This window comes from Janthinobacterium sp. NFX145, from assembly GCF_049810325.1.
GTDB classification, from domain to species: Bacteria; Pseudomonadota; Gammaproteobacteria; order Burkholderiales; family Burkholderiaceae_D; genus Janthinobacterium; species Janthinobacterium rivuli.
Genome location: NZ_CP187360.1, coordinates 4,330,953 through 4,386,651 on the forward strand (window position 1 = coordinate 4,330,953; position 55,699 = coordinate 4,386,651).

A 55,699-nucleotide genomic window follows, 5' to 3' on the forward strand; every position below is an offset into this window, starting at 1 on the left:
TTCTCGGCATGGCCGAAACGGCCTTCGAACAGGGCTTTCAAGGCTTCGCGCAAGCCCTTGTTGCCGTCGCGCTCACGCTTGCGCTGGCGGTAGGCCGCCACTTGCGCCGGCATGCGCACGGTGGCGCGCACGGCGCGCACCAGCAGGTACAGCAGCACGAACAGCACGACCTGCAGCAGCAGGAAGAAGTTCAGCGACAAGTCGATGCGGTACGGCGGATAGAACAGCACCACGTTGCCGGGATTGAAACGGGCCGTCACGGCGATACCGATCGCCGCGGCCATCAGGGCGAGTAACCAGAGAAATAGACGCATGGGCTCAGGACTTCGCTTTGTAGTTGCGCACAGCCGTCAGGCTGTCGGACAAGGTTGGCATCTCGATGGCCAGGTTGCTGCCCTGCACCTGGCGCAGCAGGGCTTGCGCCGTCTGCGTGCTCTTGGCGCGGGTGTCGAAATACTTGGCCAGCGCATCCTGCGCCGCGATCAAGTCGTTGCGGAAAGCCGTTTCATTGCGCGACAACAAGGCCATGCGGGCATTGAGCAGGCGCAGCTTGACATTTTCACGCAAGAAATACGATTGCGTCGGCGACAGCATCAGCGCCTCCGGCGTATCGACACGGCGGATGCGGATCAATTGTCGCACGTCGGCCCACATGTCGCCGCTCCAGGTATTGAAGCCGTCGCGCACTTTTTGCAGCAGCGGTTCCGGCGCGGGCGGCCCTACCAGCTTGCCGGCGGCGTCGCGCACGGGCTTGGCCTTGCCGGTTTTTTCCGGCGCGGCCGGCAAGGCCGGCGTTTCGTCGGACAGCATCGGCAGGGAATCGACCTGGGCGATCACGGCGTCGAGGCGCAGGGCCACGCCCGTCGAATCGACGCTGGGCAGGGCCTTGAGTTTTTCCATGTCGCGCCCGATGGCGCGGCGGATGGTGATGAATTGCGGCTTGTCGGAACGCGACAGGCTGCGGTCCGCGTTTTGCAGGGCGATCAGTGCGCCGGGCACGTTGCCGGCCAGTTGCAGCTGCTGGCTGGCCGTCGACAGCACTTGCTCGATTTCCGTCAGCGCCCACTCGTCGCGGTTCTTCGACAAGTCGTTATACAGTTGTTCCAGGGCCAGCTGCTGGCTCTGGGTTTCGCTCTGGCGGTTTTCCAGCGCACCCACCTTGATTTCCAGCTCTTTCGTGCCTTCTTGCACGTTGCGCGCCAGCACGCCCGTTTCGGCGTTGCTGACGTCGCCCTTTTGCAGGCGCTTGGCCACTTCTTCGCGCAGGTTGCGGATCTGCTTGCTGGTCGACCAGCTTTGCGCAGCCAGCAGCACGGCCAGCACGATGACGGCGATGCTCATGGGCTTTTGCAGCTGTTCCAGCAGGGTCGGCGCGCGGCCGGCAGGTTGGTCGGCCGCCTGCGGCGCCGTCTTCACGGCGCTGCCAGGCGTTGCATTCGGTTCGGAGAGTGTAGGCATTTCGTTCATGGTCGTGATTGTAACGCGGCGAGCACTCCTGCGTCGCCTGATCCTGTCAGGGTGACACGGGCGAAACCCAGGGCCGCCGCCGTTTGTGCAATGCGGGCGTGCGGCACGATCAGATGCTGCTGTTGCATTTTCACAACAGCCGTCTTTTCAGCATCCATTTGGCCCAGCAGCGCCAGCAAACCGCGCAGCGCTTCCGAGCTGGTGATGATCCAGTCATTATTATGCTGCAACAGATTTTCCAGGGTCGCCCGCAAGGCCGGCGTCAGCGTCGGCACCTTGCGCCGATAAGCCGTGACGAACTCGACGTCGGCGCCGGCCGCGCGCAAGCCGTCGGCCAGGTAATCGCGTCCGCCATCGCCACGCACGATCAGCACGCGCTTGCCGCGCAGGGCCGGCAAGTCCAGCGCCAGCAATAAATGTTCGGAATCGCTGCGCGCCGTGTCCAGCGGACTGGTAATGCTGGCGTTGGCATCCGTGACGCCATGCGCGGCCAGGGCCATCTTGCTGCCCTCGCCCACCACCGCCAGCGGCAAGCCTGCCGGCCAGGCGGGCAGGTGCGCAAAGACGCAGTCAATGGCGTTCGGCGAGACGAAGGCCACCAAGTCGTAATCGCGCAGGCGCGCCAGCACGGCTTGCAGCTGCGCGCATTCGTCCGCGCCGTCAAGCGCGTGGATTTCCAGCAGCGGCAGCAGCTGCACGGGCAAGCCCAGCGCCGCGATCCTGGCGGCCAGCGGCCCCGCTTGTTGCGCGGGCCGCGTGATCACCACGGTGTCAGGCATGCGGCGCCAGGCCTTCATGGTTGTCGGGCGTGACGGCACACGAGGCGAGGATGCCGGCGGCATCTTGCCCGCGCAGCAATTCTGCCACTTGCTCGCCCAGCTGTTCCGGCGCGCTGGCTGGGCCTTCAAGCTCGGCGCTGGCCATGCGCGCGCCGTCCGGCGTGGCGACCATGGCGCGCAAACGCATCTGTTCGCCTTCGACGGTGGCGAAGGCGGCCAGCGGAATCTGGCAGCTACCGCCGAAAATCTTCGATACCTTGCGCTCGGCCGTGACGGCTTGCGCCGTGGCCGCGTGGTTCAGCGGCGCCAGCAGACGCACCAGGTCGGCGCCGTCAGCACGGCCGCTGCGGATTTCGATCGCCATGGCGCCCTGGCCTGCCGCTGGCAGGCTGTCTTCCGGCGCCAGCACGGCGCGGATGCGCGATTCGAGTCCCAGGCGTTTCAGGCCGGCGGCGGCCAGGATGATGGCCGCGTAATCGCCACGGTCCAGCTTGCCCAAGCGCGTATCGAGGTTGCCGCGCAGGGGCAAAATCGTCAGGTGCGGATAGCGCGCGGCGATCAGCGATTGGCGGCGCAGGCTGCTGGTGCCGACGATGGCGCCGTGCGGCAGCTCGGCCAGGCTGGCGTAGTCGTTCGAGACGAACGCGTCGCGCGGGTCTTCACGCTCGAGGATGGCGGCCAGGGCAAAGCCTTCCGGCAACTCCATCGGCACGTCTTTGAGCGAATGCACGGCCAGGTCGGCGCGGCCTTCTTCCATCGCCACTTCCAACTCCTTGACGAACAGGCCCTTGCCGCCTACCTTGGACAGGGCGCGGTCCAGAATCTGGTCGCCGCGTGTGGTCATGCCAAGAATTTCAACGCTACACTGCGGATACAGGGCGGCCAGACGCGCGCGCACGTGTTCAGCTTGCCACATGGCAAGACGGCTCTCGCGCGTGGCGATCACCAGGCGGGCAGGAATATTCAATTCGTTCGGGGTCAATTCGGATGCTTTCAAAACAAGTTCTTTCGCTGTGGCTGTCGTTGTCATTATCGTTGCCAATTCGCCCGTCCGATATCAATTTATATCGGAATGGCGCCCGGCGTCGCTATAATCGTTATCCCTTGGCCTAAACGGCCAAGTCAGGCTAGCGTCCATGTTGAAGACCACAAATTTTATCATGCGCCCCCTCCCCTCTGCGGCCAAACGCCCGGTGCGATCCACATTCCCTTGCTTTTACACTTACTTTGGTTCTTTATTATGCTCAATGACGCAGTAGCACCAGAAATAGTTCCAGCGGCCGGTTCCGACAAGGACGCGCCACTGAAAGAAGACATCCGCCTGCTGGGCCGCCTGCTGGGCGACGTGCTGCGGGAACAAGAGGGCGACGCCGTCTTCAATGTGGTGGAAACCATACGCCAGACGTCCGTGCGCTTCCGCCGCGAAGCGGACGCGGACGCGGCGCTGGAACTCGACGCCATGCTCAAGGAACTGAGCCGCGAACAGACGATTTCCGTCGTGCGCGCCTTTTCCTACTTTTCGCACCTGGCCAACATCGCGGAAGACCAGCACCACATCCGCCGCCGCCGCGCCCACCTGCTGGCAGGATCCAGCGCGCAAAAGGGCAGCGTCAGCTTCGCGCTGAAGAAACTGCGCATGGCCGGCGTGCCGCGCAAGACCGTCGACACCTTTTTCCAGGACGCCCTGATCGCGCCCGTGCTGACGGCCCACCCGACGGAAGTGCAGCGCAAGAGCATCCTCGACGCCGAGCACGACATCGCCCGCCTGCTGGCCGAGCGCGACCTGCCGCAGACGCCGAAAGAACGCCACGCCAACATGCAGCTGCTGCGCTCGCGCGTCGCCACCCTGTGGCAGACGCGCATGCTGCGCTACTCGAAGCTGACGGTGGCCGACGAGATCGAAAACGCCCTGTCCTACTACCGCATCACCTTTTTGCGCGAACTGCCGGGCCTATACGACGACATCGAGGACGACATCGCCGCCGAGTACCCGAACGGCAATGGCACCATCGAACCGATCAACGCCGCCTACGTGCAGATGGGCAGCTGGATCGGCGGCGACCGCGACGGCAATCCGAACGTCAACGCGGGCACCATGCAGCATGCGCTGGCGCGCCACGCCACCACCATCCTCGACTTTTACCTCGACGAAGCGCACGCGCTGGGCGCGGAATTGTCCGTCTCGACCCTGATGGTGGGCGTGAGCGCCGAACTGCAGGCGCTGGCCGACCAGTCGCCGGACGCCTCGCCGCACCGCAGCGACGAGCCGTACCGCCGCGCCCTGATCGGCATCTATGCGCGCCTGGCCGCCACGGCCCGCGCGCTGGGCGCCACCAACATCCTGCGCAAGGAAGTGGGCGCGGCCGCCGCCTACCCGGACGCGGCCGCCTTTGTCGCCGACCTGCGCACCATCGTCGCCTCGCTCGAATCGCACCACGGCGCCGCCCTCGTGCGCCCGCGCCTGGCCACGCTGGCGCGCGCGGCCGACATCTTCGGTTTTCATCTTGCCTCGCTCGACATGCGCCAGACCTCCGACGTGCACGAGCGCGTGCTGGCCGACCTGTTCGCGCAAAGCGGCGTGGCCGCCGATTACACGGCCCTGTCCGAGGAAGACAAGCAGGCGCTGCTGCTGAATGAACTGGCCCAGCCGCGCCTGCTGTACTCGCCCTACATCAGCTACGCCGCGGAGACGGATTCCGAGCTGGCGATCCTGCGCGCGGCGCGCGACATCCGCCAGCGCTACGGCGCGCGGGCGATTCGCAACTACATCATTTCGCACACGGAAACCGTGTCCGACTTGCTGGAAGTATTGCTGCTGCAAAAGGAAACAGGCTTGCTGCGCACCGACTGGCAAACTGGCGACAGCAGCTGCGAGCTGATGGTCATCCCTCTGTTCGAAACGATACCCGACCTGCAGCGCGCGGCCGGCATCATGAGCCAGGTCATGGCCTTGCCCTTGGTAAAACAATTAATCGCCAAGCAGGGTCAATTGCAGGAAGTCATGCTCGGCTATTCCGATTCGAACAAGGATGGCGGTTTCCTGACCTCGAACTGGGAACTGTACAAGGCGGAACTGGCGCTGGTGTCCGATTTCCAGAAGGCCGGCGTCAAGCTGCGCCTGTTCCATGGCCGCGGCGGCACGGTGGGCCGTGGCGGCGGACCCAGCTACGAAGCCATCCTGGCCCAGCCGCCGGGCACCGTCAACGGCCAGATCCGTTTGACGGAACAAGGCGAGATCATCGCCTCGAAGTTTTCCAACGCGGAAATCGGCCGGCGCAACCTGGAATTGCTGGTCGCCGCCACCCTGGAAGCGAGCCTGGCGCCGCAGGAAGCCAATCCGGCCCGCAACGGCCAGCTGGCGCAGTTCGAAGCCGTGATGGCGGAACTGTCTGACCTCGCCTATCACGCCTACCGCCACCTCGTGTATGGAACGCCGGGCTTTACGGAGTATTTCTTCTCGGCCACGCCGATTGCGGAAATTGCCGAACTGAACCTCGGTTCGCGCCCCGCCTCGCGCAAGGCCAACCAGCGCATCGAAGACTTGCGCGCCATTCCCTGGGGCTTTTCCTGGGGCCAGTGCCGCTTGCTGCTGCCGGGCTGGTTCGGTTTCGGCAGCGCCATCGAAGCGTGGATCAAGCAAGCCGACGGCGCCGCGCAGGATGACAAGATCGCCACCCTGCGCGCCATGTACGCCGAATGGCCGTTCTTTGCCACCCTGCTGTCGAACATGGACATGGTGCTGGCCAAGACGGACCTGGCGATCGCCTCGCGCTATGCGGAACTGGTGGCGGACCAGGGCTTGCGCGAACGCATCTACAAGCGCATCACGGACGAGCATGGCAACACCTTGCGCTGCCTGGAGCTGATCACCGGCAATACCGAGCGCCTGGCGGGCAATCCGCTGCTGGCCCGCTCGATCCAGAACCGCTTCGCCTACCTCGACCCGCTGAACCACTTGCAGGTGGAATTGATCAAGCGCAACCGCGCCCTGTCCAGCGCCAGCAAAGTCGACGAACGGGTGCACCGCGGCATCCAGCTGTCGATCAATGGCGTGGCGGCCGGCTTGCGCAACACGGGCTGATAAGGTCGCATTGCCATCGGCAAACAGGGCCGGCACCGCAAGGGCCGGCCCTTTTGCTTTCCCAATGGAAAAAATATTCTCAAGAAAGCAACATTTGGTATTACACTAGCGGTTGATACTTTACCCTCTCCGGCGCCAGGCGCACGGCAGTGGCCAACCATGACGCCAGGAACGCGGATGAGCAAATGGTCGATTGAAACGCTGAGTTCGGCATGCGCCGCCCTCATCCTGATCATGCTGGGCTGGCTGGCGGGTGCCAACTGGCAGGAGCTCGACTTCTGGGAACACATCTGGCTGTCGCTGCTGCTGGCCGGCGCCGCCGGCACGGCCATGTGGCTGATGCGCAGGCTGCGCGCCCGCCTCGCCAGCACGCGCCAGCAGCTCGACGCCAGCGCCATGCGTTACCGCGACCTGAGCGAAACGGCGCAGGACGGCATGTGGCAAACGGATGCGCACGGTCGCATCCTGCACGTCAACCAGCGCCTGTGCGACATGCTGGGCATCCCCGCCGAGCTGCTGCTGAACCATTCCATGGAGGAATTCCACGACGAGGCGACCTTGCTGCGCCTGTGTCCGCTGCGCCAGACAGCCACGGATAGCTGCATGGGAGAACTGCGTTACCGGCACAGCGACGGCTCGGAGCGCTGGGCCATGATCAGCGGCCGCTGCCTGTACGACCCGCAAGGCAGCCTGACGGGCGCTCTCGTGCTGGCCAGCGACATCACGGAACACAAGCGGGCCGAACACGCCTTGACCGTCGCCCATGCAGAGCTGGAAAGTCGCGTGGCCCTGCGCACGGCCCAGCTGCTCGATGTCAATCTGCAGCTCTCCGCGGAAATCGCCATGCGCGCGCAAACGGAAGCGGCCCTGGCGCGCAGCGAAGAGCGGCTGCAGGACATCATTTCCATGATGCCCCTGTCGCTGTTCCTGAAAGATGCCGATTCGCGCATGCTGCTGATGAACCAGGCTTGCGAGCAGCAATGGGGCGTGCGATTCCAGGATATCGCCGAAGGACGCGACGTGCAGCACTTTCCCTCGGACCAGACCCGGGGGTTCCACGCGGCGGACCAGGAAGCCTTTGCCAGCCGCAGGGTCGTCATCCGCGAAGAGCTGGTGTGGAATGCGCGGCTGCAGGAAAACCGCTTGGTGCAGACGCACAAGAAACCCGTATTTGACGCCGATGGCCGGCCGCAGATGATCATCGCCATGGGCATCGACATCACGGAAAGCAAGCGCAACGAGGAGAACCTGCAGCGCACCCTGGCCCAGTTGCGCGAACTGAGCGACCACCAGCAGACCATCAAGGAAGAAGAAAGGCGGCGCATCGCGCTCGACGTCCATGACGACCTGGGCCAGAACCTGATGGTGCTGCGCATCGACGTGTCGCTGCTGCACGCGCGCACGGCCAGCACCCACCCGCGCCTGCACCGCCACACCCAGCGCGTGCTCGACACCATCGACGCCACCATCCGCTCCGTGCGCACCATCATCAATGACTTGCATCCCAGCACCCTGGAGCTGGGACTGGGTCCGGCGGCGGAATGGCTGATACGCCAGATGGAAAGCCGCGGCGCCATCCGCTACCGGCTCAAGCTCGACAGCGAGGCGCCCGACCTGGGCCTGGACCAGCGCCAGACGTCGGCCATCTTCCGCGTGCTGCAGGAATCGCTGTCGAACATCGTGCGCCACGCCCAGGCCAGCGAAGTGGAAGTGGCGCTGGCGCAGGATACGGACGCCATCGTGCTGCGCATCAGCGACAACGGCATCGGCATGCAGCCGGACGCCCACGGCAAGAAAGCCGCCTTCGGCCTGAAAAGCATCCGCGAACGCGTCCACGCCCTGGGCGGCGAGCTGCGCATCGACAGCCAGGCGGGCCAGGGCACGGCGCTGGCCATCCGCTTGCCGCGGGCCAGGAAAAGCGCGCCGGCCGGGCATGACGAAATACAAAAATTATCAAAAATAGTAGCTAATTGAGTATGCATTGGCAGCATTAAAAAGTATAGTTAGTTTTTTTCTTGAGGAAACTATCATGCTGCCACGGCTCTCCTGCTTCCCCGCCCCACTGCTCGGCCTGTGCCTGCTGGCCGCCGTCTCCACCGCCAGCGCCACCATCTATGCCGAACGGGGCTTTGGTGAAAAGGATGGCAATGGCAGCATCGCGTCCGACCTGAACCCGGCAGGGCTGGTGGCCGGCATCATCATGGAAGAGGAAGGACGGCGCCGCGCCGTGACCTATCAGCATGGCCGCCTCCGCGAACTGGGCACCCTGGGTGGCAATGAAGGTTTCACCAAAGCCATCAATACCCATGGCGTGGTGGTGGGCTCGGCGCAGACGGCCAGCGGCGCCTGGCATGCCTTCCGCTTCGAAGCAGCAGGCGGCATGCGCGACCTGGGCACCCTGGGCGGCAACAGCAGCTATGCCACGGCCATCACGCGCGACGGCATGATCGCCGGCTATGCCGATACCAGCGCCGGCGATTTCCACGCCTTTGTGACGAAAGCCGACCTCAGCCTGCAAGACCTGGGCACCCTGGGCGGCGCCAGCAGCTATGCCAGCGGCCTGAACACACATGGCGTGGTGGTGGGCACGGCCCAGCGCGGCGACGGCTACCGCCGCGCCTTCGTCTACCGCCCCGGCACGGGCATGCAGGAAATCGGCACCCTGCCCGGCGGACGCATCAGTTCAGCCACCGCCATCAATGATGCAGGCCTGATCGTGGGCGCCTCGGAAACGGAAAAGCGCCGCTGGCACGCATTTGCCTGGGACGGCAAGCGCATGCTCGACCTGGGCGCCATGATCGGCCAGGGCGACAGCTACGCCACGGCGGTCAACGCGGCCGGGCACGTCGTCGGCAGCGTCAACATCAATGGCTTTGAACCGATGACCTTTGTCTACAAGGAAGGCGTGATGACGGTGCGCCGCCGCGACGACGGCCTGTACCTGACCAACAAGATCACGGACGCCGGGCTGGTGGTCGGCGCCGTCTACACGGGACATAAATTCCAGGCCTTCGCCGTGCCGTCGCAAGCGGCGCCCGCACCGCAGCGCAGCAATCCATTGGACTGGCTGTTCCTCACCTTCATCCTCGGCGCCAGCGGCGTGGCACTGTACCAGCTGCGCGCCGGCCTGCGAGGCCAGCGCACGTATTTCATGTAAGCCAACGCTAGGGATGGACGAAAAAAAAAGAGGCTTGCGCCTCTTTTTTTGTTTGCTTGCCCTACGCTTAGTTTTGCGTCAGGAAGGTTTTCAGCTTGTCCGAGCGCGAAGGCTGGCGCAGCTTGCTCATGGCTTTCGCTTCGATCTGGCGGATGCGCTCGCGCGTCACGTCGAACTGCTTGCCCACTTCTTCCAGGGTGTGGTCGTTCGACATTTCCACGCCGTAACGCATGCGCAGCACTTTCGCTTCGCGCGGCGTCAGGGAATCGAGCACTTCCTTGATCACGTTGCGCATCGATGCGTGCAGCGCGGCGTCCAGCGGCGCCAGAGTCGTGTTGTCTTCGATGAAGTCGCCCAGTTGCGAATCGCCATCTTCGCCCATCGGCGTTTCCATGGAAATCGGCTCTTTCGCGATCTTCATGATTTCGCGCACCTTGTTTTCCGGCATTTCCATCTTGACGGCCAGGGTCGCCAGGTCCGGCTCGCTGCCCGTTTCCTGCATGATCTGGCGCGAGATGCGGTTCATCTTGTTGATCGTTTCGATCATGTGCACCGGCACGCGGATGGTGCGGGCCATGTCGGCGATCGAACGCGTGATGGCCTGACGGATCCACCAGGTGGCGTAGGTCGAGAACTTGTAGCCGCGGCGGTATTCGAACTTGTCGACGGCCTTCAGCAAGCCGATGTTGCCTTCCTGGATCAGATCGAGGAATTGCAAGCCGCGGTTGATGTATTTCTTGGCGATCGAAATGACCAGGCGCAAGTTGGCGACCGTCATTTCGCGTTTCGCGTGACGCGCACGCTTTTCGCCGGCGGCCATCTGCTTGTTGATCTTACGCAAGTCAGCCAGCGGCAGGGCTACGCGCGCTTGCAGGTCGATCATCTTCTTTTGCAGTTCCTTGACGGCAGGCACGTTGCGGCTGAGGATGGCGCTGTACGGATACTTGCAATCGACTTCGCGGTCAACCCATTCCAGATCGCATTCATTGCCCGGGAACACCTTGATGAAGTGGGCGCGCGGCATGCCGCATTTGTTCACGCACAGTTCCAGCACGGCGCGCTCGATGTGGCGCACTTCTTCCATCTGGCCACGCAGGGTGTCGCACAGCTTTTCAACGACCTTGGCCGTGAAGCGGATGCCCAGCAATTCCTGCGAAATGGCTTCCTGCGCCTTGATGTAGGCTTTCGAGTTATAGCCCTCGGGCGCCTTGCGCATCTTGTCGTACTGCGTCGAAATGACGTTGAATTTCTCCAACGCATTCTTTTTCAGCTGCGCCAATTGCTCGCTGGAGAAACCGGCCGCGCCGCCATTGGCGTCGCCGTCTTCTTCTTCGGCTTCTTCTTCCTCTTCCTCGTCGTCACCGCTGGCGCTAGCGGGCGCGGCGGCAGCGGCTGGCGCCGGGGCATTGCTTTCGTTCAGATCGACAAAGCCGTCGACCACTTCATCGACCTTGATTTCGTCGCGCGCGATTTTTTGCGACAGTGCGACGATTTCGCCGATGGTGGTCGGGCAGGCGGAAATGGCCTGGATCATGTCTTTCAGGCCGCCTTCGATGCGCTTGGCGATCTCGATCTCGCCTTCGCGCGTCAGCAGCGCCACGGCGCCCATTTCACGCATGTACATGCGCACGGGGTCGGTGGTGCGGCCAAAGTCGGAGTCGACGGTCGACAGGGCGGTCGCGGCAGCCGCTTCCACTTCATCGTCGCTGGTGACGGTGGCGACGTTGTCAGTCAACAACAGGCTTTCCGCGTCAGGGGCGCGCTCGTAGACGGCGATGCCCATGTCGTTGAAAGTGGCGATGATGCCTTCGATCGCTTCCGGATCGATGATGTTTTCCGGCAATTGGTCATTGATCTCGGCATAGGTCAGGAAACCGCGTTCCTTGCCCATGTTGATCAGGCCCGTAATCTGCTTGCGGCGGCGTTCCAGGTCCGCTGCCGACGCTTCCGGATCGCCCAGTGCATCGGCCAGGCCACCCTTGGCCTTGCGGTCGCGCGCTTTCGAGACGGCCTTCAGTTCGGCGCGTTCGACGGCGTTGAGTGCTGCCACTTCATCGTTTTCCGGCGTGAATTCGCTAGGCTTGCGGCCACGGCGGCCTGGCACCTTGACGGTCGGCAGGAAGTAATTCGACGTGTCGATGGCGGCCAGGGCATCGGCGTCCGTGGTCTTGCTGACCACTTGCGCGCCGGTGATGATGGTCACGGGCGCCGCTTCAGGCTTGGCGCGCACGACTTTCGAACGGGCTGCCGTCACCACTTTATTCGTGGCGGCGCTTTCGCTGACCTTGCGCGGCGCGGCCGGAGCCTTGACGCCGGGGGCGATCTTCACGCTCGGCGTTTTGGCCGGTGCCGCTTCAGCGGCCTCGGTCACGTCGGCAACAGCCTCGGCGGCCGGGCCGCTGACGGCCGCTTCCGCAGCCGTTTCGGCCGCTGGCACGGCAGCCAGGCGCGAGCGGCTTTTCTTCACCACGGTGACGACGGTCGGCGCCGTCGTGACGGTGGCTTCCGGATTCGCTTGCGCATTATCGATGAAGTAAGATAAAGTCGTTTTGGGTACGGCAAGTGGCGCCGCGGCTGGGCGTGGCGCCTTGGCGGACAACGTTAAAGTTTTTGGCGTATTCTTCATGAGATATCTCTTAATGCGAGACCAGATGGTGTCGGCGCGAAGTGAATGATTCCACCTAAGCCTGCGAAACCGGACTCGATGGAGCGTATTGTTGCGGCTGCCGTGTTAACGGCAGCGGCGCCTGTCTATCGGGACGTTCAAAGCCCGCGCATCCGTCATGGGGAGCGGCGGGCCGAAGCCGGGTCAGATAAATAAGCGATGTACATTGCGGAATGAAAAAAAGCCCGTACCAGAACGGGCTTGAATCTATTGTTGTTCAGTGAAGACACAGCGGAGAGCAAGATTATGCACGACGGCCAGTTATCTGGATAATTGATAAACAAAATATCTGATATCAAAAATACTAATAATTGGGGGCCTGCACCGCACTGCTCCTATCCCCTGCACACCTGAGCCAGACCTTTAAAAACAGGGTCCAGTCATCAGCGCAAGCCGACATTATACACATTTCCCGCATTTCGCGCTGTGCCGGCTGTCGCGCGCAGCCGCTTATTGCAGGTCAAGTTGCCAAAAAAGACAATGCACTTGCCTGTGGCGCGTGCTATGCTCCCCTTTTATAGCCCAACCAATGATGTCGATGACCAGCTCCACGCCAGACCAGCAAGCCACCACTCCTGACACGCCAGTCGATGCAGCCCCAGCGGCGGCACCGGCCGCAGCGACCACGCCGGCGCCAGCCGGCCTGACCGCGCGCGCCCTGCTGAAGCAGTTCCAGGAGCAATTCCCGCCATTCCGCGATTGCCTGCCCTTGTCGATCGGTATCGACAAGCAGATCCTGGCGCGCCTGCCGGACCTGGACCGCAAGCTGATGCGCACGGCGCTGGGCATCCACACGGGTTCGCTGCGCTACCTGCGCGTGATGGAAAAAGCCAAGGTACGCTACGACCTCGACGGCACGGCCGGCGCGGAAGTGACGCAAACCCACCGCGACCACGCCACGCAAGTATTGCAGCAGCGCTTCAAGAAGGAAGCCGAACGCAAGAAAGCCGAACGCGACGCGGCCGCCGCCGAAGAAGCGAACCGTCTGCGCCTGGACAAACTGAATCAGCTGACCGCGAAATTCTCGCGCAAAGGCTGATCCGGTTTCATGGACACAGCTGCCGCACCGCCACTACCCCCGTATCAAGGCATCGCCCTCGACCACGTCAAGCTGGTACGCACCAGCGATGATGCACAGGCGGCCATGGCCGCCCTGCTGGCAGCGGACGCCATCGGCTTCGATACGGAATCGAAGCCGACGTTCGTCAAAGGCGAGTCCTCCACGGGACCGCATTTGATCCAGTTGGCCACCGACGACATCGCCTACCTGTTCCAGGTGGGCAGCACGCCGGCGCCGGCCCTCGCGGAACTCAAAGCCATCCTCGAATCGACCACTACCCTGAAAGTGGGTTTTGGCCTGTCCGACGACGTCAAGCGCCTGCGCAACAAGCTGGGCATCGCCCCGGCCCAGGTGCTCGACCTGTCCGTCGCCCTGCGCGGCGGCCAGCGCAACGATCTGGGCGCGAAAACGGCCGTGGCCAAATTCTTCGGCCTGCACCTGCAGAAATCGAAAAAGATCTCCACCACCAACTGGGCCACCTCGCGCCTGACGGAAAAGCAGATTCTGTACGCGGCCGACGATGCGCAAGTAGCCCTGCGCGTGTACCGCCGCTGGATCGCCGACGGCGGCAAGGTCGCGCCGCAAAAAGCCCCGCGCCCGGCCACCGCGCCACCGGCGGCGCCCGCTTCCCCGGCCTGATTCCACCGTCCATCGCATGCGCAAGAAAAACAGCACCGGCACCAGCGCCGCAGCCATCGCCGCAGCCGCGCAGGCACTGGGCCGCCCGTTGCCGCCATCGCACGCGGCATGGCTGCTGGACAACAATGGGCGCGCACTGGGGGCGCTGACCTTGTTTCCCGTCTACGACGCGGACAATCCGCGCAAGACCTGGGAATCGATAGACCGCCACTACCGCGAAGGCTGGCAGGCGTGGCTGGACAACTTCGCCGGCAGCGGCATCGATCACGCCAGCCTGCTGCCCTTCGCGCAATTCGGCACGGGCGACTACTATTGTTTCGACTATGCCCAGCCTGGGCCATCGGGCGAGCCGGTGGTCGTGCTGTGGTCGCACGAAACGGGAACCACCAGCACGGTGGCGCCCGACTTTAGCGCCTTTCTCGCCCTGCCCGGCCGTCCCGGCTGACTTCCCCTACGGCGCCAGTTGCTGCGCCGCCAGCCGCCCCAGCGCGGCGATGGCCGCTTCCAGCTGCGCGCTCCACGGGTGGCCGTAATTGAGGCGGATGCAGTGGCGAAACGCGCGCGTGGCGGAAAAGATGGGGCCGGGCGCGATGCTGATGCCGGCCGCCAGCGCGCTGCGGTGCAAGGCCAGCGCATCGATACCGGCAGGCATCTCCACCCAGACGAAATAACCACCCTGCGGCCGCGTCACCCGCGTGCCGGGCGGAAAATGCACGGCAATGGCTTGCAGCATGGTGTTTTGCTGCGCCGCCAGGGTCAGCCGCAGCTGGCGCAAATGGCGGTCATAGCCGCCTTGCGCCAGGTAATCGGCCAGCGCCATCTGCAGCGGTATCGGCGCCGACAGGCTGGTGGTCAGCTTCAGGCGCTCGACCTGGCGCGTGTAGCGGCCCGCCATGGCCCAGCCCAGGCGAAAACCGGGCGCCAGGGTCTTGGAAAACGAGCTGCAATGCATCACCAGGCCCGCACCGTCATGGCTTTTCGTCAGGCCCGGACGCTGCTTGCCAAAGTACAGCTCGCCATACACATCATCCTCGATCAGCGGCACGCCATGGCGCGCCAGCAATTCAACCAGTGCGCGCTTCTTTTCCGGCGACATCAGGCTGCCCAGGGGATTCTGGAAATTCGTCATCAGCCAGCACGCCTTGGGCTGGTGGCGCTGCAGCAATTCTTCCAATGCCGCCAGATCGACGCCGTCGCGCGGGCTGGTGGCAATTTCCACCGCCTTGAGTTCCAGCCGCTGCAGCGCCTGCAGACACGCATAGAAGCTGGGCGACTCGATCAGCACCGTGTCGCCGGGCCGCGTGACGGCTTGCAGGCACAGGTTCAGCGCTTCCAGCGCGCCATTCGTGATGACGATGTCATCGCTGGAAACGGGCACGCCGCCCTGCTGGTAGCGCAGGGCGATCTGGCGGCGCAGTTCCGCATTGCCCAAGGATAAATCCGTGACGGTGCTCCACGGGTCGAGGCGGCGCATGCTGGCCGACACGGCGCGCGCCAGTTTTTCCATCGGGAACAGGTGCGGACTGGGAAACGCCGAGCCGAACGGCACGATATCGCGCGCCCCCACGGCGCCCAGCACCTCGAACACGAGGTCGCTGACGTCGACGGTGGTGCTGGCGTCGAGCGGATGGGAACTGTCCGGCTCGGGCGCCAGCGCGGCGCGCTGCGGCGCCACGTAGTAGCCGGAGCGGGGACGCGAGACGATCATGCCGCGTGCTTCGAGCAAATAATAGGCCTGGAACACCGTCGACGGACTGACGCCCCTGCGCGCATGCTGCTGGCGCACGGAAGGCAACTTATCACCAGGCAGCAACAGCTGCGTGCTGATCATGGCGGCCACTTCTTCCGCCAATTCCTCATATCGTTTCAACCCTGCTCCTCAAACTGATCCGTAGTTTTATTGCACAACTGATCCTGTCACAGTGACAGCACCCGTTATATGCTAGGGTAACAACATCCGGGCAGCAACACCGGCACGCGACACAGACCGACGAGACAGGTGATCTTTCCATGCGACTTTCCATGCTACTGCATTCTCCCCTCGCGCTGGTGCTGGCCATCGCCGCGCCCACTGCCATCTCCGCCAGCCACGACAGCCTGGAGCAGCGCATCAAGGCGTGCACGTCTTGCCATGCGCAGCAGGAAAAGCACGATGCCTTCTTTCCCCGCATCGCCGGCAAACCTGCAGGCTACCTGTACAACCAGCTGCTGAACTTTCGCGAGGGAAGGCGCCAGTATCCGATGATGAACTATATGGTGGAACACTTGCCTGACGATTATCTGCGCGAAATCGCCGACTATTTTGCGGCGCAGCACCCGGCCCCGCCGCCGGCTCAACCTAGCAGCGCCGGCACGACGGCCCTGGCGCGTGGCAAGCAACTGGTGCTGCACGGCGACGCCGGCAAAAAGATTCCCGCCTGTATCGCCTGCCATGGCCAGCAACTGGCCGGCGTGGCGCCCGCCATCCCCGGCTTGCTGGGCTTGCCCCGCGACTATATCAACGCCCAGCTGGGCGCCTGGAAAAACGGCGTCCGCCGCGCCCACTCTCCCGACTGCATGGCGCAAGTGGCGCAGCGCCTATCGGATGCGGACGTGGGCGCCGTCTCGGCCTGGCTGGGCACGCAAGTGGCCAGCGCCGACGCGCGTCCCGCCAGCAGCATCGCCCTGCCCTTGCCGCTGCATTGCGGCGGCGTACCGGGCTCCAGCGCGCAGGTGGCGCCATGAAAAAATGGATGATCGCGGCGGGCTTGCTGCTGATTGCCGGCGGCAGCGCCATATTCCTGCTGTATCCAGCCGACGACCTGGGACCGCCACCCGTGGCCAGCACCCTGAGCCAGGATCAGCTGGTCGCGCGCGGCGCCTATCTGGCCAAGGCGGGCGACTGCATGGCCTGCCACACGACGCGCGGCGGCGTGCCCTACGCAGGTGGCCGGGCCTTGCAGACGCCGTTTGGCAAGGTGCTCTCGCCCAACATCACGGCCGACAAGGAAACGGGCATCGGCAGCTGGACGGCCGACGATTTCTGGCGCGCCATCCACAACGGCAAGTCGAAGGATGGCCGGCTGCTGTATCCAGCCTTTCCGTACACCAGCTACACCAAGGTGCGGCGCGAAGACAGCGACGCGCTGTACGCGTATTTCCAGAGCGTGCCGCCGCACAGGCAGGCGAACGCGCCGCATGCGCTGCGCTTCCCCTACAACCAGCAGATCGCGCTGGCCGCCTGGCGTGCCCTGTATTTCAAGCCGGGCGTGTACCAGCCGCTCACAAACAAAAGCATGGAATGGAACCGCGGCGCCTACCTGGTGCAGGGCCTGGGCCACTGCAGCGCCTGCCATAGCAGCCGCACCACCCTGGGTGGCAGCGACGACGGCCTGTCGGGCGGCCTGATCCCCGTGCTGGGCTGGTACGCGCCGTCACTGACGTCGGACGCGGAAGCGGGCCTGGGCGACTGGGACACGGCGCATATCGTGGAATTGCTGCAAACGGGCGTGTCGCCGCGCGCCACCGTCTTCGGCCCCATGGCGGAAGTCGTGCGGCAAAGCTTGCAGCACATGAGCACGGCCGACGTGCAGGCGATGGCCGTCTACCTGAAAAGCCTGCCCGGCCCGGCGCAGCCCGCGCAACGCTCGCCGCGCGACACGTCGGAGCAAGCCACGCAGCAACTGGCCTTGGGCGCGAAACTGTATGAGGCGCAATGCGCGAGCTGCCACCAGGCCGATGGCAAGGGCGTGCCGCCCGGCTACCCGCCGCTGGCCGGCAACCGCGCGCTGACGACGGAGTCGGCCGTGAACGCCATCCGCCTCGTGCTCAACGGCGGTTTCGCGCCCGGCACCCGCGGCAACCCGCGCCCCTACGGCATGCCGCCATTCGGCCCCGTCATGGATGACGCGGAAGTGGCGGCCGTGGTCACGTATCTGCGCGCGTCGTGGGGCAATGATGCGCCGGCCGTATCGGCGCTGGAGGTGAATAAATACCGCAGCGTGCCGCTGGAGTAAGATCGTTTGACGATTATCTCAAATTGAGATAATCTGAGAATGATGGCATTACTTCGGCATGCATATGCGCATCGTCGCCAACAAAGCTTTGATGGATTTCGCCAGCAGGCATCCGCTGGCGAGCGAACCCATGCAGGCATGGCGCAAGATCATCGAATCGCGGTCATTTGCCAATTTTGCTGTGATGAAGTCGACATTTAACGCCACCGATCATGTTGGCGATTACTATGTTTTTAATATTGGCGGTAACAAGTACCGGATCATCGCCGCGATTCACTTCAATCGCCAGTTGCTGTTCATCCGGGAAGTGCTGACGCATAAGGAGTACGACGCATGGAAGCCTTGATGCATCGTGAAATGATTACAGAAATCACTGTCCACTATCAAGCCTTGTCCAGGCTGGTTCCTCTGCAGGCGATTCCTGATGCGGCAGCTTATGAACAAGCTGTCAGCGTATTGCATCAGCTATTGGATGCCGGGGCGGCCGATGAAAAGCACCCACTGTCCGGGCTGGTTGACAGTGTCGGCCGGCTGATAGCCGATTACGACCAGGAGCATTTTCCGCCCGCCCGCGTCTCGCCTGCAGCCACGCTTCGCCTGTTGATGGAGCAACAGGCGCTGACACAATCCGACCTGCCGGAAGTGGGAACCCAAGGCGTCGTGTCTGAAGTGCTCAACGGCAAGCGGGATCTCAATGTGCGGCAAATCAAGGCCCTGGCGCAACGTTTCGACGTTCCCGCCAGCGTGTTTATTGCATGAGCTCGTAAAAAAACCGGCCAGCGCCGTTTTTTCATTTCAAACAGCCGCTTTCAGCGGAACTTGCTTTTGTGCCCCGTCTTCAAATCCAGCGCATAACGCACGCCATTGTCCGTCAGCATGACTTCATCGGGCGGCTCCTCGCCGGCCAGGGCGCCGTCGATCAGGGGCAAACCTTCACCCTTGCGCATCAGGTCGTCGCAGCGCTCGTACACATTGGCGCAGCCGGTGGAGGCCATAAGCGATTGCACGATGGCCACTTTCCATGCGTCGACGCCGCCGGCGTTGAATTCGCAGATCAGATAGCCTTGCACGCCGCCGAACAGCTGCACCACCAGGCCCGGCAAGCCCTCGTCTTCGCCCTTGATCAGGGTCAACAGCTGGTTTTCGCCCGCCTTCTTGATGGCTGGCAGTTTTTTCTCGATGGCGGCCTTGACCCGGCGCTTGATCAGCGCGTGGTCGACCGGTTCGTCTTCCTTGAAGCTCCAGATGCGCGCGCGGATCTGCGACTTCGAATTGTAGGCGGCGCGGGCGATGAATTGCTTCGACGAGCTTTGCACGATGGCCGTCGAGCCGGGCTTCATTTTTTCCTGCGGCTTGCCTTCGACTTTTTCAATCGCGGACGCGTAAATCCACGATTGGCCCAGCAAGCTCTTTTCCTTGCCCTGTTTGATGGTGATGATCAGCATGTAATTCCAGTAGTGTGAGCGGCGCGTGCCGCTCGTCGTATGTCCAATACCGGCATGATACCTCATGCCATCCTGTCGCATCCTTCTGCTTTCCATGCCGCTGCCGCTGCAGTCTGTCGCAGCGCGGTACGCAGGCGCGGCCGGCTGGCATACCATGTACTTATACCAATTCAAAACAGGGAGCAAGAATGACACAGCCACTTTTCCACCTCCGCCATGCCCGTGCCGCCAGCGCCCTGCTGCTGGCCGCCTGCGCGCTGGCCATCCCGGCCGCGCCGGCGCTGGCGTCGCCGCTCGACTGGATTTCCGGCAACAGCATCCAGGGCAGCGGCAAGCTGCAAAAGCAGACGCGCGACGTGGGCAGCTTCCATGGCGTGGCGCTGAACGTGCCGGGCACGGTTGAGCTGCGCATCGGCAACACGGACAGCGTCACCGTCGAAGCGGACGACAATATCCTGCCGCTGATCGAGACGGTGGTGGAAAACGGCACCCTGCGCATCCGCCCCGCCAAGCGCAATACGTTTTTCCGCCAGAGCAACCTGACCATCGTCATCCAGGCGCGCCAGGTGGAGCGCGTCAGCGTGGGCGGCTCGGGCAACATCACGGCAACGGGCTTGCGCGCCGAGAACCTGCGCTTCGACGTGGGCGGCTCCGGTTCCATCCACGCGCGCGACCTCGACAGCCGCCAGGTTTCCATCGCCATCGGCGGCAGCGGCAGCTTCAAGGCCAGCGGCAAGACGGAGCAGCTGACGGCCTCGATCGGCGGCTCGGGCAATATCGAAGCGGGCCGCCTGGCCGCGCGCGAAGTGCAGGTGAGCATCGGCGGCTCGGGCGAAGCCACCGTGTGGGCCAAGGACGACCTGGCCATCAGCATCGGCGGTTCTGGCGAAGTGAGCTACTACGGCGATCCGCGCATCAGCCGCAGCATGCAGCGTTCGAGCAGCATCAGGCGCCTGGGCAGCGCGCCGAATTAAGCGCCCGCAATGACAAAAGCCCGGAGCGATCCGGGCTTTTTGCGTTTCCAACAGTCAAATCAGCGGGCCGGCTTGACCGGTTCGCGGTCGATCAGGACCGTGTTGACGCTGTCGGTCAGCCAGATCTGGCCATCCTGGATCGTGCACTGCAGCTGCATGTTGCGCTGCGCCAGCTTGCTCATGTCCTGCGCCGCTTCCGATGGCAGGTTGATCACGGTCAGGTTCTTCGCCCGTTCCAGTTTGTTGGCGATCTGTTTCCACCAGATGTGGCTCGTTGCGCCATAGCTGTAGACGATGACCTGTTCCGAACGCCCACAGGCCTTCAGGATGCGCTTTTCGTCGGGCTGGCCCACTTCGATCCACAGCTGGATGGCGCCCGTCAGATCTTTCTGCCACAGGTCGGGCTCTTCCGTATCGAACAGGCCCTTGGTGAACGTCAGCGCCTCGTCGGCATGGATGGCGAACGCCAGCAGGCGCACCATCATGCGCTCGTCCGTCTCGGACGGGTGGCGCGCCAGGGTCAGCGCGTGATCCTGGTAGTAATTGCGGTCCATGTCGGCGATCTGCAGATCGGCTTTGAAAATTGTTGCTTTGAGGGCCATCGTGTTTCTGTCTCGGTAAAGTGAAGAGTGAAGTCGGTATCAGCGGAAGACCACGGTCTTGTCGCCATTTTTCAGGATGCGGTGCTCGACGAACCATTTCACGGCGCGCGCCAGCACCACGCACTCGACGTCGCGGCCGATGGCCGTCAGGGTTTCCGCATCCATCGCATGGTCGACGCGCTCGACGTCCTGCTCGATGATCGGGCCTTCGTCGAGGTCGCCCGTGACGAAGTGGGCCGTCGCGCCGATCAGCTTGACGCCGCGGTGATGCGCCTGCGCGTACGGCTTGGCGCCCTTGAAGCTGGGCAGGAAGGAATGGTGGATATTGATGGCGCGGCCATCGAGCGCCTGGCACAGGCCCGGCGACAGGATCTGCATGTAGCGCGCCAGCACCACCAGGTCGATCTTGTGCGTGTCCATCAAGTCGATGATCTTCGCTTCCTGCGCCAGCTTGGCCGCTTCCGGCGCACCCGCCGCCAGCGGCAAGTGGTGGAAGGGAATATTGTAGCTGGCCGCCAGCTGGTAGAACTCCATGTGGTTCGACACGATGGCGGGAATTTCCACGTTCAGCAAGCCGCTCTTGTAGCGGAACAGCAAATCGTTCAGGCAATGGCCGATCTTCGACACCATCAGCATCACGCGCGGCTTGACGTGCGCATCGTGCAACTGGCCATGGAAGGGACCATTCAACTGCATGGCTTGCGACAGGTCGGCGAAGTCGCTGCGCAACTGGACGTCGCTGACGGCGCCGTCTTCCAGCGCGAAATGCACGCGCATGAAGAACAGCTGGGATTCCTGGTCGCCGAACTGGGCGGAATCGAGGATGTTGCAGCCGCGTTCGGCCAGGAAGCCGGACACGCGGTGCACGATGCCGCGCTGGTCCAGGCAGGACAGGGTCAGGATGTATTCGGGATGCGTCATGGTCGCGGAAATAGGTCAAAAAGTAAGGCGATGCTCGGCTCAGCCACGCGCGCCGGCCATCGGCTGCGCTGCCGCGAGCCGGCTATTGTCGCACGGCCGGGCCTGTAAACCTGCATTTTCCACACAGCCATCATGGGGGACGCGACGCGCCATCTTATTAGCGTTCGTTTGATCTGGCGCAAAACCATCGCATTTTTCAAGCAGCCAGGGGCCATTCGCGCCTTAAACGGCGTCCTCGCGTGGAACCTGGCGCGCCATCCGGCGTCTATCTCTTTGCTTGTTTCACCATACGTCGCATCCGGTACACCGGGTGTTTTTTGGATCCGTTTTTCATTGAGGTAGAACATGTTCCCAAACAGTATGTCCCCCAGTTTCAGCCCCGCCCTGAAGTCCCATCTGGAGGCCCAGTGCAATTTCGCCACGGAACTATCGCGCAAGATGTTCGATACGGCGCAGCAACTGAGCGAGCTGCATTTGCGGCTGGCACAAGACTTGCTGCAGGAATGGAGCAACGCCAGCCAACAACTGCTGTGCGCGCGCGACTCGGGCGAATTCATGTCGCTGGCCGCTGGCCAGCTGCAACCAGGCGGCGTGAGGCTGCGCCAGTACCAGCAGCAGCTCGGCAATCTGGTCGCCAACGCCAATGTCGAGATGAACCGCACCGCGGAAACGCATATCCCCGAAGCGAGCCGCACGGCCGTCGCCTTCGCGGACGAAGTGGTGCGCAAAACCGCCGAGGAAACGGAAAAAGCTACGCAGCGCCAGCGTGAAATGATCGAAAAAATGCACGCCGCGGGCCACCGCAATGGCGCCGGCCAGAGCCGCGACACCAGCAGGCAATCCGATCAGGCGCATTGAACACCTGAATTGACCACTTGACCCCACTCGACAGCAAGGAGAGCGACATGGCTAACAATCAAGGTAATGAACAGGGCAAAGGCACTGGCAGCAGCCAGAAAGCCGGCGAATCAGGCAGCGGCAAAGGCACGAGCAAGCGCGGCTTTGCCGCCATGAACGAGGAGCAGCAACGCGAAATCGCCAGCAAGGGCGGCCAGGCAGCCCATCAAAAGGGCACGGCCCATGAATTCGACTCGGAAGAAGCACGCCGGGCCGGGCAGAAAGGGGGCGAAGCCGTCAGCCGCAACCGCGAACACATGGCGGAAATCGGCCGCAAGGGCGGCGAAAGCCGGCAATCGGCCCAGCGCGCCAATGAAAGCCGCAGTACGGCGGCACGCAGCGGCAGTACTGGCAGGCAGGGCAACAAGGACGAGGACGACAAGGGCTGATCCGGGGCTGCTCTGACGGCCCCATGCAAGGGCTGGGGCAGCGCGTGGCGCGGCGGTATGGTACATTCTCGCCTTACCGACACCTCCGCGCCACGCCCCGCCCTTCCCCGCATGCAGCCATCCCTGAAATACCTGAGCGCCTATTCCGAACAAACGCAAGCGCAAGTGCAGCAACTGATCGCGCAAGACAAGCTGGGCGACGTCCTGTTGAAACGCTATCCGAGCGCGCACGATGTACGCAACGACAAGGCTTTATACCAGTATGTACAGGACTTGAAGAATGAATTCCTGCGCAATGCCGAGCCCATCAACAAGGTGGCGTTCGACAGCAAGATCCATGTGATCCAGCACGCGCTGGGCTTGCATACCTCGATCTCGCGCGTGCAGGGTGGCAAGCTCAAGGCCAAGCATGAAATCCGCGTGGCCACCATGTTCAAGGAAGTGCCGCTGGAATTCCTGCGCATGATCGCCGTGCACGAACTGGCGCACGTGAAGGAAAAGCAGCACGACAAGGCGTTCTACAAGCTGTGCACGTATATGGAACCGCAATACCACCAGTACGAATTCGACGTGCGCCTGTACCTGACCCAGCTCGACCTGTCAGGCCAGCGCCTGTGGTCCTGAAGTCCTGGCCATAACGGGCCGTTCCTGAAGTCCACGAAACAATGCCGCCCAGGGTACCCACTGGGCGGCATTGTTCGGTATGCGCCGGCGGGGCCGGCAGCAAGTTCAGACTCAGGCGGCGTTCTTGCGGCGGCGCAGGAAGGCCAGCAGGCCCAGTCCGCCCAGCATCATGCCGTAGGTGGCAGGTTCCGGCACGGCGCTCACGCTGGCGGCGATATTGTCGACCTGGAAGGTGTGCAAGGCGCCTTCCTTCCACGATGCCGACAGCAGGTTGTTAAAACCCGTAAACGTGTAATCGCTGAAGGTATGGCTGCCATCGAGGCTGAAGGTCTGGCTCACCGTGCCGCCGCCCACCTGATGGCCGACGAAGGTCACGTCGTAGGCGCCAGGCAAGCTCACGAAGTCAGCCAGACTGATCGAGCTTAGCGAGAAGGCTGCGCCATCGGTACGGCTCAAGGTTGTCGTCGTCAGGAGCGTGGCGCCCAGGCCGGCCGAGCCAGCGTAGGCGAAGTTGCTCTGATGCGCAGAACTCAACAGGCCCAGGAAGCTGCTGTCGAAATCGTAACCGCCTTCGGAGTAAGAGTTGAAGACGGATCCGAGGATGCCGGGATGTTCCAGCGCATCGAAGCCGATGGTGGTGGTTTGTGCGTGGGCGCCGCCAGCGGCGAGAATGGCGGCGACAGCGGTCGCGCGCAGCAAGGTCATGGTTTTCAAAATAGCATCCTTTCAAGATGATGAAGTAGCGAGGTTGTGGCAACTTGCAATACTTAGGCGTCGTCGCGGGAAACGGGAGGTGCCTCGCTGGGTGTCCGACATGCCTGTCTTTTGAACAAGTGCAGTAGAACACATTCATGCATAAAAAGCATCTTGATTTTCAAAAAAACATGCCTCAGTAGAAATATTCTGACCATATTTATATTAATTAGTTTATTGAGCTTGATCAGTTTTCCCGTACAGAAATAAAAAAGCCATGTACTTCACAGTGCATTGCTCTGAGAAAGGTTCCACAGGGAATCTTTACGGCGAAGAATCTTTCAGGCGCTGCACCAGGGTCGCAGGATCGGCGTCGGCATTCAGGAAGGCCGCGTGCTGCGGACGGATAAAACCCTGCTCCTTGCCGTTTTGCACGAAAGCGATCAAACCGTCATAAAAACGGTCGACATTGAGCAAGCCGATGGGCTTGGCGTGCAAACCCAGCTGGGCCCAGGTGAGCATCTCGAACAGTTCTTCCAGGGTGCCATAGCCGCCCGGCATGGCGATGAAGGCGTCGGACAGGCTGGCCATCATCGCCTTGCGCTCATGCATGTCCTTCACGATGAACTGGCGCGTCAAGCCCGTATGGCCCACTTCACGCTCGACCAGCTGGGTGGGGATCACGCCCGTCACCTCGCCGCCCAGGCGCAGCACTTCATCGGCGATCACGCCCATCAGGCCCACCTTGCCGCCGCCATACACGAGCGAGATATTTTCCGCCACCAGCACGCGCGCCAGCTCGCGCGCCGCCACGGCATAGTCCGGCGAGACGCCCGCGTTGGCGCCACAATACACACATAAAGCCTTGATCACAGTATTCCCTACCCTTTCAATTCATCGATCGCCGCCTCGACTTCGAGGCGTTCCTTGGCGTCCAGTGCCACGCACTCGGCCGCCTTTTCATACAGTGCCAGCGCTTCCGCCAGCTTTTTCTTTCCGTCGAGCATGTTCAAGGCGCGCGCGTATTCGCTGTGCGCCAGCGCCGAATACGGCGTCAGGGCCAGCGCCGTCTTGAAGTGCTGATAGCCGTCTTCCTTGTTGGCGCCGTAAGTCAGGCCGCCGATCATGGCGCCGACCTTGTCGATAATTTCCGTATGATAAATCCCAAACGCGATATGCGCTTCCGCATGCATGGGCGCTACAGTCATCGTGCGGTCCAGGCTGTTGCGCACGCGCGCCCCCATGCCCTGTGCCAGGGCCTTGACGACGGACGTGCCCAGCGCATAGCGGCCCAGGCTGTAGGCATGCCAGTAATAGCCGGCCGGATTGGCCGGCTGCTCGCTCTGCTGGCGCTCGCAGCGCTCGGCCACTTCCTCGTACATGTCGAGTTTCCGGCTGTCGTCCACTTCCAGGTGCGTGGCGTAGATGCAGGTCGCCTTGTGCGCCACCGCATAGCCGGGCACGCCGACGGCCAGGCCCAGCTTCACGGCGCGTTCGAAGTCGCCCGCATGGAAGGCCAGCCAGGCTTGCAGCAGCGCAGGGTGGGTGGGAAACGGTTCCACGTCGCCCGCATGCAGGCGCGCCCAGGCCGCTTCCAGGGTTTGCGGCGTGTAGACATATGCTTCGTCCGGATAAGGAAATTGTTTCCAAGCCATATATCTCTCCTGTAATGGACGACGGGGCGCCAGCAGCCGCGTCAGTCGTTCTTGAGTTTGGTCACATACTCTTCCGACAGTTTGCGAAACAGCAAATGCGTTTCATTGCGCAAATACGGCCCGATCAGGGACAGCACCTGGTAGCAGCCGCGCGCCAGCGCATCGGACATCGATTGCTGCTCGCTGTACTTGCGCGGATTGCGCACATACTCGTACGACAGCCAGTAGGTGGCAACGACCACCATATTCGTCGCCATCGCGGCCACTTCCATATCCGACGCTTCCAGCGACTGTTCGCTGCGCAAGTCTTCGCACAGCTGCGTGGCCACCTTGATCTTGTGCGCCAGGATCAGTTTGAAGTGCAATTCCAGCTTGCGGTTGCGCGACAACAAATCGTTGAGGTCGCGATAGAAAAAGCGGTAGCGCCAGATCAGTTCGAACATCAGGTGCAAATACAGCCAGACGTCCTCGATATTCGAACGGCGCCCGTCGGGCACGGTCAGGATGCGTTCGATTTCCGCCTCGAACTGAACGAAGATCGAGTTGACGATGTCGTCCTTGTTACGGAAGTGGTAATACAGGTTGCCGGGCGAAATGTTCATCTCTTCCGCAATCACGGTCGTCGTGATATTCGGCTCACCAAACTCATTGAACAGGCGCAGCGACAACTCCAGGATGCGTTCGCGGGTACGGCGTGGTGCTTTTTGTAGCATGGCGGGCAATCTCTCTGTGTTCTGCCTCAAGCATACCACCTATGATAGCTGTAATGAAACACTCCGCCCCCAGGCGCGGGCGAAAAACGCGGGCAAGAAAAAGCCTGCTCGCGCAGGCTGGAGGGATGCGGCGCCGGCTCAGGCGGCCGGCGCTTTTTTCTTCGTCGCCGGTTTGCTCACCGGCTTGCTCGTTGGCCTGGCTGCGGCGCGCGGCGCGGTCCTGGCCGCCGGCTTGGCCGGGGCCTTGGCGACGGCCGCCTTGGGCGCGGATTTCACCGCGGTTTTCAGCGCAGTTTTTGGTGCGGCTTTCGGCGCCGCCTTCACGGCGGGCCTGGCCGCAGCCTTCGGCCTGGGCGCCGGCGCGGCCTTGGCCGACAGCGCCGCCACTTGCTGGCTCAAGGCGTCGATCTGCGCGTGCAGCGCGGAAATATCCTGTTGCGTGGGCACGCCGATGGCGGCCAGGGCGCGCGCGACGCGCTCTTCAAACACCTGTTCCAGCTTGTCCCAGGAGCCGCTGGCCTGCTTGCCCACGCCATCGGCCAGCTTGCCGACGCTGTCGCTGACGTCGGCCACCTTGTCTTCGGCGCGCTTCTGGAATTCCGTGCCTTCTTTCACCAGCCGGGAAAACACGCGCCCCCCTTCTTCCTGCGCCTTGGCGAAAGCGCCGAGGCCCGCTTGCCAGATCTGCTGCGCGGACGAGCGCACGGCGTTCGCCAATTCCGCGTCTTCCGCCAGTTCCTTCAATTTCTTCACCATCGCCAGCTCCCGTCATGTGAAAGGCCATGCCACTCATGGATGCGTTTTATTCTAGAGAGCAAAACTAGAGACGGGAGTCTAATTCGATGGAAAACGGCTGCGCAAGGTGCGCCAGCGCACGCGGCGGCCACTTGCCAGTACCGCAAGCACCTACGCCGCCGCTTTCACCTGGCCGTGTAGCAGCTTGTGCAGGCGGAAGCCTTCGCGGATATTCTCGCGCAGCACGGCGCCTTTCCACGGTTTCGTGTAGAAGCGGTCGACGGCGCCGCGGTTGATGGCCGCCATGATGGGCGTCAGGTCGGCAAAGGCGGAGAGCATGATGCGGAAGGTGTCGGGGCACAGGTGCTTGACCCGCTCCATGAATTCGGTGCCGCTCATGAGCGGCATGCACTGGTCGCACAGGATCACCTGCACCTTGTGGCGCGCCAGGATGTCGAAGCCCTCGGCGGCCGTCTGCGCCGTCAGGATGCGGTAGCCGTCCTGCGCCAGGAAGTCGCTGAGCACGTCGAGCATGAAAACGTCGTCGTCGACGATCAGCAAGGTTTGCTGTTCTTCGCTGCCCGCATCCTCGGGCGCCTGCAGCAACTGGCCTTTCATCAGCATCTGCTCGAATTCCTCGTGCGGCACGGGGCGGCTGAAATAATAGCCCTGCATCTCGTCGCAGCCGTGGCGCCGCAGATAGGCCAGCTGCGCATCGTTTTCCACGCCCTCGGCGATCACTTCCAGCTTCATGCTGTGCGCCATGCTGATGATGGCCAGCACGATGGCCGCGTCATCCGGATTGCTCGTCACTTCGCGCACGAAGGCGATATCGATCTTCAGCTTGTCGATGGGGAAGCGCTTCAGGTAAGCCAGGCTGGAATAGCCGGTGCCGAAATCGTCGATGGAAATCTGGATGCCCAGCGCCTTCAGATTGCGCAGCACGGCGATGGTTTCCTCGGCGTTCGACATGAGCGAGCTTTCCGTCAGCTCCAGCTCCAGCAGTTCGGGCGCGATATCGTATTTGCGGATCGCCTTGAGCACCTCCTCTTCCAGGCCGCCGACGAAAAACTGGATGCCCGACACGTTGACCGACAGGTGCACGGGTCCGATGCTGCTGGCGCCCCACTCGCTGATCTTGCGGCACGCTTCGTCGAGCACCCAGTTACCGACGCGCACGATGAGACCCGTTTCTTCCAGCAGGGGGATGAACAGGGCCGGCGAGACCATGCCGTGGCCGGGGCGGCGCCAGCGTATCAGCGCCTCGGCGCCGCTGATGCGCCCCGAGATGATGTTCACCTTGGGCTGGAAGAACAGCACGAATTCCTCGTTGTCGATGGCGCGCCGCAGGGCATTTTCCATGTCCAGCCGCGCCATCGACTGCGCATTCATTTCCGCCGTGAAGAAGCGGAAGGCGTCGCGGCCCGCTTCCTTGGCGCGGTACATGGCCGTGTCAGCATATTGGATCAGGGTGTCCGCATCGACGCCGTCGTCCGGGTACACGGAAATGCCGATGCTGACCGTCACCGTCACTTCATGGCCCTGCAAATCGAAGGGCTTGCGCATCGCCTCGCGGATCTTGTCGACCACGCCCACGGCATGCTGGGCGCCGTCGGGCAGCACCAGGATGGTGGCAAATTCATCGCCGCCGAAGCGGCCAATGGTGTCGCGCACGCGCAGGCAATCGACGAGGCGGCTGGAAAACTGGCGCAGCAGGTCGTCGCCGATGGTGTGGCCCAGCGTATCGTTGATATTCTTGAAGCGGTCGATATCCATGAACAGCACGGCCACGGCCCATTGGTGCTCCGCCGCCTGCGACAGCGAATGGGTCAGCGAGGCGTAGAACTGGCTGCGGTTCGGCAAACCCGTCAAGGTATCGAAATGCGCCAGCTTCATCAGGCGCTGCTCGGCATCCTTGCGCTCGGTGATGTCGCGCGCCACGGCCACCAGGATCCAGCTCTGGCCCGAGCGCAGCGTGCGCCGCTGTACTTCCACCGACAGGGGCGAACCGTCCTTGCGCTGCAGCTGCAATTCCGTCATCGGCCCGCCCTGGTCGCCGGCCAGCAGCTTGTTGTACAGCTCTTCCAGCTGGGATTCTCCCTCGTGCGCGCGGCCCGGCCCCACGCGCAGGAAATCCTCGCGCTCGAAGCCGAGCATGCGGCAAGCCGTCTGGTTGACGTCGACGAAGCACATGCCGGCGCGGTCGACGAGGAAAATCGCGTCGGCCGTGGCATCCATCGCCAGGCGGAAGCGGCGCAAGTCTTCATCGAGGCGGATGCGCGCCGCCATGTCCAGGGTCAGCTGCTCGTGGTGGCGCTTGATTTCGTCGTACAGCAGCAGGTTGTCGTAGGCGACGGCGATCTGCGCCGCCACCGTGGCGGCGACCCGCTCGTCGACTTCGGAAAATTCATTCGCCCCCAGCTTGTCGACCAGGTACAGCCAGCCGTGGCTGCGCTCGCGCGAAGCGATGGCCACGCCCAGGAAGGAATGCACGGGCGGGTGCGTGTCGGGCAGGCCCAGCGCGCCGGGGTCGCCCTTCAAGCCATTGACCCGGTAGGGCTGGCGCTGTTCCAGCAAGCGGTTCAAAATGCCCGTGCGCGGCGCGCTGGCGATGCGCTCGAGGTTTTTCTCGGCGCCGCACGAGGAAAAATAGCTGAGCTTTTCGGCGCCCTCTTCCAGCACGCCGATGCAGGCGTACCTGGAGACGCAGATATTCTGCGCCACCTTGCAGCCCGCCTCGATCAGGGCGCGCGGATCGCGTTCGGCGCCCAGTTCGATGCCCAGCTCGATCAGGGCCGTCAGGCGCAGACTCACCGCCTGCAGGCTCGACAGCGAGCGCGACAGGCGCTCCGTCATGACGCCCAGGTCTTCGGGAATGGCGGCCTGGCCTTCGCGCTGGGTGGCCAGCTGCGAAATCTGCTGGCTGCTCGATTCAAGTTCGTCGAGGTAGCCGCTGACCTGGTGCTCGATGCCGGCCAGCTTGCCCGTGGCGGGAGGGGCCGCACCGCCGCTGGCCTGCGGCGCCGCCGGCACCTGGGCCGCCGCCGGCATCAGCCCCAGCGCCTCGTTGACGGTGCGCACGATGACCTCGGGGTCGGACGGCTTGGGCAGCACCCAGCGCACGCCGCAAGCCTGCGCCAGCAGGATCGCTTCCTGCTCGCGGTAGGTGGCCGTATAAAAGATGATGGGCACGTCGGTCAGCGCGGGATCGGCATGCACACGCGTGACGAATTCGTAGCCGTCCATGTTCGGCATGAGGATGTCGGAAATGATCAGGTCCGGCCGCTCGGTGCGCAATATTTCCAGCGCATCGGCGCCATTCGCCGCCTCCAGCAGGCGGTGGCCGCCGTAGCCCAGCAGGGCGGTCAGAAACTCGCGGTTCAGCACATGATCATCAACGATCAGGATGGTGGCTATGTCGTTTTTAACTGGCGTCGACGGCGCCCCCGGTAAAAAAGACTCCAGCTCCGCGACGAACAGGTCGGGTTCGATCGGCTTGCCGATGTAGCCATTGAAACCCGCTTCGAGCAGGCGCTCGCGGTCGCCCACCATGGCCAGCGCCGTCACGGCCAGGGCCGGGATGGTGCGCAGCTGCGGGTCTTTCTTCAGCTCCGCCACCACGCCATAGCCATCGAGCTTGGGCAAATGCACGTCGCAAATGATCAAGTCCGGCAGTTCGCTGCGCGCCATGCGCACGCCCTCTTCGCCGTCATAGGCGGCCAGCGGCGTGTACCCGAAGGCACGCAGCAAATACACCATCAATTCCATATTGGTGGCGTTATCTTCGATAATCAGGATACGTGCGGACAATTAGCGCCCCCAATAAAAACTGCATGGACTCATTTTCTGCCTGCGTTCAACTTTCCGTTTGCGCGATCCACATAACAATCCTACAACATCTTGCCATACATCCAGAAAAATATCTGTCCACAAGATGCCTGCGGAACGGCGCAAGCGGCCCCAGCAAAAAAATTTCGCCGGCTGTCTTCTGACGTTAGCTTAATACAGTACGCCAGTGGAAAACAGCATTTTCTGCCCCGTGCGTTGTTAAACAGGGGCAACAGCAGAGTCAAAACAGACAGTCTTGCCATGCAGACAAAACACAACAGGACTCAGGCAAAATGGGGAGTAGATGGGGGTTGGGCGACTTCGTTCTTGATAGTGATTTCTTCCAGCAACTGGCGCAGCACGCGCGCATCGCTGGCCAGCGCCACGTGGCCGATGCCGCCGAAGGCGAGATTGCGCGCACCGGGCAGTTGTGCGGACGATTGCGGCGCGACGATATTGTCGTGATGCGAATAGATTGACGTGATCAGGGCGCGCGTCTCTGCCGTCTCGCTGGCGGCCAGTTGCGCCAGCCAGCCGCTCGGCGCGCCATCGATACGGCTCATCTGCCGCGCATTCGTCCCCGCCGCCAGGTTGGCCAGCGCCGTGCCGTGGTGCGGCGTGCCGATGGTGATGATGCGGGCCACGCGGGCCGCGCCATGCCGGCGCAGCCAGGCGCGCGCCACCAGGCCGCCCATGCTGTGGGCGACAAGAATCACGCGGTCGCTGCCCGTGCGGGTGCACAGCTCGGTGATGGCTTGCTCGACCTGCGGCACGAACGCCTCGATGTCGGCGTTGATCGGTTCCAGATCGACGCCCTCGTGCGCGATGCCGGCCCGCGCCAGCTGCCCGCTCAGCTTTGTCCAGTAGCCGCGGTTGCACACATAGCCGTGGATCAGCAGCACGGGCAGACCCTGGCCAGTGATGATGTCGGCCGCATGCAGGCGCGGACGCAGCATGCCCCACGACGACGTCCACAGGGTGGCGCGCAACTCGCACAGGAACAGGCGCGCGGCACCCATGGCGCCCAGCTGGTATTCAGGCGGCACGGGGCTGCCCAGGCGCCGGCTTTCCAGGAAATTGCGCACCACGACCAGCGCGCGCACGGCCAGCAGCATGGCGACCGCCAGCAGCACGGCCAGCAGCGGCGACGTGACGCCCCACGCATGCATGGCCAGGTACGCCACGCCCAGCACGGCCAGCACTTGCAGCAGCATCAGCCACTTGAGGATGCGCGCGATCATGCGGCTGTTGGCACGGGCACGGGGGCCGGCTTGCCCGTCAGCGCTTGCGCCAGGCCGCTGGCCAGGCGCGCGGCCAGTGCATACAGCGTCAGTTGCGGATTGGCGCCGATCGAGGTGGGAAACAGCGAACCGTCGTGCACGGACAGGTTGCGCACGCCATGGTAGCGCCCGTCGGACCCCGTCACGCCCAGCCGTGCATCGTCCGACATGGCGCAGCCGCCCATCACGTGGGCCGACACCACGCGCGCCAGCAGCGCCTGCATCGGCAATGCGCCGATGGCCTGTTTCGCCTGCGCCCAGCTGGTGTAGTGGCGGGCCAGCTCGTGTACGGGATACACGCTGTTCGCGCCGGCGGCGAACTGGATTTCCGCCATCGACAGCAGCGCGCGCCGCGCGCCATCCCAGATGAAGGGCGTGAGCGGATAGTCGAGCACGGGCGCGCCGAAACTGTCGATGGACACGCTGCCACCCGCCGCATCGTGGTGAAAGCCGTCGCGCAGCAGCGCCAGCAAGCCGTGCGCATGGGGAAATTCGCGCATCGTGCGCGCATGTTCATCGCCGAAGCCGCCCATGGTGGTGGCCATCAGCAGCGGGTGCAAAGGCGGCGCTTCAAGCTTGTAGCCGATGGGGCCATCGATGGGCGCCGTGTGCAGGAAATGGTCGGAATAAATCGTCTGCGGCGCGCCCGCGTAAGCATCGACGCGCTGGGGGAACAGGCCCGCCGAGACCACCGTCGGATGCAAAAAGGTACGCCGGCCCAGCAAGCCGTGCGGGTCGGGCGCCTGCGAGCGCAGCAGCAGCGCCGGCGAATTGATGGCGCCGCCGGCCAGCACAAAATGTTTGGCGCGCAAGGTGAGGCGCACGCCCGTCGGCACTTGCCCGGCGGCGTCCAGCGCCGTCACCTGCAAGCTGTCGACGCGCTCGCCCTTGAAGCTGAAACGCTCGGCGCGTGCATGCACGAGCAGGCCCGCGCCCAGCGCCAGCGCCGAGGGAATCGTCGTCACCAGCATCGACTGCTTGGCGTTCGTCGGGCAGCCCATGCCGCAGTAGCCGAGGTTCCAGCAGCCGTTCACATTGCGCCGGATGGCGGCCGTGGGGATGCCCAGCGCCGTGGCGCCGCGGCGCAACAAGTCGTTGTTTTCGTTGGGCGGCGCGGCCCAATCGCTCACGTGCAGGCGCTTTTCCATCATGGCGAACCACGGCGCCATGGCATCGACGCCATAGCCGGACAAGCCGAAATGCTTGCGCCAGTATTCGAGGGTGCCGGGCGGCGTGCGGAAGCTCGAGGTCCAGTTGACGGTGGTCGAACCGCCGACGGTGCGCCCCTGCAGGATATTGATCGCCTTGTCGCGCGTCTTGCGCGCGGCCGATTCCTGGTACAGGGCAGGATAGGCTTGCGCTTCGCGCATCTTGAAGTCTTGCGACGACTTCAGGCCGCCCTCCTCGACGATCAGCACTTTCAAGCCGGCCAGCGCGAGGATTTCCGCCGTCACGCCGCCGCCGGCGCCGCTGCCGATGACGACGACATCGGCCTCGAAGCTGCGGTCGGTGCGCAGGGTGCTGGCGTCGGTGACGTTCCAGCCGGCGGCCACGCCGATGGCGATGGGGTCAGGAATGGGAGATGTGCTCATGGATGCCTTATGCGCTCAGTTCGGGCAGCGGTCCCGGATAGCCGATGGCGGCCCAGTGGGCGGCATCGGCATACCAGGCGCCGAGGATCAGGTCGTGCAGGGCCAGGTAGGCCGTCTGCAGTGTCGCCAGGCGGTGCGTGCGCCACGACTGCAGAAAGGCGGCCACCTGGGCGGGATCCGCGTCAAGCCAGCCGCCATGCACACCGGCGACGAAGCGCCGCGCGGGTGCCAGCGCCAGCAAGCCAAACAGGTCCTGCACCTCCTGCTGCGCCGCCAGCGGCAAGCCACGGATGGCCGTGTCCACGCCGGTGATGGCGCCGTCGAGCGCCGTGGCGCGCGCGGGGGCTTCCTGCGGCAGCGCGCTGCCCAGCATGGCTGGCACGATGGCCGCCAGCGCCGCGCGCGCCCCGCCGTCAAGCACGAAGCGGCCAGGCGGCGCCGGTCCGCGCACGAGACGGTAGGCGGCGCCGCCGGCGGCCAGCACCCCGGCGCCAAGCAAGCCCAGTTTCAGAAACGATCTGCGTTGCATCCCCATGTCTCCCCTTGTTTTGTACGGCCTTTTGCAGGCCAGTGTACGCCAAAGGCAGTGGGCGTTTGAACGCAAAAACTAGAGCGCAGAGTCTAGTTTGCGCGACTGAAACCACAGCAGCAGCATGGCCAGCAGCGCCGCCAGCGCGCCGCCGATGGCGATGCTGGGCAAGCCAAAAGCAACGATCAGCGCACCGCCGAGCGCGCCTCCAACGGCCGTCCCCGCATTGAAGGCGGCGATATTCAGGCCCGCCGCCACGGCGTCGCTGCCCGGGCAATGCTGCTGCGCCAGGCGTAGCAGCCGCATGGTCGACAGGGTCACGAGGGCAAAGAACAGCAAGCCCAAAGTGCCGCACAGGGCCAGCATGGCCAGGGGCTGGGCGCGCAACATATAAAAGCCCAGCAAGTTGAGCGCCAGCGCGGCCAGGGCCAGCACGGTGGATCGCAGCGCGTGGGGACGATCGGCGCACCAGCCGCCCAGCAGGTTGCCGCCGATCGCGCACGCGCCAAAGCACAGCATGGCGGCGCCCAGCCAGCCCGCATCGAGTCCGCCCAGCTGCAGCAGGAAGGGCGACACATACGTAAAGAAACTGAAGGTAGCCACGCTGACCAGCGCCGCCACGCCGGCCGCCATCAGCAGGGGTGGCTGCAAGATGGCGCGCAGGCTGGCCAGCGCCGATACGGCGGCAAGCTGCTGGCGCGCGGCGGGCATGGCGCAGCACAAGCCGGCGCCGCCGCACAAGGCCAGCACGCCGATGGCCGCAAATACCCAGCGCCACGACGAGACGGCGCCCAGCCACGTCCCCAGCGGCACGCCGCCGGCCAGCGCCAGGGTCAGGCCCAGCCAGACGACGGACAACGCTCTTCCTGCGCGCGACGGGTCGACCAGGCTGGTGGCCGCATGCGAGGCGACGGCCATGAACACGCCATGCGCGAGGCCCACGGTAAAGCGCACACCGAGCAGCGCGCCCAGTGCCGGCGCCGCCGCCATGGCCACGCTGCCAACGGCCAGCACGAGCATGGTGGCCACCAGCACCTGGCGCGTGGGCCGACGCGCCAGCATGGCCGTCAGGATGGGCGCACCGATGGCCGCCCCCAGCGCATACGCGGCGATGGCGCCGCCGGCCGCCGCCACGCTGGCGTGCAAGTCGCGCGCCATGGGAGACAGCAGGCCGGCGGCGATGAATTCAGATAAACCAAAGGCGAAGCTGCACAGGGAGAGCAGATAAATGGAGAATGGCAGCGTGGCGGACGGCAGCACTGTGCGCGAGGACATGGTGGACATGGCAGTTCCTGACAATCAAAAACGCCATGCTGGCCCCTGGGCCATCATCTGTAAAATATCTTATTTATCTTGAAACGAGACGCTTAACGTCTCAATTCAAGTCTCAATAGGCGGAAAAGAGCCGCAACTGCGCCAGCAGCCGCTCGCGCACGGGCGACGTGCGTTGCGGATCCCACGCCATGTACAGGTCGAGCTGGCGCAACGCTTCGGGCGCATCGCTATGCACCGGCAGCATGACGACGCCGGCAGGCCTGGACGCGGCCAGGCTGGCCGGCAGCAGGGCCACGCCGAAGCCGGCCGCCACCAGTCCCAGCACCGTTTGCAAACGGCGCGCCTGCTGCGCCACGTGCGGCACGAAGCCCGCGTGCAGGCACAGGCTGGCCAGCTGGTCGTGGAAACCCTGGCCCAGTTCGCGCGGCGAAGCGACGAAATCATCACCGGCCAGCTCCGCCAGGTCCACCCGCGTCAGCCCCGCGCAGCGGTGGTTAAAGGGCAGCGCCACGACGATGTCTTCGCCGGACAGGCGCTCGAAGCGCAAGAGCGGCGTGCTGCGGCCCGGTGCGCGCAGCAGGGCGATATCGACCTCGTTCTTTTCCAGCCACTCGACCTGCTGCTGCGTCGACGCTTCGCGCAAGGTGAATTGCACGGCGGGCGAGGCGGCGCGGAAAGCGCGCAAGGCATCGAGTACGTGGGCGTAGGGTGTGATGTGGATGAAACTGAGGCGCAAGTGCCCCTCGACGCCCTGCGCCACGCGGCGCGCAGCGGCCACGCCCTCTTCCAGGCTGGCCAGCACCTGGCGCGCCGTGGCCAGAAACGTGTAGCCGGCCGGCGTCAAGGCAACCTTGCGGTTCGTGCGCTCGAATACAGGGTAGCCGAGCAAGTCTTCCAGCCGCAGTATCGCCTGCGACAGCGGCGGCTGCGCCATGTGCAGCCGTTCGGCCGCGCGGCGAAAGTTCAGTTCCTCGGCGACGGCGATGAACTGGCGCAGCAGCCGGGTCTCTATCATGGCGCCTTTTTCGCTACCGCCAGGATATGCCGGGCGATGCCGCGCAGGATGTTGACTTCTTCCGTTTCCAGCCCCGTGCGCGAAAACAGGCGTTTCAGGCGCGGCATGAGCTTTTTCGGATTGTCGGCGTCGAGGAAATCGATGGCGACCAAGGCCTGCTCCAGATGCGCGTACATGCCGTCGACCTGCGCCAGGCTGGCCGCATCGCCATGGAAACCGACGGGACTGGCGGCTTGCCCATCGCCGAGGGCCGCTACGCGGCATTCATAAGCCACCACTTGCGCCGCCTGCGACAGGTTCAGCGAGGAATACTCGGGATTGGCGGGAATGTTGATCAGCACATTGCACTGCTCGACGATCTCGTTGGGCAAGCCGAAGCGCTCGTTGCCGAAGATGACGGCCGCGTGCAGCTCTTCGCCGGCGGCCAGCTGGGCCGCGATGGCGCGCGGGGCCGTGACGGGCGGCGAAAATTCGCGCAATCGGGCCGAGACAGCCGCCGCGTAATTGCAGCCTTCGAGCGCTTCGGCGATCGAGCCGACGATGCGCGCGCCCGACAAAATATCCTGCGCGCCGCTGGCGAAGGCCACCGCTTCCGCATCCGTCAAGGCATCGGGAAAACGGGGATTGACCAGCACCAGATCGGAAAAACCCATCGTTTTCATGGCGCGCGCGACGCCGCCAATGTTGCCAGGACGACTAGTTTCGACAAGAATAAATCGCAGGCGTTTGAAAAGAGACGTGTTGATTTCGGGCAGATTCATTTAAAATAGCGCTATTGCGCGGTATCGATACAGGAAATTTCGGGAAACGGAGTCACAAAACGCTGACTCCAGGCCGGGATTTTAACCACTTCGGCACCGCTCCGCTCTTTAATTCATTCTTGCACTCTATCGTACCGGCGCCGAAAGGCGACGCTGGGCGGTCGCGTGCTTTTAACGGAAGCTCACATGCACCCAATGCTCAACACGGCGATCAAAGCCGCCCGCCGCGGCGCCGCCGTCATCAATCGCGCCTCTTTCGACCTCGACCGCGTCGTCGTCACGGAAAAACAACATAACGATTTCGTCACCGACGTCGACCAGGCGGCCGAACAAGCCATCATCGAGGTGCTGTCCAAAGCCTACCCGGACCACGCGTTCCTGGCTGAGGAATCGGGAGCTTCCGCCAACTCGCACGACGAGAATGAATATCAGTGGATCATCGACCCGATCGATGGCACCACCAACTTTATCCACGGCTTCCCGCAATACTGCATCTCGATCGCTCTCGCGCATCGCGGCGTCGTCACGCAAGCCGTCATCTACGATCCGGTCCGCAACGACCTATTCACGGCCACCAAGGGCGCCGGCGCCTACCTGAACGAAAAACGCATCCGCGTCACCAAGCTCGACCGCATCTCGAACGCCCTGCTGGGCACCGGCTACGTGGCCGGCAGCGCCCGCGCGCTGGACGAATACCTGAAGATGTACGCGATCATGGGCGAGCGCAGCCAGGGCGTGCGCCGCGCCGGCTCGGCCGCGCTGGACCTGGCCTACGTCGCTTGCGGCCGCCTGGACGGCTTCTACGAAAAAGGCTTGAAGCCTTGGGATATCGCCGCCGGAGCCCTGATGATCACGGAATCGGGCGGCATCGTCGGTGAGTTCAGCGGCGAATCGGACTACCTGTACAAGGGCGACGTCATCGCCGCCAGCCCGAAGATCTTTGGCCAGATGATCACCCTGCTGACGCCATTCGCCTGATTGCCAGAAGCGCTCTGATGTAAAGAAGCTGCCGGAGGAAACTCCGGCAGCTTTTTTTTCGCCTCTCAGCGATCTTTCAATTGCCGCGCATGGCCGGCAGCAGCACGCGGTAAATCTGCAGGAACGCCGGCCCCATCAGCACGACCATCAGCGACGGGAAGATGAAAAAGATCAGCGGGAACAGCAGCTTGAGGGCGATCCTGGCCGCCGTTTCTTCGGCGCGCTGGCGCCGCTTGGTGCGCAGCTGGTCGGATTGCACGCGCAGCGACGCGGCGATGCTCGTGCCGAAGCGCTCGGCCTGGATCAGCAAGGTCACCAGCGCATCCACGTCTTCCACGCCCGTGCGCAGAGCCAGGTTGCGCAAGGCCTTGTCCTTGGCGCTGCCGGCGCGCAGCTCCAGCGTCACCAGCTGCAGCTCTTCGGCCAGGACCGCGCTTTTCAGGCCGATTTCCTGCGCCACGCGCGCCAGCGCCGCATCCATCGCCAACCCCGCCTCGACGCACACCGTCATCAGGTCGAGCGCATCGGGAAAGGTTTCGAACACTTCGCGCTGACGCTGTTTCAGGCAGTGCGACAGCCAGACATTGGGCAGGTAATAGCCGAGGGCCGCCGCCGCGAGCAGCCACAACGGCATATTGTGCCCGCCCTGGCGCAGCAGAAAATACAGCAGCAGCGGCAAGCCCACGAACAGGCCCGTCTTGGCCGCATAAAACAGGGCCGGCGCGGCCTGGCTGCGCCAGCCGGCATGGACGAAGCGGCTGCGGATGGGCGAACGTTCCCAGCCCTCGTCCGGCAGCGACAGCCTGGCCAGCGGGCGCGTCAGGCTGACGGCGTGCGCCACCCAGCGCCGCCTGGCATGGCGCTCGCGGTCGCCGGCGGCGGCATCGCCGAGCGCCTGCAGCCGCTCCTGCACGGCGCTGCCGGCGAACAGGCGCAGCACCAGCACGGCCAGCGCGAAAACAATCAGGAACAGCAGGCCCAGCAAAGCCAACTGCGCCGCACTCATGCCGCTCATCGTGTCTTTTCTTTCATGTCACACCCGGATATGGATAATTTTTCGGATGCCGAGCACGCCAACCATCAGCAAGCCCAGCGCCACGCCGACCATCTTGCGCCCGCCCGCATCCGTGTACAGCACGGCAATGAACTGCGGATTCATCACGTGCATCATCAGCGCCGCGCCAAACGGCAGCAAGCCCAGCACCCAGGCCGACATGCGCCCTTCGGCCGACAGCACGCGCACCTGCCCCAGCAGTTTCAATCGGTCGCGGATGATGGCGCTGATGCTGCCCAGCAATTCAGTCAGGTTGCCGCCCGTCTCGCGCTGGATCAGCACGGCGATGACGAAATAGCGCAAATCCGTGCTGGGCACGCGCGCGGCCAGGTTGCCCAGCGCATCGGCCATCGCCACGCCAAAACTGACTTCGTCGAACACGGCGCGAAACTCGTCGGCCAGCGGCCCCGTCATCTCCTCGCCCACCATTTTCAGCGCGGTGGGAAAGGCATGGCCGGCGCGCATGGCGCGGCCCATCAGGTCGAGCGCGTCCGGCAACTGCTGCTCGATGCGCACCAGCCGCCGGCTCCTGGCGCGGCGCGCCAGCAGATACGGCAGCGCGGCGCCGCCCGCGCCCAGGCCCAGGCGCACATACCATGGCAGCGGCAGCGCGCTGGCCAGCAGCAGGCCAACCGTCGCGCCCAGTGCGCAATAGCCGAGAAAGCCGGCCACCAGCCAGCGCATGCCCGCCTGCAGCAGCAGTTGCTCGACGCGCCGCGCGCCGGGCAAGCCTTCCAGCACGCCCTGCAGGAAGGGATAGACGCTCAGCGGGCGCTGCTTGGTGATCGACAGCGCCTGTTCGCCATCGCTGGCCGTATACATCGACTGCAAGCGCCGCGCCACCCGCGCCGCGCCTGGCCCCCGCGCCGCGTGCCATGCCAGCCAGGCGCCCGCCACCAGCAGCAGGACGGCCAGGAAGAGGAACACATAGACAAGGTAGGAAAGCATGGCGGTCAGCGCCCTGCCACCGTGGGCTCGAACAGGGCGGCCGAGACGCCGATGCCAAAGCTGTTCAGGCGTTCGAGGAAACGCGGGCGGATGCCGCTGGCCGAGAAATGCCCGACCACCGCGCCGCCCTCGGCCACGCCCGTCTGCCTGAAGCTGAAGATTTCCTGCATCGTGATGACCTCTCCTTCCATGCCCGTGATTTCCTGGATCGACGTGACCTTGCGCTTGCCGTCGATCAGGCGCGACACTTGCACCACCACCGACACGGCCGAGCTGATCTGCTGCCGGATGGCCTTGCTGGGCAGGTTGGCGGCCGCCATGCTGATCATGTTTTCCAGCCGCGTGATGGCGTCGCGCGGCGTATTGGCGTGGATGGTGGCCATCGAGCCTTCGTGGCCCGTGTTCATCGCACCCAGCATGTCGAGCGCCTCGGCGCCGCGCACTTCGCCCAGGATGATGCGGTCCGGACGCATGCGCAGGGCATTGCGCACCAGCGCGCGCTGCGATACTTCCCCCTTGCCTTCGATATTCGCGGGCCGCGTTTCCAGGCGCACCACGTGCGGCTGCTGCAATTGCAGCTCGGCCGCGTCTTCCACCGTGACGATGCGTTCCGTATGGCCGATGAAGCCGGAAATCACGTTGAGCATGGTCGTCTTGCCGCTGCCCGTGCCGCCGGAAATGAGGATGTTCATCTTCGCCTTGCCCAGGCCCTGCAGCACCTCGGCCATCTCGGCCGTCATGCTGCGGTAGGCGACCAGGTCGGCCAGGCGCAGCGGATCGACGGAGAAACGCCGGATCGACATCACGGGGCCGTCGATGGCCAGCGGCGGGATGATGGCGTTGACGCGCGAACCGTCGGGCAGGCGCGCATCGACCATGGGACTCGATTCGTCGATGCGCCGGCCCACGCGCGAGACGATCTTGTCGATGATCTTCATCAGGTGGGCGTCATCGTCGAAGCAGATGTCGGTCAGCTCCAGCCGGCCGCCGCGCTCCACATACACCTGCTTGTGGCCGTTGACGAGGATGTCCGACACGCTGGCGTCCGAGAGCAGGGTTTCGAGCGGCCCGAAGCCCAGCATCTCGTGCTGGATGTCGCGCGTCAGACTCCGGCGCTCGGCGTCGTTGATGACCACCGCCTCTTCGTCCAGCAGTCGCTCGACCAGGCCGCGCAATTCTTCGCGGATGCGCTCCTGCGACAGACGCTGCATGCTTTCCAGGTCGACTCTTTCGAGCAGCAGTCCATGGATGCGCAGCTTGAGGTCGCGGTAGCCGTGGTTGTCGATGGCGGCCGCGCGTTGCGGCGCGAGCGCGGCGATCTTGGCGCTGCCGAGCCGTTCGCGGATGGACAAGGCGGCGGTGGGAGAACTAGCCATGAAATGCTCCTGTTTAAAAGGTGAATCAGGCGCGCCGCAGAACACGGCCCAGCCAGCCCTGGCGCGCCGTGCTGGCCGCGCCGCCGGCCAGGCTGGCGGCGAACTCCTGCAGCGAGCGGGTGATCGGGCTGGCTTTGTCGAGCTGCAAAATCGGCATGCCCTGGTTGACGGAGGCGGCGGCCGAAGCGTAGTGATTCGGTACCGTGCGGTAGACGGCCGTGCCATACGCCGCTTCCAGGTCGCGCAGGCGGATTTCGCCGCCCTTGTCGTGGCGGTTGACGATGATGTGCACCTTTTCCTTCGCGTATTCGAGCGAGCGGAACATGCCCAGCAGGCGCTTGCCGTCGCGGATGTACGGCAAGGTCGCCTGCAGCACGGGAAAGATCATGTCAGCGTGGTCGAGGGCGCGCACGCTGACGGCGTCGAGGTTGCGGCCCACGTCGAGCACGATGAAATCGTACTGGCGCCTGGCTTGCCGGATGATGGCGTCGATGTGCTCGGGCGCCACTTCACTGGCGTGGGCCGGATCCTCGGGCGCGGCCAGCACGCTGTAGTTGGGCAGAATGTGCAGCATGCTCGATCCCAGGAACGAGGAGTCGAGCCGGTGGATGTCGCGCGTGACGTCGGACAGGGTGGCCAGCGGCTTGTTCTCGGAAACGAAGAGCGAGGCGTCGCCAAAATGCAGGTTCATGTCGATCAGCGCAACGCGCTGCTGGCCGCCGGCGGCCAGCGCATAACCGAGGTTGCTGGCAATGAAGGTGGCGCCGCTGCCGCCCTTGCAGGAAATGAAGGCGAGCACCTTGCCGTTGCCATGCTCGCGCCGTTCCAGCTTTTCCTCAATGCGTTCGAGCGCCGCATGCAGGCTGGCCGGCGCGGCGGGAAACGGCAGCACGTCGCGCACGCCCGCGCGCATGGCCTGCAGCAGGAAATCGGGCGCCTGCTGGTGGCACAGCACGATGAAGGCCATGCGCGGATGCAGGTTGCTGAGGCGCTCGATGGCGGCCAGGTCGGCGCCGTCGTTTGAAGGACGGTCGAAGATCAGCACGTCGGGCAGCGACTGCGCCGCCAGCAGCGGTTCGAGCGAGTCGCCGCCAGCGCAGATCTCGTCGAGCCGGTTGCGGCTGCGCAGCAGCCGTCCCAGTTCGGACAGGGTTTTTTCATCCCTGGAATGGATGGCGATTTTCACGATATGCCTTGCTGATTCTGTGGTGACGGTGCCAGGTTCACGGACGCGCTCCGACACCGATGGTAAAGGCGGCCCCTTGCGGCGCGGGCGCGGCAAAGCTTTTCTGGTACGCCGCGTAGGCGGCCTGGCCGGCCTTGCCGTCGATGCCGGCCACGGGGTCGCGGTTCGCGCCCGCCTGCGGCGACAGCACTTGCCGCGCGCGCAGCTGCGCGACGCTGTGGCCGAACTGGCGGTCCAGATTCGGCGTGGCGGCGCAGCCGCTGGCGGCCAGGGCGGCCAGCAGCACGGGAAAGTAAAAAGAATGCTGCATGATGTGCTCCTATTGAGTGTCCGGACCGGGCGCCGGTGTCTGCGCGGCCGCTTCCTGGCGTGGCCGTGGCGCGGCGGCGCCTTCCATTTTTCCCTGCAAGAAGAACTCGCCGCGGCTCGGCGCCACGTAGGCGTCGGTCGGCAGCACGATATCGGCGCCATCGGCGGTGTCGAGCGGCTTGACCAGGTGCGGCGTGATGATGAACACCAGCTCGGTACGGTCGGTCTGGAAATCGCTGCTGCGGAACAGCGCGCCCAGCACGGGAATCTCTCCCAGGAAGGGCAAGGCCTTGATGTTGGTCGTCACATTGTTCTTGATCAAGCCGCCAACGGCAAAACTCTGGCCATCGAACAGCTGCACCGTGGTGGTGGTGCGCCGCGTGGTAAAGGCCGGCAACACCGCATTGGCCGTGGCGCCCCCGCCCGTGGTGATGCCGATGCCTTCGCGGTTCAGCTCCGACACTTCCGGCGCCACCTTCAGGTTGATGCGCCCTCCTTCCAGCACGGTGGGCGTGAATTTGACGGCGATGCCGAATTCCTTTTCTTCCAGCGTGATCTTGTTGGTCGTGCTGTCTTGCGCGACCGGTATGAAAATCTTGCCGCCCGCCAGGAAACTGGCTTCCTGGCCGCTGATGGCCATGATGTTCGGCTCGGCCAGCACCTTGACCAGGCCGTCGCGCTTTTGCGCATCAAGCGTCAGCCCGTTGCCATTCTTGCCGTTGACGGCGCCCAGCTGGCTGGGGTTGCCGCTGAGCAGGTTCGACAGCAGGCCGTAGCTCCAGTTGCCGCGCGTGCCGCTGAGGCCCACGCTGGCGCCGAGCTGGTCGACGAGCGTCTTCGACACTTCGGCGATCTTCACTTCCAGCATCACCTGTTGCGGCGCCGCGATCGTCAGCATATTGATGACCTTGACGCCGCCGCCCGCGCTGGCGGCGCCGTCGGCCGGCGCGGAAGGCGCCGCCGCCTCGCCCACGCCGCGCTGCGCATAGGCTTGCGCCATCTCGAGGATCTGGCTGGCCTTGACGCCGTCGCTCACCTGCCCCGACAGCACGATGCTGCCGCCGGCCGCGCCAACTTTCACGGCGCGCTCGCCAGGAAAGACATAGGCCAGCTGTGCCTGCAAGCCTTCGACGTCGATCTCGACTTCAATATCGACGATCACGGGGCGCTGCTGCCGGTCCCACAGGATCAGGTTGGTGCTGCCCGGGGCCAGGCCCCAGACGAACAGCTGGCTGGACGAGCCCAGCATCCTGGCGCCGGCCACCCTTGCATCGTTGACGGCGATCTGCGACACCGGCAAGCTCAGCTTGCGCAAGGTGGACTTGCCCACGGCGATGCGCACGGGCTCGCCCAGGCGGGCGATATCGGCGCCCAGCGACATGGCCGGCGCCGCCACCGGCGACATGACGGCTTGCCTGGCCGGCGCCGCCGCGATGGCGATGGCTGGCCAGGCCAGTGCTGCCGCCAGGGCCAGGCGCATGCCCGCACTCGTGGCGTGCTTACAAAATGTGTTCATCGATCATCCTTGCTTGCTTGCCTGCTGATTTTTAAAATTGCTGGACGCTCGTATCCATGCCCTTGATGACGGTGATGCTGTCGCGCGCGGCGGCGCGTGCCGGGGCCGGTTGGCGCCGCGCCGCGCGCACCGGCGCGGCCGCCGCCGGCGCCTTCAGTTCCAGCAGCGACTCCTTGGTGGCGCCGCCCGTGTTGACGGGTTCCGGATCGACCTGGTTGCGCAGCACCAGCGACAGGCTGCCCACGCTGCGCGCCAGGTCCAGCTTTTCCACCTGCTCCGGCGTCAGCTCCAGGGTCACGGCGTTGACCACCTTGGGTTTGTTGTCGTCGCGGCCCGACTCCTGCGCCACGGCCAGCACGAGTATGCGTTCAAGCACGATCTTGGAAATGGCCAGCGGCTCGCCGCCCGCTTGCCTGGCGCGGTCATCCTGCGTATGCACGAGAATGTCGACGAAATTGCCCGGCAGGGCGAAGCCGGCCACGCCCACCACGTCATTGACGCGCACGGTCATGGCGCGCTTGCCGGCCGCCACGATGGCCGACAGGCCGCCCGTGGCGCCGGGCGGCGCGAGTTTGCTTTCCAGCACAGGCTCGCCCTTGCTGACGGCGCTGCGCGTGATGCGCCCGTCGAGCGGGCCGGCCTCGCCAAATGCTCCGGGCGGCATGGCGCCGGCCGGCCAGTCCATGCCGCGCAGCATGGCCGGCGTCACCTTCGCGCCCACGCCGATATCGACCAGCGCGACCATCACCGTCTGGCTGGCTGGCGCGCCCTGCCCTGACATCCAGCGCGCGGCCGCCAGCACGGCGCCCCCCGCCATCAGCAACGCCAGCAGCAGCACGATCGCAACGCGGCTATTTCTCATTGTTTTTCCTCTTGGTAAAACTGGGGTTTCCGGACGGACGCGTCATGCATGGCCGCCGGCCGCCAGGGCCAGCCAGATGGCGGTGCCGGCGGCAATGGCGATCGCATACGGCAAGTTGCCGCCCGGCGCGGCGGGTGCGTCAAGCTGCGGCGCCTCGCCCGCCGCGGCGCGCAGCCAGCCTTGCAGCAGCAATTGACGGGCATTGACCAGCGACTGGCGCAGCGTGCCCTGGTACAAGGCCACGGCCAGCGCCAGCACGCCGCCGGCGAGCAGGCTGCACAGCACGGCAAACACGGTGGCGCGGGGACCCAGAAACGCTCCCACCATCGCCATCAGCTTGACGTCGCCCGCGCCCAGCGCCTTCAGCGCATGCATGGGCAGCAGCAAGCCCAGGCCGGCGGCCAGGCCGCCCAGCGCCAGCCACGGTCCGGCCGGCGTCAGCCCGGGCAAGGCCAGGCTGTTGAGCAGCACGCCCAGCACGGCGCCGGCAAACACCAGCCGGTTGGGAATGCGCCGGCGGCGCACGTCATGCCAGACAGCCGCGGCAAGCAGCCCCCACAAGACTATGGCGGGGCTGAACGTCCAGAAAGAATGAGGGTCCATCGTGTACCTGATGCAAGCCGAGCGCATGACAGCATGCGCATCGTTGGGCGGGAAGTCGGCAGGCCGGTGCGCATGGGCAGCCGGCCTGTCGGGTGCAGCGCGGTGGGCAGGCGTTTTAAATCGCCGCGCCCGTCAGCTTGGTGCCGATCGCCTTGAAGGCGCCATCGAGGCCGGTGGTGAAATAGCCGACGGCCGTGACCAGCGCCGCAGCCACCAATGCCGCGATCAGCGCATATTCGATGGCAGTCACGCCATCTTCTTCGGCGATAAAGTTTTTAATGAAATTCATATTATTCCCTTTCAGGTCAAGTTTTAAACATGATAAAAACTGAAAATACAGTCTGAAAATAAAAACATTATCCTTGTTTTTATTTGCCAATTTCTGATGCGTGTATTTTATATAAACAAACATAAAATCGAATCAGAGAAAAGTCATTTTATGCGCAGTACAAAACATCTTAATTTTTTGTCTATAATCAGGACATATGTACTGTCATTCCGCATGGATGGGCTCGGCCAGCCGGTTGCGGGTGGCGTACACATATAATTCCAGGCGGTTGGTGACGTCGAGCTTGCTGTAGATCGATGTCAGATGATTACGCAAGGTTTGCTCCGAGATAAAAGCGCGCTGGGCGATTGCGCGGTTCAGCGCGCCATTTCCTTCCACCATCATGGCAACGATCTTGCGCTCCTTCAGCGTCAGCCTGGCGATCCGCTGCTCTTCCGGATCGGGCGCCGCTTCCGGCTTGTTCAGCACGCCCAGCATGCTGTCGAGCAGCGCCGGATCCAGGCACAACTCGCCCTGATGCAGGCGGGCGATGGCGTCGACCATTTGCTTGACGGGCGTTTCCTTGCCCACCACCGCGCGCGCGCCGCTGCGCACGGCGCGTCCGCAGGCGGCCTGGTCCTGTGTGCCACTGAACAGCATTGCGCGCGACACGCCATTGCCGAGCAGCTGCGGCAGGTAATCGATGGCGCAGGCGCCGCCGCAGCCCAGGTCGGCGTCCAGCACGATGACGTCGGGGCACAGGGTCCGCGCCAGCAGCAGCGCGCTGTCGATCTCGGTGGAACTGGCCACCACCTGCATCGCCGGCTGGGCGCTGGCGAACAACTGCTCCAGGCCCCACAGCCAGGTCTTGTGGTCCGACACCAGCATGACGCGGATGACATTGTTTGTTGACATGCTTTACCTCTTTACTTGAAGCCCACTCCCCTCGGGGAATGTTGTTGATCCGAATCGGGTTGCCTGCCTCGTCCGCGCGCGCCTTCTGCTGCCGCGCGCAGGGGGAAAAAGTCATGGGGGCACGAAGGAAGAGGCCTTGGTCCGGCACGCGCACACGCGGTGCGTGACCCAGGCCAGCGGACGCCGCATGGCGGGCGTGTGCCGATGGAGGGGCAGCGTGGCCAGGACGGACGCACCGCGAGTGCGCCATCGCAGCTGCCACCGCTGCTGTTGCTTACATTGCAGCATTTTGTTGCATCACCTTGCAAAACAAGTCCTTGCCTGCACGCAGGACAATCCTGACACCAGGCCTGTTTTCCTACCCGCGCATATTACTCCCGGCCCTGTGGGGACGGGGCCGGCACAATTGAAATAAGGCAGTTAATTACGATTATCTTGACCTGTAATAATTTAAATGGCGGACACGCCATTGAAAATCGATATAGAATAATCGCCAGTCAAATGGCGCAATGCCATCCGCCCGACATTCGTCATTGCGGAACTTAACCGGATTATTCCCATGCGTTTAAAACAGGCCGATTCCCGCATATTCCGCAAGCACGACGGACAAGGCGGCACCACGCTGCTTGAATTGGCCCTGATCACACCGGCCTTTCTCATGCTGATAATCGGCATCATCGAATTGAGCATGGCTTATTTTGCCAATATGACCATGCAGCACGCGGTGCGCGAAGGCGCGCGCTATGCCGTCACGGGGGCCAAGGACCTCGACCCCGACAGCGCCAACCAGCAGCGCTACCAGGCCGTGATGCAAAAAATACGCGACAGTTCCATGGGCATGTATGACAAGGTCAGCCCCGTGATCTCCGTCAACGGCAGCGATGCCGTCGGCGCCGCCATGTTCGGCCAGGCCGGCGATATCGTCGTCATTACCGTCGATTGCCGCTGGGCGTTTGCCACGCCCATGATCCGTGCCCTGTTCCGCGATGGCCAGGCGCATTTCGTCGTGGCGGCCACCATGCGCAATGAAAGCTTTGGCGGCCTGTGATGCGCGGCTACTTTCCTGCGCGCGCCGCGCGCGGCATCGCCGCCATCGAATTTGCCATCGTGCTGCCGCTGCTGGCGCTGCTGCTGTTCATGGTGGTCGATCTGTCGCGCGCCATCCAGGCCAAGACCATCCTGCTCAACATCAGCCGCGAAGGCGCCAACCTGGCCTCGCGCTCCACGTCCGACCTGAGCGGATCTAGCCAGGCCATCATGAATGCGCTGGCGGCCAGCACGCCGCCGCTGGACATGAACCAGCGCGGCATGATCTATATCACCAAGATCATGGGCTACACGGCCAAGAGCGGCATGCGCAACATCGTGCTGGAACAGTACCGCTGGGATGCGGGCGCGAAGGCCAGCGGCTACCAGCCCGCCAGCCAGGTGTGGCAATGCGGCAGCTGGAGCAATGGCGCGTGCACGGGCATCGCCAAGGACGAGTCCGCCCCCACGGTGGCGTTGATGCGGGACCAGCTGTCCGACGGCGAACTGATCTACGCCGTGGAAACTTTCTACAATTTCGACATGCTGTTCGGCACCTTGAAAATTGGCAACAGCACGACGCCCGTTCTGGGCCCCAACCTCACTTCGATGACGGTATTCTGATGCGCATTCCACACAAGCGGCAAGGCGGGCAAGTGCTGATCATGGTGGCGCTGTCGGCCGTCGTCTTGATCGCCTCGGTGGGCCTGGCCGTCGATTCGGCCCTCGGCTACTTCGTCAAGGCCAAGCTCAACGCGGCCGTCGATTCGGCCAGCCTGGCGGCGGCGCGCGGCGTCACGGCGGGCAGCTCGGAAGAGGAACAGCGGACCAATGCGCGCCAGTCGGCCAAGGAATTTTTTGACATCAATTATCCGGACCAGTTCCTGCTGTCGACGCCGACCCTCAACCCCGTCGGCGTCACGTTCGACAAGGGCATCGTCACCATCGACGTCTCTGCCACCGCCTCGCTGCCCGTCTCGCTGATGGGCGTACTCGGCTTCAAGACCTTGAACGTGGCCGCCACCGCGCAAACCATCCGCAAGGATCTGGACATGGTGCTGGTGATGGATACCTCGGGCTCGCTGGCTAGCAATGCCGACGCCGTGCGGGCGGCGGGCAAGTCCTTCCTGAATAAATTCAATTCCACCGTGGACCGCGTCGGCTTGCTGCATTTTGCCAGCGGCGCGCAGCTCGATCTGCCGATCAAGACAAGCGATCGCGGCTTCGATCGCACGCAGGCTGGCAATGCCATCAATGGCTACAAGTTCGAAGGCGGCACGAATTACTCGGAAGGCATGTGGAATGCTCAGGACCAGCTCAATAGCATCAGCCAGAACAATCGCTCCAGCCTGCGCGTCATCGTGTTCTTTTCCGATGGATCTCCGTCCGCCTTTTCCTCTTACTTTTTCCCCGCTACCACGGGCAATTGCACGAAAGCGGGAGCGCTGGCCGTGTACGACGATTTACCATCGAGCGGTTTTGCGACAGATGGACTGTACCGTATCAATGCAAGCAGCGCCAAGCTCACGCCCGAGACCTATTGCACCAGAAACCTGATCAGTGAATTGCCGACCTGGTATAACGCGCACAATCTTCCCGCCCAGGCCGACGATCCGACGGCACGCGAATTCCCCATCGTGACCACTACGCCGCGTGCGGTGAGCAAAGATATGTCCACCAGAAAACTCCAGTGGACCAATATGCACCGTGCATCGCGCAACCTGGCAGAGGCGATGGCCAGCAAGGCACGCCTGGAAAATACCTACATATTTACTCTGGGCATGGGCGCCGCACTGAAGGCCAAGGCCGGGCCGGACAATGAAATCGGCGAGGACTTGCTGCGCTGCATGGCCAATACGGCGGATGCACCAAACCGTTGCCGCAAGCCGGCCGAACCCGTGGGCCTGTACTGCTATGCGGCCACCGAAAGCGAGCTGAGTCCCTGTTTCACGCGGCTCGCCTCGGCCATTTTGCGCATTTCCAAATAAGGCGCGCCACCGGCTAGAAGGCGAAACAGCTGCAGCCGAGCGTACCCCAGAAGCCGGAAAAGTCACTGATCGGTACGGCCGATTTGCGCGCCCGGTCGTGGGCGTGCGCATGCACGCCGCAGGCGCCCGCGCACTGGTGCGGCATGGCGGCTTGCGCCTGCTTCGCCACGGGCCGGTAATGGCCGGGCACCGCGCGCACGGGCGACCATTCGGGCAGCACGGGAATCAAAGGCGGCGCCAGTGCCGAAAATGGCCCCTGGCCGTAGACGACCTTGCCGCCGACGATGGTCAGCACGGATTCGATCGACTTGATCGCCTCTTCCGGCACCGTGAAATAATCGGCCGACAGGACACTCAAATCGGCCAGCATGCCCGCGCGGATGCGCCCCTTCTTGCCTTGCTCGCTGGAGAACCAGGCGCTGCCCGCCGTCCACAGTTCCAGCGCCGTGTCGCGCGACAGTCTGCCCGCCGCATCCGTCAGGGCCAGGCCGCCCACGGTGCGCCCCGATACCAGCCAGTACAGCGCCGTCCACGGGTTGTAGCTGGCGACCCTGGTCGCATCCGTGCCGCCGCCGACGGGCACGCCTGCGTCGAGCATGCGCTGCACGGGCGGCGTGGCCTTGGCGGCATCCGCGCCATAGCGCTCGACGAAATACTCGCCCTGGAAAGCCATGCGGTGCTGGATGGCCAGGCCGCCACCGAGCGCCTTGACCCGGTCGATATTACGAGGGCTGATGGTTTCCGCGTGGTCGAACAGCCAGTGCAGGCCGGCGAACGGCGTGTCGCGGTTGACCTTTTCAAACACGTCGAGCATGCGGCTGATCGATTCGTCATAGGTGGCGTGCAGGCGGAACGGCCAGCGCTGCTCGACCAGGTGGCGCACGACCTTTTCCAGCTCATCTTCCATGCCGGCCGCCAGCTCGGGGCGCGGCTCGAGGAAATCCTCGAAGTCGGCGGCGGAAAAGACCAGCATTTCGCCGGCGCCGTTGTGGCGGTAAAAGTCGGTGCCGTCGCCGGGTTTCACCATGCCGGTCCACTTCTGGAAGTCCTGCAATTCCGCGCCCTTGTTTTGCGTGAACAGGTTGTAGGCGATGCGTATCGTCAGTTGCTCCTTTTGCGCCAGTTCGTCGACGACGGCGTAATCCTCGGGATAATTCTGGAAGCCGCCACCCGCGTCGATGGCGCTGGTGATGCCGAGGCGGTTCAATTCGCGCATGAACTGGCGCGTGGAGTTCACTTGCAATTCGAGCGGCAGCTTGGGGCCTTTCGCCAGGGTCGCATATAAAATCATGGCGTTCGGGCGGGCGATCAGCAAGCCCGTCGGATTGCCGGCCGCATCGCGCACGATTTCGCCGCCGGGCGGGTTCGGCGTGTTCTTGTCATAGCCGACGGCGCGCAGGGCGGCGCGGTTGAGCAGGGCGCGGTCGTACAGGTGCAGGATGAAGACGGGCGTGTCGGGCGCGGCCGCATTGATTTCATCGAGGGTCGGCATGCGCTTTTCCGCGAACTGGAATTCCGTCCAGCCGCCCACCACGCGCACCCATTGCGGATTCGGCGTGCGCAAGGCTTGGTCCTTGAGCATGCGCAAGGCGTCGGCCAGCGACGGCACGCCTTCCCAGCGCAATTCCAGGTTGTAGTTCAAGCCGCCGCGGATCAGGTGCAGGTGCGAATCGTTCAGGCCGGGAATCACCGTGCGGCCAGCCAGGTCAATCACCTGCGTGGCGGGGCCGCGATGGCGCATCACGTCTTCCACGTCGCCCACGGCGAGAAATTTGCCATCGGCGATGGCGACGGCGGACGCCAGCGGCTGCGTCCTGTCGACCGTGTGGAAACGGCCGTTGAGCAAGATGGTGTGTGCGTGCATGGGAACTCCCCAATCAAATGAAAACACGGCCCCGCCGGCGGGCGGCGGAGCCATAGTCAGTGAAAAATCAATGGCCTTCGCTGGCGTTGAACATCGATTTGGCGTAGATCAGGCCCAGGCCATAGCCGCCGCCGTGCGCCACGGCCGTCGCCACGGTTTCATTGTAGGTCTCGCCGCGGGCCCAGTCGCGCTGCAGTTCCAGCAAGTATTGCACGGACGTCATCGGCTGCGCGCCCGCCTGTATCATGCGCTGCATGGCCATCGCATGGGCTTCGTCGGAGACGTCGCCGCTGGCGTCGGCGATCACGTAGACGTCAAAACCTTGCTCCAGCGCCGACAGCGCAGGGCCGACGATGCACACGGACGTCCACAGGCCGGCCAGCACGATCTTGCCCTTGCCGTAGCCATTCACCTTGTCGGCGATGCGCGCATCTTCCCAGGTGTTCATGCTGGTGCGGTCGATCGGCGCCTGATCCGGGAAGACGGACTGGATCTCGTCGAAGATCGGGCCGGAGAACGATTTCGCCGCCACCGTCGTCAAAATCGTCGGCACCTTGAATTCCGCTGCCGCCTTGGCCACCAGGGCCGCATTGTTACGCAGCAGGGCCAGGTCGATGGAACGGGTAGCGAAGGCCATTTGCGACTGGTGGTCGATCATGATCAGGGTATGATCGTTCGGGGTCAGCAGTTTTTGTGCGGCTTGGGCGGTGGCGATAGGCATGATGTTTTCCTTAGTGAAAATAATTGAATATAAAAAAGAGATATCGTTATACGGTGCTGCTGCTCCTGCCCTTGCGTCACGCTGTGTGTGCCGGGCCAGTGCTATGCAGTATGGACGAGATGGTTTGAAAACAAAAACGGAAAGAATGCCAAGCTATGTGCAATTTTTTCGATAATGAAAAATGACCGCAACAGCAAGCGACACATCAAGGAGAAAACATGGGATTTGAATTCAGGATAACGGCCAGCCTGACGCAGGAACAGCGCCAGCACCTTGCACAGCTGCCAGAGTTGGTGGCTCCGGCGCCGCGCCCGCCCGGCGGCGCCATGCCCGACACCGAGGCCAGGCTGACGGATGCTGGCCTGTATGTGTGCCAGCACCTGCGCCCGGACCCGTGGCACGGCCTGGAGACCGTGCGCGCCTGGCTCGATGCGCAGGGCGTACGCTATGCCGTCGACGAGATCGACGACTGAATAAAACCTACAAGGAGCCTTCGAGCATGACGCGCAGGGTGCGGTAGCTGCCCGTATCGACCGTGCGCAGCAGGCTACCGCCGCCATCCGCATACAGGCTGCGCGTGCGCTCAGGCTGGCGCAGCAGATTGGCGCCCGAGACGCGCAGGCGCAGCTGGTCGCTGAAGGTCCACAACGCGTACAGATCCAGTTCGCGCCGGGTGCCCTGCCAGGCCAGCAGCTGGCTTGACTCGCGCGTCCGTCCGCCGCCCTGGTAATGCAGATTGCCGCCCAGGGTCAAGGGCTGGCCGGCCAGCCGGTAATCGGCGCCCAGGTTGGCGCTCCACGGCAGCTGGCCATCGAGGCGGTTGTCCGGGCCGGCGACGGCGTCCAGCGTCGACCAGTTGCGCGCCACGTTTGCCCGCAGATCCAGCGCGGGGGCGCCCGCCCACAGCGCCGACAGCGGCAGCTTCGCTTCCAGTTCGATGCCGCGCACCTGCGCCCTGCCCTGATTGACGGGTGTGGACACCCAGCGCCCCTGGTCCTGATACAGCCGGTCCAACATTACGTCGTCGATGCGCCGCAGCGAGGCGCTGGCGCCCAGCATGGCGCCTTGCCCAAGATAGTATTCATAGGCCGCATCCAGACCCCACGCCAGTTCCGGGCGCAGCGCCGGGTTGCCCTGGTTGTCGGGGTTCACGGGACTATTGCCGTTGTCGTTGAGGTAGGGGCGCGGAATCAGCTGGAAAATCTGCGGCGCCTTGTAGGTGCGGGTGACGGCCAGGCGCACCTGATCCTTGCCGGCCAGCTTCCACAGGCTTTGCAGCACGGGGCTCCATACCTGCGCGCGCACGTCGACGCGGCGCTGCGCGCCACCATTGGCGCTGGCCGTGCGCAAGGCTTCCCAGCGCAGCCCCAGATACAGCGACCAACGCGCGGAGATATCCCATTCATCCTGCGCGAACAGGGCCAGGCGCCGCACCGTGACCGCATAGTCTTCGTCCGGCAGCACGGGTGGCCCGCCCGGCGACAACTGGCGTTCGCGGCGGAACTCCGTGCGCCGCCGGCTGCCCGCATCCCAGCCCGCCGCCAGCGCATGTCCCTGGCCCAAAGCCCGGCGATAGGTGCCGCTGGTCTGCACGCCCACATCATCGAGGCCCGCATCGACCCGGCGCACATTCGCCGGCCCAGGTGTGGCGCTGACGCCCTGGAACAGATAGTCGCTGCCACGGTGATTGGCATCGAGGCCCAGTTTCATGTCGAGGCTATCCCCTGCTCCGAACTTGCGCAGCCAGTGCAGATCGCTGCGCACGGTACTGCTGTCCTGAGTGAACGCGGCGTCGTTGTCCGGATAGTCGGTATGGCCGCCCAGGTAAGCCGTTTCCACGACCTGGCGGCGGCTGGCCAGGCGGCGCAGGCTGACCAGGCTTTGCCAGGCCAGGCTGTCTTCGCCCGCCAGCGCCCATTGCAAACGGGGCGCCAGCTCGAACGTATCACTGGTCACGCGCTCGGTCAGCGGCATATGGCGCACCACCGTGGGCCTGCCTTCGCCATCAAATGCGCGGTTCCATTCGTCGAGCAAGCCCCGGCGCCCCGTGTGCGCGAGCGTGCAGGCCAGCGCATACGACAGGCGGCCGTCCTTGTCCGCCCACTGCACGGTGGCGCTGCCGGCGGGCATGCCGTGGCTGCCGGACGCCCCAAGCTTGAAGGTGCGTTCGCGCCGCTTGCCCGATTTTTTCAGCACGATATTGATGGAACCGGCGATCGCCTGGGCGGAAAATTGCGCCGTGGCGGCACGCATGATTTCCACGCGCTCGACCAGTTCCGGGTCCAGCGAGTCGAGCGAAAAACCGGGCGGCACG

At 64.1% G+C, this 55,699-nt stretch carries 53 protein-coding genes (2 of these 53 only partly in view); 19 read left to right on the plus strand and 34 right to left on the minus strand.

Annotated features, from left to right (window positions below):
* The 4 genes in view from ACPJXG_RS19320 to hemC are tightly spaced (at most 4 nt apart) and all read right to left on the minus strand, a layout consistent with a single transcriptional unit that may run on beyond the window.
* Positions 1-314: the 5' portion of a heme biosynthesis protein HemY gene (locus tag ACPJXG_RS19320; RefSeq protein ID WP_071653290.1), read on the minus strand. The gene continues 883 nt to the left of window position 1, outside the view; only the first 314 of its 1,197 coding nucleotides appear in the window; it begins with the start codon at positions 312-314; the stop codon falls past the left edge of the window.
* 4 nt (positions 315-318) lie between these two features.
* Positions 319-1,467 carry a uroporphyrinogen-III C-methyltransferase gene (locus ACPJXG_RS19325; RefSeq protein WP_035826462.1) on the minus strand — a complete coding sequence of 383 codons (1,149 nt, stop codon included), beginning with the start codon at positions 1,465-1,467 and terminating at the stop codon, positions 319-321.
* Positions 1,464-2,246, minus strand: coding sequence for a uroporphyrinogen-III synthase (locus tag ACPJXG_RS19330; protein WP_425252034.1), 783 nt, complete (start codon positions 2,244-2,246; stop codon positions 1,464-1,466). Before ACPJXG_RS19330 ends, ACPJXG_RS19325 begins: the two co-directional genes overlap by 4 nt.
* The gene (hemC, locus tag ACPJXG_RS19335) at positions 2,239-3,243 is read right to left on the minus strand and encodes a hydroxymethylbilane synthase (protein WP_425252035.1); all 1,005 of its coding nucleotides are present in this window, start codon (positions 3,241-3,243) and stop codon (positions 2,239-2,241) included. Before hemC ends, ACPJXG_RS19330 begins: the two co-directional genes overlap by 8 nt.
* 243 nt (positions 3,244-3,486) lie before the next feature.
* Between hemC and ppc the strand changes: the two genes are divergently transcribed.
* The 3 genes from ppc to ACPJXG_RS19350 all read left to right on the plus strand — a co-directional run bounded on the left by ppc (position 3,487) and on the right by ACPJXG_RS19350 (position 9,484).
* A complete protein-coding gene (gene ppc / locus ACPJXG_RS19340) occupies positions 3,487-6,327 on the plus strand; it encodes a phosphoenolpyruvate carboxylase (protein ID WP_425252036.1) in 2,841 nt (946 codons plus the stop codon).
* 177 nt (positions 6,328-6,504) lie between these two features.
* Entirely contained in the window at positions 6,505-8,301 is a 1,797-nt protein-coding gene (locus tag ACPJXG_RS19345) for a PAS domain-containing sensor histidine kinase (protein WP_425252037.1), read from the plus strand.
* A 55-nt stretch (positions 8,302-8,356) separates the two neighbouring features.
* Positions 8,357-9,484 carry an HAF repeat-containing protein gene (locus tag ACPJXG_RS19350; RefSeq protein ID WP_425252038.1) on the plus strand — a complete coding sequence of 376 codons (1,128 nt, stop codon included), beginning with the start codon at positions 8,357-8,359 and terminating at the stop codon, positions 9,482-9,484.
* A 67-nt stretch (positions 9,485-9,551) separates the two neighbouring features.
* On the opposite strand, the gene rpoD is transcribed toward ACPJXG_RS19350, so the two are convergent.
* Positions 9,552-12,110 carry an RNA polymerase sigma factor RpoD gene (gene rpoD / locus ACPJXG_RS19355; RefSeq protein WP_425252039.1) on the minus strand — a complete coding sequence of 853 codons (2,559 nt, stop codon included), beginning with the start codon at positions 12,108-12,110 and terminating at the stop codon, positions 9,552-9,554.
* Positions 12,111-12,678: 568 nt separating this feature from the next.
* Here rpoD and ACPJXG_RS19360 point away from each other — a divergent pair.
* The 3 genes from ACPJXG_RS19360 to ACPJXG_RS19370 are packed head-to-tail and all read left to right on the plus strand — an operon-like array spanning position 12,679 to position 14,293.
* Positions 12,679-13,188, plus strand: a complete 510-nt coding sequence (locus ACPJXG_RS19360) for a ProQ/FINO family protein (RefSeq protein ID WP_035826443.1) — start codon at positions 12,679-12,681, stop codon at positions 13,186-13,188.
* Between the two features lie 9 nt (positions 13,189-13,197).
* Positions 13,198-13,848 carry a 3'-5' exonuclease gene (locus ACPJXG_RS19365; protein ID WP_425252040.1) on the plus strand — a complete coding sequence of 217 codons (651 nt, stop codon included), beginning with the start codon at positions 13,198-13,200 and terminating at the stop codon, positions 13,846-13,848.
* Positions 13,849-13,864: 16 nt separating this feature from the next.
* Entirely contained in the window at positions 13,865-14,293 is a 429-nt protein-coding gene (locus ACPJXG_RS19370; protein WP_099402643.1) for an SMI1/KNR4 family protein, read from the plus strand.
* 6 nt (positions 14,294-14,299) lie between these two features.
* On the opposite strand, the gene ACPJXG_RS19375 is transcribed toward ACPJXG_RS19370, so the two are convergent.
* Positions 14,300-15,718 carry a PLP-dependent aminotransferase family protein gene (locus ACPJXG_RS19375; RefSeq protein WP_425252041.1) on the minus strand — a complete coding sequence of 473 codons (1,419 nt, stop codon included), beginning with the start codon at positions 15,716-15,718 and terminating at the stop codon, positions 14,300-14,302.
* A 152-nt stretch (positions 15,719-15,870) separates the two neighbouring features.
* On the opposite strand from ACPJXG_RS19375, the gene ACPJXG_RS19380 reads away from it, so the two are divergent.
* From ACPJXG_RS19380 to ACPJXG_RS19395, 4 genes are all read left to right on the plus strand, one after another.
* Positions 15,871-16,572 carry a c-type cytochrome gene (locus tag ACPJXG_RS19380; protein WP_255206276.1) on the plus strand — a complete coding sequence of 234 codons (702 nt, stop codon included), beginning with the start codon at positions 15,871-15,873 and terminating at the stop codon, positions 16,570-16,572.
* Entirely contained in the window at positions 16,569-17,843 is a 1,275-nt protein-coding gene (locus ACPJXG_RS19385; protein WP_425252042.1) for a c-type cytochrome, read from the plus strand. Before ACPJXG_RS19380 ends, ACPJXG_RS19385 begins: the two co-directional genes overlap by 4 nt.
* A gap of 64 nt (positions 17,844-17,907) precedes the next feature.
* Positions 17,908-18,189, plus strand: coding sequence for a type II toxin-antitoxin system HigB family toxin (locus tag ACPJXG_RS19390; protein ID WP_425252043.1), 282 nt, complete (start codon positions 17,908-17,910; stop codon positions 18,187-18,189).
* Positions 18,177-18,602, plus strand: a complete 426-nt coding sequence (locus ACPJXG_RS19395) for a helix-turn-helix domain-containing protein (RefSeq protein WP_425252044.1) — start codon at positions 18,177-18,179, stop codon at positions 18,600-18,602. The genes ACPJXG_RS19390 and ACPJXG_RS19395 overlap by 13 nt, the downstream gene beginning before the upstream one ends.
* Positions 18,603-18,652: 50 nt before the next feature.
* Here ACPJXG_RS19395 and ACPJXG_RS19400 read toward each other — a convergent pair whose 3' ends face one another.
* Positions 18,653-19,288: an SAM-dependent methyltransferase gene (locus ACPJXG_RS19400; protein WP_034758744.1), complete on the minus strand. Its 636-nt coding sequence runs from the start codon at positions 19,286-19,288 to the stop codon at positions 18,653-18,655.
* 188 nt (positions 19,289-19,476) lie between these two features.
* Here ACPJXG_RS19400 and ACPJXG_RS19405 point away from each other — a divergent pair, with 188 nt between their 5' ends.
* Complete coding sequence (locus tag ACPJXG_RS19405) at positions 19,477-20,262, plus strand: head GIN domain-containing protein (protein ID WP_425252045.1); 786 nt, start codon at positions 19,477-19,479, stop codon at positions 20,260-20,262.
* Positions 20,263-20,321: 59 nt separating this feature from the next.
* Here the strand turns inward: ACPJXG_RS19405 and ACPJXG_RS19410 are convergent, their stop codons facing one another.
* Entirely contained in the window at positions 20,322-20,864 is a 543-nt protein-coding gene (locus ACPJXG_RS19410; RefSeq protein ID WP_034758748.1) for a YaeQ family protein, read from the minus strand.
* Between the two features lie 39 nt (positions 20,865-20,903).
* Positions 20,904-21,785 (minus strand): formyltetrahydrofolate deformylase, encoded by an 882-nt coding sequence (purU, locus tag ACPJXG_RS19415; protein ID WP_099402637.1) that lies wholly within the window; start codon positions 21,783-21,785, stop codon positions 20,904-20,906.
* Between the two features lie 360 nt (positions 21,786-22,145).
* Here purU and ACPJXG_RS19420 point away from each other — a divergent pair, with 360 nt between their 5' ends.
* From ACPJXG_RS19420 to ACPJXG_RS19430, 3 genes are all read left to right on the plus strand, one after another.
* Positions 22,146-22,643 carry a phasin family protein gene (locus tag ACPJXG_RS19420; RefSeq protein WP_425252046.1) on the plus strand — a complete coding sequence of 166 codons (498 nt, stop codon included), beginning with the start codon at positions 22,146-22,148 and terminating at the stop codon, positions 22,641-22,643.
* A gap of 47 nt (positions 22,644-22,690) precedes the next feature.
* Positions 22,691-23,071, plus strand: a complete 381-nt coding sequence (locus ACPJXG_RS19425; protein ID WP_035826421.1) for a KGG domain-containing protein — start codon at positions 22,691-22,693, stop codon at positions 23,069-23,071.
* A 111-nt stretch (positions 23,072-23,182) separates the two neighbouring features.
* Positions 23,183-23,695 (plus strand): YgjP-like metallopeptidase domain-containing protein, encoded by a 513-nt coding sequence (locus ACPJXG_RS19430; protein ID WP_099402635.1) that lies wholly within the window; start codon positions 23,183-23,185, stop codon positions 23,693-23,695.
* Between the two features lie 111 nt (positions 23,696-23,806).
* On the opposite strand, the gene ACPJXG_RS19435 is transcribed toward ACPJXG_RS19430, so the two are convergent.
* The 12 genes from ACPJXG_RS19435 to ACPJXG_RS19490 form a co-directional block, all read right to left on the minus strand.
* Complete coding sequence (locus ACPJXG_RS19435; RefSeq protein WP_425254771.1) at positions 23,807-24,400, minus strand: PEP-CTERM sorting domain-containing protein; 594 nt, start codon at positions 24,398-24,400, stop codon at positions 23,807-23,809.
* Between the two features lie 312 nt (positions 24,401-24,712).
* Complete coding sequence (locus tag ACPJXG_RS19440; RefSeq protein ID WP_035828900.1) at positions 24,713-25,258, minus strand: TIGR00730 family Rossman fold protein; 546 nt, start codon at positions 25,256-25,258, stop codon at positions 24,713-24,715.
* A gap of 11 nt (positions 25,259-25,269) precedes the next feature.
* On the minus strand, positions 25,270-26,043 hold the full coding sequence (locus ACPJXG_RS19445) for a hypothetical protein (protein ID WP_425252047.1): 774 nt from the start codon (positions 26,041-26,043) through the stop codon (positions 25,270-25,272).
* Positions 26,044-26,084: 41 nt separating this feature from the next.
* On the minus strand, positions 26,085-26,756 hold the full coding sequence (locus ACPJXG_RS19450; RefSeq protein WP_034758777.1) for a TetR/AcrR family transcriptional regulator: 672 nt from the start codon (positions 26,754-26,756) through the stop codon (positions 26,085-26,087).
* A 138-nt stretch (positions 26,757-26,894) separates the two neighbouring features.
* Positions 26,895-27,512: a phasin family protein gene (locus tag ACPJXG_RS19455; protein WP_099402631.1), complete on the minus strand. Its 618-nt coding sequence runs from the start codon at positions 27,510-27,512 to the stop codon at positions 26,895-26,897.
* A gap of 150 nt (positions 27,513-27,662) precedes the next feature.
* Positions 27,663-31,301 (minus strand): EAL domain-containing protein, encoded by a 3,639-nt coding sequence (locus ACPJXG_RS19460; protein WP_035826405.1) that lies wholly within the window; start codon positions 31,299-31,301, stop codon positions 27,663-27,665.
* A 302-nt stretch (positions 31,302-31,603) separates the two neighbouring features.
* Positions 31,604-32,560 carry an esterase/lipase family protein gene (locus ACPJXG_RS19465; RefSeq protein WP_425252048.1) on the minus strand — a complete coding sequence of 319 codons (957 nt, stop codon included), beginning with the start codon at positions 32,558-32,560 and terminating at the stop codon, positions 31,604-31,606.
* Complete coding sequence (locus ACPJXG_RS19470) at positions 32,557-34,191, minus strand: GMC family oxidoreductase N-terminal domain-containing protein (RefSeq protein WP_425252049.1); 1,635 nt, start codon at positions 34,189-34,191, stop codon at positions 32,557-32,559. The genes ACPJXG_RS19465 and ACPJXG_RS19470 overlap by 4 nt, the downstream gene beginning before the upstream one ends.
* A 7-nt stretch (positions 34,192-34,198) precedes the next feature.
* A complete protein-coding gene (locus ACPJXG_RS19475; protein ID WP_225243673.1) occupies positions 34,199-34,726 on the minus strand; it encodes a hypothetical protein in 528 nt (175 codons plus the stop codon).
* A 72-nt stretch (positions 34,727-34,798) separates the two neighbouring features.
* Entirely contained in the window at positions 34,799-36,004 is a 1,206-nt protein-coding gene (locus tag ACPJXG_RS19480) for an MFS transporter (protein ID WP_425252050.1), read from the minus strand.
* A 103-nt stretch (positions 36,005-36,107) separates the two neighbouring features.
* A complete protein-coding gene (locus tag ACPJXG_RS19485; protein WP_425252051.1) occupies positions 36,108-37,010 on the minus strand; it encodes a LysR substrate-binding domain-containing protein in 903 nt (300 codons plus the stop codon).
* The gene (locus tag ACPJXG_RS19490) at positions 37,007-37,771 is read right to left on the minus strand and encodes an RNA methyltransferase (protein WP_425252052.1); all 765 of its coding nucleotides are present in this window, start codon (positions 37,769-37,771) and stop codon (positions 37,007-37,009) included. The genes ACPJXG_RS19485 and ACPJXG_RS19490 overlap by 4 nt, the downstream gene beginning before the upstream one ends.
* A 195-nt stretch (positions 37,772-37,966) precedes the next feature.
* Between ACPJXG_RS19490 and ACPJXG_RS19495 the strand changes: the two genes are divergently transcribed.
* Entirely contained in the window at positions 37,967-38,749 is a 783-nt protein-coding gene (locus tag ACPJXG_RS19495) for an inositol monophosphatase family protein (RefSeq protein WP_035826389.1), read from the plus strand.
* 76 nt (positions 38,750-38,825) lie between these two features.
* On the opposite strand, the gene ACPJXG_RS19500 is transcribed toward ACPJXG_RS19495, so the two are convergent.
* From ACPJXG_RS19500 to ACPJXG_RS19545, 10 genes are all read right to left on the minus strand, one after another.
* Entirely contained in the window at positions 38,826-39,764 is a 939-nt protein-coding gene (locus ACPJXG_RS19500; protein ID WP_257626348.1) for a type II secretion system F family protein, read from the minus strand.
* A gap of 18 nt (positions 39,765-39,782) precedes the next feature.
* On the minus strand, positions 39,783-40,751 hold the full coding sequence (locus ACPJXG_RS19505; protein ID WP_425252053.1) for a type II secretion system F family protein: 969 nt from the start codon (positions 40,749-40,751) through the stop codon (positions 39,783-39,785).
* 5 nt (positions 40,752-40,756) lie between these two features.
* Positions 40,757-42,103: a CpaF family protein gene (locus ACPJXG_RS19510; protein ID WP_425254772.1), complete on the minus strand. Its 1,347-nt coding sequence runs from the start codon at positions 42,101-42,103 to the stop codon at positions 40,757-40,759.
* Between the two features lie 49 nt (positions 42,104-42,152).
* Positions 42,153-43,313, minus strand: coding sequence for an AAA family ATPase (locus tag ACPJXG_RS19515; protein WP_425252054.1), 1,161 nt, complete (start codon positions 43,311-43,313; stop codon positions 42,153-42,155).
* Positions 43,314-43,350: 37 nt separating this feature from the next.
* A complete protein-coding gene (locus ACPJXG_RS19520) occupies positions 43,351-43,623 on the minus strand; it encodes a hypothetical protein (RefSeq protein WP_278318323.1) in 273 nt (90 codons plus the stop codon).
* A gap of 9 nt (positions 43,624-43,632) precedes the next feature.
* Positions 43,633-45,138, minus strand: coding sequence for a type II and III secretion system protein family protein (locus ACPJXG_RS19525; RefSeq protein WP_425252055.1), 1,506 nt, complete (start codon positions 45,136-45,138; stop codon positions 43,633-43,635).
* 31 nt (positions 45,139-45,169) lie between these two features.
* Positions 45,170-46,000 (minus strand): Flp pilus assembly protein CpaB, encoded by an 831-nt coding sequence (gene cpaB, locus ACPJXG_RS19530; protein ID WP_425252056.1) that lies wholly within the window; start codon positions 45,998-46,000, stop codon positions 45,170-45,172.
* Between the two features lie 42 nt (positions 46,001-46,042).
* Entirely contained in the window at positions 46,043-46,603 is a 561-nt protein-coding gene (locus ACPJXG_RS19535; RefSeq protein WP_425252057.1) for an A24 family peptidase, read from the minus strand.
* A gap of 115 nt (positions 46,604-46,718) precedes the next feature.
* Entirely contained in the window at positions 46,719-46,892 is a 174-nt protein-coding gene (locus ACPJXG_RS19540) for a Flp family type IVb pilin (protein ID WP_071650303.1), read from the minus strand.
* A gap of 204 nt (positions 46,893-47,096) precedes the next feature.
* Positions 47,097-47,786, minus strand: coding sequence for a LuxR C-terminal-related transcriptional regulator (locus ACPJXG_RS19545; protein WP_099402619.1), 690 nt, complete (start codon positions 47,784-47,786; stop codon positions 47,097-47,099).
* A 559-nt stretch (positions 47,787-48,345) separates the two neighbouring features.
* On the opposite strand from ACPJXG_RS19545, the gene ACPJXG_RS19550 reads away from it, so the two are divergent.
* From ACPJXG_RS19550 to ACPJXG_RS19560, 3 genes are read left to right on the plus strand one after another with little or no spacing between them, the layout of a single operon-like run.
* Entirely contained in the window at positions 48,346-48,834 is a 489-nt protein-coding gene (locus ACPJXG_RS19550) for a TadE/TadG family type IV pilus assembly protein (RefSeq protein WP_425252058.1), read from the plus strand.
* Positions 48,834-49,436: a TadE/TadG family type IV pilus assembly protein gene (locus ACPJXG_RS19555; RefSeq protein ID WP_425252059.1), complete on the plus strand. Its 603-nt coding sequence runs from the start codon at positions 48,834-48,836 to the stop codon at positions 49,434-49,436. Before ACPJXG_RS19550 ends, ACPJXG_RS19555 begins: the two co-directional genes overlap by 1 nt.
* A complete protein-coding gene (locus ACPJXG_RS19560; protein WP_425252060.1) occupies positions 49,436-50,800 on the plus strand; it encodes a vWA domain-containing protein in 1,365 nt (454 codons plus the stop codon). The genes ACPJXG_RS19555 and ACPJXG_RS19560 overlap by 1 nt, the downstream gene beginning before the upstream one ends.
* Positions 50,801-50,813: 13 nt before the next feature.
* On the opposite strand, the gene ACPJXG_RS19565 is transcribed toward ACPJXG_RS19560, so the two are convergent.
* Together ACPJXG_RS19565 and ACPJXG_RS19570 are read right to left on the minus strand one after the other, a co-directional pair.
* The gene (locus ACPJXG_RS19565) at positions 50,814-52,664 is read right to left on the minus strand and encodes an amidohydrolase (protein WP_425252061.1); all 1,851 of its coding nucleotides are present in this window, start codon (positions 52,662-52,664) and stop codon (positions 50,814-50,816) included.
* Positions 52,665-52,731: 67 nt separating this feature from the next.
* Positions 52,732-53,385: a hydrolase gene (locus ACPJXG_RS19570; RefSeq protein WP_046682462.1), complete on the minus strand. Its 654-nt coding sequence runs from the start codon at positions 53,383-53,385 to the stop codon at positions 52,732-52,734.
* Positions 53,386-53,603: 218 nt separating this feature from the next.
* Here ACPJXG_RS19570 and ACPJXG_RS19575 point away from each other — a divergent pair, with 218 nt between their 5' ends.
* Positions 53,604-53,858: a hypothetical protein gene (locus ACPJXG_RS19575; protein WP_035826351.1), complete on the plus strand. Its 255-nt coding sequence runs from the start codon at positions 53,604-53,606 to the stop codon at positions 53,856-53,858.
* Between the two features lie 7 nt (positions 53,859-53,865).
* Here the strand turns inward: ACPJXG_RS19575 and ACPJXG_RS19580 are convergent, their stop codons facing one another.
* Positions 53,866-55,699 carry the 3' portion of a TonB-dependent receptor plug domain-containing protein gene (locus ACPJXG_RS19580; RefSeq protein WP_425252062.1) on the minus strand. It continues 305 nt past the right edge of the window, so the window shows 1,834 of its 2,139 coding nt (coding positions 306-2,139); the start codon falls outside the window, past its right edge — the gene reads right to left on this strand; its stop codon occupies positions 53,866-53,868.

What these genes read in the sequence shown, in the direction of transcription:
- ACPJXG_RS19325 (WP_035826462.1), bottom strand. Translation starts at nt 1,467, where the DNA reads ATGAACGAAATGCCTACACTCTCCGAACCGAATGCAACGCCTGGCAGC.
- ACPJXG_RS19330 (WP_425252034.1), bottom strand. Translation starts at nt 2,246, where the DNA reads ATGCCTGACACCGTGGTGATCACGCGGCCCGCGCAACAAGCGGGGCCG.
- ppc (WP_425252036.1), top strand. Translation starts at nt 3,487, where the DNA reads ATGCTCAATGACGCAGTAGCACCAGAAATAGTTCCAGCGGCCGGTTCC.
- ACPJXG_RS19345 (WP_425252037.1), top strand. Translation starts at nt 6,505, where the DNA reads ATGAGCAAATGGTCGATTGAAACGCTGAGTTCGGCATGCGCCGCCCTC.
- ACPJXG_RS19350 (WP_425252038.1), top strand. Translation starts at nt 8,357, where the DNA reads ATGCTGCCACGGCTCTCCTGCTTCCCCGCCCCACTGCTCGGCCTGTGC.
- rpoD (WP_425252039.1), bottom strand. Translation starts at nt 12,110, where the DNA reads ATGAAGAATACGCCAAAAACTTTAACGTTGTCCGCCAAGGCGCCACGC.
- ACPJXG_RS19360 (WP_035826443.1), top strand. Translation starts at nt 12,679, where the DNA reads ATGATGTCGATGACCAGCTCCACGCCAGACCAGCAAGCCACCACTCCT.
- ACPJXG_RS19365 (WP_425252040.1), top strand. Translation starts at nt 13,198, where the DNA reads ATGGACACAGCTGCCGCACCGCCACTACCCCCGTATCAAGGCATCGCC.
- ACPJXG_RS19370 (WP_099402643.1), top strand. Translation starts at nt 13,865, where the DNA reads ATGCGCAAGAAAAACAGCACCGGCACCAGCGCCGCAGCCATCGCCGCA.
- ACPJXG_RS19380 (WP_255206276.1), top strand. Translation starts at nt 15,871, where the DNA reads ATGCTACTGCATTCTCCCCTCGCGCTGGTGCTGGCCATCGCCGCGCCC.
- ACPJXG_RS19385 (WP_425252042.1), top strand. Translation starts at nt 16,569, where the DNA reads ATGAAAAAATGGATGATCGCGGCGGGCTTGCTGCTGATTGCCGGCGGC.
- ACPJXG_RS19390 (WP_425252043.1), top strand. Translation starts at nt 17,908, where the DNA reads ATGCGCATCGTCGCCAACAAAGCTTTGATGGATTTCGCCAGCAGGCAT.
- ACPJXG_RS19395 (WP_425252044.1), top strand. Translation starts at nt 18,177, where the DNA reads ATGGAAGCCTTGATGCATCGTGAAATGATTACAGAAATCACTGTCCAC.
- ACPJXG_RS19400 (WP_034758744.1), bottom strand. Translation starts at nt 19,288, where the DNA reads ATGCTGATCATCACCATCAAACAGGGCAAGGAAAAGAGCTTGCTGGGC.
- ACPJXG_RS19405 (WP_425252045.1), top strand. Translation starts at nt 19,477, where the DNA reads ATGACACAGCCACTTTTCCACCTCCGCCATGCCCGTGCCGCCAGCGCC.
- ACPJXG_RS19410 (WP_034758748.1), bottom strand. Translation starts at nt 20,864, where the DNA reads ATGGCCCTCAAAGCAACAATTTTCAAAGCCGATCTGCAGATCGCCGAC.
- purU (WP_099402637.1), bottom strand. Translation starts at nt 21,785, where the DNA reads ATGACGCATCCCGAATACATCCTGACCCTGTCCTGCCTGGACCAGCGC.
- ACPJXG_RS19420 (WP_425252046.1), top strand. Translation starts at nt 22,146, where the DNA reads ATGTCCCCCAGTTTCAGCCCCGCCCTGAAGTCCCATCTGGAGGCCCAG.
- ACPJXG_RS19425 (WP_035826421.1), top strand. Translation starts at nt 22,691, where the DNA reads ATGGCTAACAATCAAGGTAATGAACAGGGCAAAGGCACTGGCAGCAGC.
- ACPJXG_RS19430 (WP_099402635.1), top strand. Translation starts at nt 23,183, where the DNA reads ATGCAGCCATCCCTGAAATACCTGAGCGCCTATTCCGAACAAACGCAA.
- ACPJXG_RS19435 (WP_425254771.1), bottom strand. Translation starts at nt 24,400, where the DNA reads ATGACCTTGCTGCGCGCGACCGCTGTCGCCGCCATTCTCGCCGCTGGC.
- ACPJXG_RS19445 (WP_425252047.1), bottom strand. Translation starts at nt 26,043, where the DNA reads ATGGCTTGGAAACAATTTCCTTATCCGGACGAAGCATATGTCTACACG.
- ACPJXG_RS19450 (WP_034758777.1), bottom strand. Translation starts at nt 26,756, where the DNA reads ATGCTACAAAAAGCACCACGCCGTACCCGCGAACGCATCCTGGAGTTG.
- ACPJXG_RS19455 (WP_099402631.1), bottom strand. Translation starts at nt 27,512, where the DNA reads ATGGTGAAGAAATTGAAGGAACTGGCGGAAGACGCGGAATTGGCGAAC.
- ACPJXG_RS19465 (WP_425252048.1), bottom strand. Translation starts at nt 32,560, where the DNA reads ATGATCGCGCGCATCCTCAAGTGGCTGATGCTGCTGCAAGTGCTGGCC.
- ACPJXG_RS19470 (WP_425252049.1), bottom strand. Translation starts at nt 34,191, where the DNA reads ATGAGCACATCTCCCATTCCTGACCCCATCGCCATCGGCGTGGCCGCC.
- ACPJXG_RS19475 (WP_225243673.1), bottom strand. Translation starts at nt 34,726, where the DNA reads ATGGGGATGCAACGCAGATCGTTTCTGAAACTGGGCTTGCTTGGCGCC.
- ACPJXG_RS19480 (WP_425252050.1), bottom strand. Translation starts at nt 36,004, where the DNA reads ATGTCCACCATGTCCTCGCGCACAGTGCTGCCGTCCGCCACGCTGCCA.
- ACPJXG_RS19485 (WP_425252051.1), bottom strand. Translation starts at nt 37,010, where the DNA reads ATGATAGAGACCCGGCTGCTGCGCCAGTTCATCGCCGTCGCCGAGGAA.
- ACPJXG_RS19490 (WP_425252052.1), bottom strand. Translation starts at nt 37,771, where the DNA reads ATGAATCTGCCCGAAATCAACACGTCTCTTTTCAAACGCCTGCGATTT.
- ACPJXG_RS19495 (WP_035826389.1), top strand. Translation starts at nt 37,967, where the DNA reads ATGCTCAACACGGCGATCAAAGCCGCCCGCCGCGGCGCCGCCGTCATC.
- ACPJXG_RS19500 (WP_257626348.1), bottom strand. Translation starts at nt 39,764, where the DNA reads ATGAGCGGCATGAGTGCGGCGCAGTTGGCTTTGCTGGGCCTGCTGTTC.
- ACPJXG_RS19505 (WP_425252053.1), bottom strand. Translation starts at nt 40,751, where the DNA reads ATGCTTTCCTACCTTGTCTATGTGTTCCTCTTCCTGGCCGTCCTGCTG.
- ACPJXG_RS19520 (WP_278318323.1), bottom strand. Translation starts at nt 43,623, where the DNA reads ATGCAGCATTCTTTTTACTTTCCCGTGCTGCTGGCCGCCCTGGCCGCC.
- ACPJXG_RS19525 (WP_425252055.1), bottom strand. Translation starts at nt 45,138, where the DNA reads ATGAACACATTTTGTAAGCACGCCACGAGTGCGGGCATGCGCCTGGCC.
- cpaB (WP_425252056.1), bottom strand. Translation starts at nt 46,000, where the DNA reads ATGAGAAATAGCCGCGTTGCGATCGTGCTGCTGCTGGCGTTGCTGATG.
- ACPJXG_RS19535 (WP_425252057.1), bottom strand. Translation starts at nt 46,603, where the DNA reads ATGGACCCTCATTCTTTCTGGACGTTCAGCCCCGCCATAGTCTTGTGG.
- ACPJXG_RS19540 (WP_071650303.1), bottom strand. Translation starts at nt 46,892, where the DNA reads ATGAATTTCATTAAAAACTTTATCGCCGAAGAAGATGGCGTGACTGCC.
- ACPJXG_RS19545 (WP_099402619.1), bottom strand. Translation starts at nt 47,786, where the DNA reads ATGTCAACAAACAATGTCATCCGCGTCATGCTGGTGTCGGACCACAAG.
- ACPJXG_RS19550 (WP_425252058.1), top strand. Translation starts at nt 48,346, where the DNA reads ATGCGTTTAAAACAGGCCGATTCCCGCATATTCCGCAAGCACGACGGA.
- ACPJXG_RS19555 (WP_425252059.1), top strand. Translation starts at nt 48,834, where the DNA reads ATGCGCGGCTACTTTCCTGCGCGCGCCGCGCGCGGCATCGCCGCCATC.
- ACPJXG_RS19560 (WP_425252060.1), top strand. Translation starts at nt 49,436, where the DNA reads ATGCGCATTCCACACAAGCGGCAAGGCGGGCAAGTGCTGATCATGGTG.
- ACPJXG_RS19565 (WP_425252061.1), bottom strand. Translation starts at nt 52,664, where the DNA reads ATGCACGCACACACCATCTTGCTCAACGGCCGTTTCCACACGGTCGAC.
- ACPJXG_RS19570 (WP_046682462.1), bottom strand. Translation starts at nt 53,385, where the DNA reads ATGCCTATCGCCACCGCCCAAGCCGCACAAAAACTGCTGACCCCGAAC.
- ACPJXG_RS19575 (WP_035826351.1), top strand. Translation starts at nt 53,604, where the DNA reads ATGGGATTTGAATTCAGGATAACGGCCAGCCTGACGCAGGAACAGCGC.